At 64.3% G+C, this 56,127-nt stretch carries 53 protein-coding genes and 1 riboswitch (2 of these 54 cut by a window edge); of the genes, 16 read left to right on the top strand and 37 right to left on the bottom strand.

Going from position 1 to position 56,127, the window contains the following annotated elements; genetic code table 11:
• The 16 genes from AC07OD_RS10345 to AC07OD_RS10270 all read right to left on the bottom strand — a co-directional run.
• A protein-coding gene (locus AC07OD_RS10345) for a M24 family metallopeptidase (RefSeq protein WP_494596473.1) crosses the window boundary here: on the bottom strand, positions 1-1,034 show its 5' portion. The gene continues 163 nt to the left of window position 1, outside the view; only the first 1,034 of its 1,197 coding nucleotides appear in the window; it begins with the start codon at positions 1,032-1,034; the stop codon falls past the left edge of the window.
• 30 nt (positions 1,035-1,064) lie between these two features.
• Positions 1,065-2,036, bottom strand: a complete 972-nt coding sequence (locus tag AC07OD_RS10340) for a Bug family tripartite tricarboxylate transporter substrate binding protein (RefSeq protein WP_492806860.1) — start codon at positions 2,034-2,036, stop codon at positions 1,065-1,067.
• 154 nt (positions 2,037-2,190) lie between these two features.
• Positions 2,191-2,847 (bottom strand): TetR/AcrR family transcriptional regulator, encoded by a 657-nt coding sequence (locus tag AC07OD_RS10335; protein ID WP_255591051.1) that lies wholly within the window; start codon positions 2,845-2,847, stop codon positions 2,191-2,193.
• 514 nt (positions 2,848-3,361) lie between these two features.
• Complete coding sequence (locus tag AC07OD_RS10330; protein ID WP_218296208.1) at positions 3,362-3,991, bottom strand: EthD domain-containing protein; 630 nt, start codon at positions 3,989-3,991, stop codon at positions 3,362-3,364.
• A 27-nt stretch (positions 3,992-4,018) separates the two neighbouring features.
• Positions 4,019-4,714, bottom strand: a complete 696-nt coding sequence (locus AC07OD_RS10325) for an EthD domain-containing protein (RefSeq protein ID WP_369643428.1) — start codon at positions 4,712-4,714, stop codon at positions 4,019-4,021.
• 22 nt (positions 4,715-4,736) lie between these two features.
• Positions 4,737-5,900, bottom strand: coding sequence for an NADH:flavin oxidoreductase/NADH oxidase (locus AC07OD_RS10320; RefSeq protein WP_494596469.1), 1,164 nt, complete (start codon positions 5,898-5,900; stop codon positions 4,737-4,739).
• 17 nt (positions 5,901-5,917) lie between these two features.
• Positions 5,918-6,850: a DMT family transporter gene (locus AC07OD_RS10315; RefSeq protein ID WP_255591052.1), complete on the bottom strand. Its 933-nt coding sequence runs from the start codon at positions 6,848-6,850 to the stop codon at positions 5,918-5,920.
• 15 nt (positions 6,851-6,865) lie between these two features.
• Entirely contained in the window at positions 6,866-8,137 is a 1,272-nt protein-coding gene (gene fahA / locus AC07OD_RS10310; protein ID WP_218296211.1) for a fumarylacetoacetase, read from the bottom strand.
• A 6-nt stretch (positions 8,138-8,143) separates the two neighbouring features.
• On the bottom strand, positions 8,144-9,463 hold the full coding sequence (gene hmgA, locus AC07OD_RS10305) for a homogentisate 1,2-dioxygenase (RefSeq protein ID WP_494596466.1): 1,320 nt from the start codon (positions 9,461-9,463) through the stop codon (positions 8,144-8,146).
• A gap of 129 nt (positions 9,464-9,592) precedes the next feature.
• A complete protein-coding gene (locus tag AC07OD_RS10300; RefSeq protein WP_494596464.1) occupies positions 9,593-10,555 on the bottom strand; it encodes an MBL fold metallo-hydrolase in 963 nt (320 codons plus the stop codon).
• Positions 10,556-10,587: 32 nt separating this feature from the next.
• A complete protein-coding gene (locus tag AC07OD_RS10295) occupies positions 10,588-11,298 on the bottom strand; it encodes an ABC transporter ATP-binding protein (RefSeq protein WP_369643433.1) in 711 nt (236 codons plus the stop codon).
• Between the two features lie 15 nt (positions 11,299-11,313).
• Positions 11,314-13,092, bottom strand: coding sequence for a branched-chain amino acid ABC transporter ATP-binding protein/permease (locus tag AC07OD_RS10290; protein ID WP_494596461.1), 1,779 nt, complete (start codon positions 13,090-13,092; stop codon positions 11,314-11,316).
• Complete coding sequence (locus AC07OD_RS10285; RefSeq protein WP_494596459.1) at positions 13,089-14,012, bottom strand: branched-chain amino acid ABC transporter permease; 924 nt, start codon at positions 14,010-14,012, stop codon at positions 13,089-13,091. The genes AC07OD_RS10290 and AC07OD_RS10285 overlap by 4 nt, the downstream gene beginning before the upstream one ends.
• Before the next feature lie 58 nt (positions 14,013-14,070).
• Positions 14,071-15,267 (bottom strand): ABC transporter substrate-binding protein, encoded by a 1,197-nt coding sequence (locus AC07OD_RS10280; protein ID WP_494596457.1) that lies wholly within the window; start codon positions 15,265-15,267, stop codon positions 14,071-14,073.
• A 73-nt stretch (positions 15,268-15,340) separates the two neighbouring features.
• The gene (locus AC07OD_RS10275; protein WP_255594778.1) at positions 15,341-16,117 is read right to left on the bottom strand and encodes an SDR family NAD(P)-dependent oxidoreductase; all 777 of its coding nucleotides are present in this window, start codon (positions 16,115-16,117) and stop codon (positions 15,341-15,343) included.
• 27 nt (positions 16,118-16,144) lie between these two features.
• Positions 16,145-17,902, bottom strand: a complete 1,758-nt coding sequence (locus AC07OD_RS10270; RefSeq protein ID WP_494596455.1) for an FAD-dependent oxidoreductase — start codon at positions 17,900-17,902, stop codon at positions 16,145-16,147.
• A 149-nt stretch (positions 17,903-18,051) separates the two neighbouring features.
• On the opposite strand from AC07OD_RS10270, the gene AC07OD_RS10265 reads away from it, so the two are divergent.
• Both AC07OD_RS10265 and AC07OD_RS10260 read left to right on the top strand, forming a co-directional pair.
• The gene (locus AC07OD_RS10265; protein WP_494596453.1) at positions 18,052-18,855 is read left to right on the top strand and encodes an IclR family transcriptional regulator; all 804 of its coding nucleotides are present in this window, start codon (positions 18,052-18,054) and stop codon (positions 18,853-18,855) included.
• A gap of 117 nt (positions 18,856-18,972) precedes the next feature.
• Complete coding sequence (locus AC07OD_RS10260; protein WP_369643437.1) at positions 18,973-19,845, top strand: IclR family transcriptional regulator; 873 nt, start codon at positions 18,973-18,975, stop codon at positions 19,843-19,845.
• Between the two features lie 40 nt (positions 19,846-19,885).
• Here AC07OD_RS10260 and AC07OD_RS10255 read toward each other — a convergent pair whose 3' ends face one another.
• Complete coding sequence (locus AC07OD_RS10255; protein WP_494596450.1) at positions 19,886-20,710, bottom strand: IclR family transcriptional regulator; 825 nt, start codon at positions 20,708-20,710, stop codon at positions 19,886-19,888.
• A gap of 183 nt (positions 20,711-20,893) precedes the next feature.
• Between AC07OD_RS10255 and AC07OD_RS10250 the strand changes: the two genes are divergently transcribed.
• The 3 genes from AC07OD_RS10250 (at position 20,894) to AC07OD_RS10240 (ending at position 24,116) form a co-directional block, all read left to right on the top strand.
• A complete protein-coding gene (locus tag AC07OD_RS10250; RefSeq protein WP_494596448.1) occupies positions 20,894-22,084 on the top strand; it encodes an ABC transporter substrate-binding protein in 1,191 nt (396 codons plus the stop codon).
• Between the two features lie 111 nt (positions 22,085-22,195).
• Positions 22,196-23,908 carry an FAD-dependent oxidoreductase gene (locus tag AC07OD_RS10245; RefSeq protein ID WP_494596446.1) on the top strand — a complete coding sequence of 571 codons (1,713 nt, stop codon included), beginning with the start codon at positions 22,196-22,198 and terminating at the stop codon, positions 23,906-23,908.
• 1 nt (position 23,909) lies between these two features.
• The gene (locus AC07OD_RS10240) at positions 23,910-24,116 is read left to right on the top strand and encodes a DUF2783 domain-containing protein (RefSeq protein WP_218296222.1); all 207 of its coding nucleotides are present in this window, start codon (positions 23,910-23,912) and stop codon (positions 24,114-24,116) included.
• Between the two features lie 215 nt (positions 24,117-24,331).
• Here AC07OD_RS10240 and glmS read toward each other — a convergent pair whose 3' ends face one another.
• Entirely contained in the window at positions 24,332-26,239 is a 1,908-nt protein-coding gene (gene glmS, locus AC07OD_RS10235) for a glutamine--fructose-6-phosphate transaminase (isomerizing) (protein WP_369643442.1), read from the bottom strand.
• A 139-nt stretch (positions 26,240-26,378) separates the two neighbouring features.
• Here glmS and AC07OD_RS10230 point away from each other — a divergent pair, with 139 nt between their 5' ends.
• A complete protein-coding gene (locus AC07OD_RS10230) occupies positions 26,379-26,867 on the top strand; it encodes an Lrp/AsnC family transcriptional regulator (protein WP_492806848.1) in 489 nt (162 codons plus the stop codon).
• Between the two features lie 194 nt (positions 26,868-27,061).
• Complete coding sequence (locus AC07OD_RS10225; RefSeq protein WP_494596443.1) at positions 27,062-28,120, top strand: diguanylate cyclase; 1,059 nt, start codon at positions 27,062-27,064, stop codon at positions 28,118-28,120.
• A 16-nt stretch (positions 28,121-28,136) separates the two neighbouring features.
• On the opposite strand, the gene AC07OD_RS10220 is transcribed toward AC07OD_RS10225, so the two are convergent.
• The 3 genes from AC07OD_RS10220 to AC07OD_RS10210 form a co-directional block, all read right to left on the bottom strand.
• A complete protein-coding gene (locus tag AC07OD_RS10220) occupies positions 28,137-28,979 on the bottom strand; it encodes a sensor histidine kinase (protein WP_494596441.1) in 843 nt (280 codons plus the stop codon).
• Positions 28,976-30,406, bottom strand: coding sequence for a bifunctional UDP-N-acetylglucosamine diphosphorylase/glucosamine-1-phosphate N-acetyltransferase GlmU (gene glmU / locus AC07OD_RS10215; protein WP_492244651.1), 1,431 nt, complete (start codon positions 30,404-30,406; stop codon positions 28,976-28,978). The genes AC07OD_RS10220 and glmU overlap by 4 nt, the downstream gene beginning before the upstream one ends.
• 92 nt (positions 30,407-30,498) lie before the next feature.
• Positions 30,499-31,257, bottom strand: coding sequence for a Crp/Fnr family transcriptional regulator (locus AC07OD_RS10210; protein WP_218296228.1), 759 nt, complete (start codon positions 31,255-31,257; stop codon positions 30,499-30,501).
• A gap of 149 nt (positions 31,258-31,406) precedes the next feature.
• On the opposite strand from AC07OD_RS10210, the gene AC07OD_RS10205 reads away from it, so the two are divergent.
• Positions 31,407-31,805 carry a BLUF domain-containing protein gene (locus AC07OD_RS10205; RefSeq protein ID WP_218296229.1) on the top strand — a complete coding sequence of 133 codons (399 nt, stop codon included), beginning with the start codon at positions 31,407-31,409 and terminating at the stop codon, positions 31,803-31,805.
• A gap of 51 nt (positions 31,806-31,856) precedes the next feature.
• Here AC07OD_RS10205 and fabF read toward each other — a convergent pair whose 3' ends face one another.
• A complete protein-coding gene (fabF, locus tag AC07OD_RS10200; RefSeq protein WP_494596438.1) occupies positions 31,857-33,131 on the bottom strand; it encodes a beta-ketoacyl-ACP synthase II in 1,275 nt (424 codons plus the stop codon).
• Positions 33,132-33,360: 229 nt separating this feature from the next.
• On the opposite strand from fabF, the gene AC07OD_RS10195 reads away from it, so the two are divergent.
• Complete coding sequence (locus AC07OD_RS10195) at positions 33,361-33,957, top strand: TetR/AcrR family transcriptional regulator (protein ID WP_492244653.1); 597 nt, start codon at positions 33,361-33,363, stop codon at positions 33,955-33,957.
• A gap of 135 nt (positions 33,958-34,092) precedes the next feature.
• Here AC07OD_RS10195 and AC07OD_RS10190 read toward each other — a convergent pair whose 3' ends face one another.
• The gene (locus tag AC07OD_RS10190; protein ID WP_369643449.1) at positions 34,093-34,473 is read right to left on the bottom strand and encodes a DUF2917 domain-containing protein; all 381 of its coding nucleotides are present in this window, start codon (positions 34,471-34,473) and stop codon (positions 34,093-34,095) included.
• Positions 34,474-34,578: 105 nt separating this feature from the next.
• Positions 34,579-35,118, bottom strand: coding sequence for a DUF2917 domain-containing protein (locus AC07OD_RS10185; protein WP_494596435.1), 540 nt, complete (start codon positions 35,116-35,118; stop codon positions 34,579-34,581).
• A 132-nt stretch (positions 35,119-35,250) separates the two neighbouring features.
• On the opposite strand from AC07OD_RS10185, the gene AC07OD_RS10180 reads away from it, so the two are divergent.
• Complete coding sequence (locus AC07OD_RS10180) at positions 35,251-36,246, top strand: LysR substrate-binding domain-containing protein (RefSeq protein WP_218296233.1); 996 nt, start codon at positions 35,251-35,253, stop codon at positions 36,244-36,246.
• Positions 36,247-36,343: 97 nt separating this feature from the next.
• Here the strand turns inward: AC07OD_RS10180 and tyrS are convergent, their stop codons facing one another.
• Entirely contained in the window at positions 36,344-37,576 is a 1,233-nt protein-coding gene (tyrS, locus tag AC07OD_RS10175; RefSeq protein WP_218339852.1) for a tyrosine--tRNA ligase, read from the bottom strand.
• Positions 37,577-37,778: 202 nt separating this feature from the next.
• Between tyrS and AC07OD_RS10170 the strand changes: the two genes are divergently transcribed.
• Positions 37,779-39,146, top strand: a complete 1,368-nt coding sequence (locus tag AC07OD_RS10170; protein WP_218339853.1) for a M23 family metallopeptidase — start codon at positions 37,779-37,781, stop codon at positions 39,144-39,146.
• 36 nt (positions 39,147-39,182) lie between these two features.
• Positions 39,183-40,295 carry an anhydro-N-acetylmuramic acid kinase gene (locus AC07OD_RS10165; protein ID WP_492253962.1) on the top strand — a complete coding sequence of 371 codons (1,113 nt, stop codon included), beginning with the start codon at positions 39,183-39,185 and terminating at the stop codon, positions 40,293-40,295.
• Between the two features lie 39 nt (positions 40,296-40,334).
• Here the strand turns inward: AC07OD_RS10165 and mdtD are convergent, their stop codons facing one another.
• From mdtD to AC07OD_RS10130, 7 genes are all read right to left on the bottom strand, one after another.
• Entirely contained in the window at positions 40,335-41,756 is a 1,422-nt protein-coding gene (gene mdtD / locus AC07OD_RS10160; protein WP_492244658.1) for a multidrug transporter subunit MdtD, read from the bottom strand.
• A gap of 118 nt (positions 41,757-41,874) precedes the next feature.
• Complete coding sequence (erpA, locus tag AC07OD_RS10155; protein WP_008907234.1) at positions 41,875-42,240, bottom strand: iron-sulfur cluster insertion protein ErpA; 366 nt, start codon at positions 42,238-42,240, stop codon at positions 41,875-41,877.
• Between the two features lie 60 nt (positions 42,241-42,300).
• Positions 42,301-42,699: a bactofilin family protein gene (locus AC07OD_RS10150; RefSeq protein WP_218296238.1), complete on the bottom strand. Its 399-nt coding sequence runs from the start codon at positions 42,697-42,699 to the stop codon at positions 42,301-42,303.
• Positions 42,700-42,878: 179 nt separating this feature from the next.
• Complete coding sequence (locus AC07OD_RS10145; protein ID WP_218296239.1) at positions 42,879-43,589, bottom strand: DUF6776 family protein; 711 nt, start codon at positions 43,587-43,589, stop codon at positions 42,879-42,881.
• A gap of 165 nt (positions 43,590-43,754) precedes the next feature.
• A complete protein-coding gene (gene rpsI, locus AC07OD_RS10140) occupies positions 43,755-44,147 on the bottom strand; it encodes a 30S ribosomal protein S9 (protein ID WP_005798582.1) in 393 nt (130 codons plus the stop codon).
• Positions 44,148-44,158: 11 nt separating this feature from the next.
• On the bottom strand, positions 44,159-44,590 hold the full coding sequence (gene rplM / locus AC07OD_RS10135; protein ID WP_008907237.1) for a 50S ribosomal protein L13: 432 nt from the start codon (positions 44,588-44,590) through the stop codon (positions 44,159-44,161).
• 194 nt (positions 44,591-44,784) lie between these two features.
• Positions 44,785-46,743 carry a serine/threonine protein kinase gene (locus tag AC07OD_RS10130; protein ID WP_492244659.1) on the bottom strand — a complete coding sequence of 653 codons (1,959 nt, stop codon included), beginning with the start codon at positions 46,741-46,743 and terminating at the stop codon, positions 44,785-44,787.
• Between the two features lie 306 nt (positions 46,744-47,049).
• On the opposite strand from AC07OD_RS10130, the gene AC07OD_RS10125 reads away from it, so the two are divergent.
• A complete protein-coding gene (locus AC07OD_RS10125) occupies positions 47,050-47,937 on the top strand; it encodes a 23S rRNA (adenine(2030)-N(6))-methyltransferase RlmJ (RefSeq protein WP_218296241.1) in 888 nt (295 codons plus the stop codon).
• 9 nt (positions 47,938-47,946) lie between these two features.
• Here AC07OD_RS10125 and AC07OD_RS10120 read toward each other — a convergent pair whose 3' ends face one another.
• The 5 genes from AC07OD_RS10120 to AC07OD_RS10100 form a co-directional block, all read right to left on the bottom strand.
• Positions 47,947-48,540, bottom strand: a complete 594-nt coding sequence (locus AC07OD_RS10120) for a septal ring lytic transglycosylase RlpA family protein (RefSeq protein ID WP_218296242.1) — start codon at positions 48,538-48,540, stop codon at positions 47,947-47,949.
• The gene (gene metF / locus AC07OD_RS10115) at positions 48,540-49,391 is read right to left on the bottom strand and encodes a methylenetetrahydrofolate reductase [NAD(P)H] (RefSeq protein WP_494596428.1); all 852 of its coding nucleotides are present in this window, start codon (positions 49,389-49,391) and stop codon (positions 48,540-48,542) included. The genes AC07OD_RS10120 and metF overlap by 1 nt, the downstream gene beginning before the upstream one ends.
• Complete coding sequence (locus AC07OD_RS10110; protein WP_218339858.1) at positions 49,388-50,386, bottom strand: TlyA family RNA methyltransferase; 999 nt, start codon at positions 50,384-50,386, stop codon at positions 49,388-49,390. The genes metF and AC07OD_RS10110 overlap by 4 nt, the downstream gene beginning before the upstream one ends.
• Before the next feature lie 113 nt (positions 50,387-50,499).
• Positions 50,500-51,933, bottom strand: coding sequence for an adenosylhomocysteinase (gene ahcY / locus AC07OD_RS10105; RefSeq protein ID WP_218339859.1), 1,434 nt, complete (start codon positions 51,931-51,933; stop codon positions 50,500-50,502).
• Positions 51,934-52,007: 74 nt separating this feature from the next.
• Positions 52,008-52,087, bottom strand: a riboswitch (S-adenosyl-L-homocysteine riboswitch).
• 62 nt (positions 52,088-52,149) lie between these two features.
• A complete protein-coding gene (locus AC07OD_RS10100) occupies positions 52,150-53,247 on the bottom strand; it encodes a DUF2855 family protein (protein WP_494596425.1) in 1,098 nt (365 codons plus the stop codon).
• A gap of 78 nt (positions 53,248-53,325) precedes the next feature.
• Here AC07OD_RS10100 and AC07OD_RS10095 point away from each other — a divergent pair, with 78 nt between their 5' ends.
• From AC07OD_RS10095 to AC07OD_RS10085, 3 genes are all read left to right on the top strand, one after another.
• Complete coding sequence (locus AC07OD_RS10095; protein ID WP_494596423.1) at positions 53,326-53,988, top strand: TetR/AcrR family transcriptional regulator; 663 nt, start codon at positions 53,326-53,328, stop codon at positions 53,986-53,988.
• 83 nt (positions 53,989-54,071) lie between these two features.
• On the top strand, positions 54,072-54,854 hold the full coding sequence (locus tag AC07OD_RS10090; RefSeq protein WP_494596422.1) for an SDR family oxidoreductase: 783 nt from the start codon (positions 54,072-54,074) through the stop codon (positions 54,852-54,854).
• Positions 54,855-55,000: 146 nt separating this feature from the next.
• Positions 55,001-56,127, top strand: the 5' portion of a protein-coding gene (locus AC07OD_RS10085; RefSeq protein ID WP_218296249.1) for a peptide chain release factor 3. Its footprint extends 502 nt past the window's final position; the window shows 1,127 of its 1,629 coding nt (coding positions 1-1,127); the start codon lies at positions 55,001-55,003; its stop codon lies beyond the right edge, outside the window.

Raw genomic sequence — 56,127 nt, 5'->3', positions numbered from 1 at the left:
AAAGCCATGTCCTCGGGGTACTCATGCAGCATCAGGCCCACGGCATGTCCCGTGCGATGGAACACGTGGTCGGCCAGTCCGGCCTTCTCGATCACCGCCAGCGCCGCAGCGTCCATGTCGCACACGCGCCTGCCCGGGCGCGCGGCGGCGACGGCGGCATCGGTCGCGGCGCGCGCGGTCTCGAAGCATTGCACCTGCTGCGCGCTCGGCGCGCCGCAGAACCAGGTGCGTTCGTTCTCCACGTAGTAGCCATTCAAGCGCGGCAGCACGAAGTTGACGATGGTGTCGCCCGGTGCAATGCGGGCGCCGCATGAAGCGCCATCGCCGTGCGGCGAGGCCGAAGCGGGGCCGGTCAACGTCCAGCACTTCATGATTTCGAAATCCTCGCCGGGGAACCGCCTCGCGGCTTCCTCTGCCATCAACGCGGCCACGGTGTGATCCACTACCTGGACCAGGGCGCCGGCCTTGTAGAGCTCGCGGTAGCGGTCCTGCGCCCAGTCCGTCAAACTGCCGAGTTCTCGCATGATCTGCAGTTCCTCGGCATGCTTGACCCATCGCAGCGCACGCATCTCGCCGTGGGAGGGGCGCACCACCAGCTCAGGCAAATGGCCCTGCGCCAGCGCCAGCACCGGGTGCGGGAGATCCACCGCTAGCCGCGCACCGGCCAAGCCGTTCGAGTGCAGCAGGCCGGCCACCACCTCGGGCAATTGCGCTGGCAAGGGCAGCCTGTTCGTGATGCGGGGGTGCTCGCTGTAGTAGTGAATGCGGTCAGCGTCCAGCCACAAGCTCTGCTTTTCCAGGCAAAAGCGCAGGTGGTGGGTGGAGAGTTCGTTCATCACCGCGAACGGTGCGCCGTGGCGCGGCACAAAAAGGAACACCGGGCGCTCCCAGGGCCAGACGTCAAGCTGGAAGTTGCTCGCATACTGAAAGAAATCCGCAGTGGTGAAAACCAACGCATCAACGCGCAAGCGGTCCATCAGGGCCTGCATGGCTTGCGTACGGGCGTCGCGCACGGTGGTGGTGAGGCGGGGCATGGCGTTCTTTTCCTTCTTCGGGTTGCTCGCTTATTGCGCGATGTCGAGTTTCTTGATGAATGGCCCCCAGGCTGCAGCGTCACGCTGCATCAGCCGCTCGACCTCGGAGGCAGGCGCCGAGATCGGCTCCAGCGTCTGCGCGGCCAGGCGCTCGCGCACCTCAGGGGTCTGGATCGCTTTGTTTATCTCAGTGTTGAGCCTCTGCACGATGGCCGGTGGCGTGCCTGTCTTGGCAACGATCGAGTACCAGCCCGGCACAGCTACGTCATAGCCAAGCTCCTTGAAGGTAGGCACATTTGGAAATGCATCCATGCGCTTGTCACCTGTCACGGCCAGCGCCACCAGCTTGCCGGTGCGCACCAGCTCCGTAATGCCGCCGGGCACGGTCGTCATGACCGGCGTGTCGCCAGCCATCAGGCTGGTGGTGGCGCCCGCGCCGTTGAACGGCACATGCTGTAGCTTCATGCCGCTGCGCTCGGCCACGAGTTCCATCGACAGATGGGTCGAGTTGCCGATGCCTGCCGATGCATAGCTGATCTGGCCCGGTGCTTCCTTGGCCTTTTTCACCAGCTCGGCAAAGCTGCGCACCTGCAGCGTGGGCGAGGCCAGCGTGACGAACTGCGTGTTGGCGAACACGGCCACCCCGGCAAAGTCGCGCGCAGGGTTGTAGCTCAGACGCTGATAGAGATAGGGATTCCAGGCCAGGTTGGACACCCCAGCGAGAAAAAGCGTGTAGCCGTCGGCCGGCTGTCCCACGGTGTAGCTCGCAGCAACACTGCCGTTTGCGCCGGGCCGGTTCTCCACCACCACGCTCTGGCCCAGGCCCTTGCCGAGCTGCTCGGCCAGGGTGCGCGCCAGCACGTCATTGCCCGATCCTGCGGCCTGGGGAACGATGAGCTTGATCGGCCGCGCGGGCCAGGTCTGCGACCACGCTGGCAGCGCCAGCAAAACGCCCAAGGCGACGAGCACTTTCAACCCCGGACGACGGTTCAACGGCTTCATCATCAGCCCCTTTCAAAGAGTATGTACCGCGTGGTACAGATTGCAATGAACCGCATGGTACAGAAATCAAGGGAAAGCGCAAGTGCAAAAAAAAGCGCCCGAGCCAGAAGGCGCGGGCGCTAAGCAGAAGGCGGTTCGGGCGGCAGTCAGTCAGTCAGTCAGGATGAGGCGGCTGCGCGATGAGTTGGGCGAAGTACTTGAGGGCAGCAGTGGTCTCCTTGCGGTCCCCTGTCGCCAGCAGGTCCAGCATCAGGCCACGAAATGTCGCAAGCTGCAGCCTCGCACGCAGCCGGGCCTCTTTCGGGCGCAGACCCAGTTGGTGGATCATCTGGCGTTCCAGGGGTTCCAGCCAACTTGCTACTACGTCCTGTAGGAAATCCGCATGGCGCTCAGGGTTTCGCACTGCTCGGCCATAGAGCTCGAACAGCAGTTGCATCACGGGCAAGTAGCTCTCGGTCGAGAAGCGGTCCCATGCGCGCTCGATGTTGCCTGCCATGCCGAGGTCGTTGCCCAGGATCTCACGGCGCTTGGCCACCTCGTCGCGGCGGATTTCGTGTAGCACACGCTCCCAGAAATGATCGGCCGAACCAAAGTAGTAGATGAGCATGCGGTGGCTGGTACCAAGGTGCGGTGCGATGGCCCGCAATGACCAGTCCCCGAAGCCATGCGTCAGCACATGCTGACCCGCCGCAGCCAGCAACTGACGGGCTTGTTCGCCATCGCGCCTGGAAGGCGGTGTCGCGTTACTCCCGGAATCTTTGGGAGCTTTTCCGGGCTGTGCATTGGCAGTGTGCGAAGGGGGCGTCGTCATGCAGCGCATTTTCGCAGCACGATGGCCACTCTCCTCGTCCGAGTGTTCGCGTTCGCATGCGATCAACCTTGAACGGTGGACCTCCGCTATTGCAGGGAGGCCCAAGGCGCTGCCTGGTAGATTGCCCGTTGAGCGCATAAAGCTGTCGTATGTCAGATGGGGCACAAGCGGCTGCAACCAGCCTGAAGCAGCCCATCCGACTCCCCGCAGACCTTTGCGATCTTGGCCCCAAAAGCGCCTCAACCGAGGCGCTTGGCATTTCGCGACACGGAATTCTTCCGACGGACTTTATGGTTGGAATCAACCCGTATGCGGGCCAATGAAAGTCGATAACAGGACCCCATCATCCATGCGGCTTTTTCCATGGTTGATCAAATGGGTTGTTGTCCTAGAGTCGGAAACACCGCCGAGTTCACCTTCGCACTTGTGCGGCACGCAATCACAGCGGTCAGAGTTCCACCAGGAATGCGGCAAGGAAGCAAGGATTCGCGCACCGGCACGGACAGGTGGCGCCTTACCTGATATGGAGCCGATCGACGAGATAGGCTACGCCATCTGTGGTGTACGTCTCGACCACCCGGCGGAGCCTGGACTCGGGCTCGAAAGCTTCATGAGCCTTCGCGACACTGGCGAGCCAAGCGGAAATGACCCCTGTGGGAGGTACAGGCTCCGCCCAGAGTTTCTCGCGCCGTGCAGTCGACACCGTCCAGTTCAGCACCGAACGCATCCCTGAAGCCTTATCCAGGTCTTGCAGTTCAGACCACAACGCATTGCGCGTCTCTGGCTGCGCATGGAACGGAATGAGCACCTTGGTGCATTGCTCTTGAGGTTCGTCGCCCTGCTCCTCCACAACGCACAACGTCCAACCCCTGAGGAATTGCGGCTCGTCGGCCGGAATGAACTTGGCCCCTACAACTGACGCTTGGGCCTGCCGCATGGCCTCGGCGTCGGAGAAAGACAGTTCGACGACACCATCCACGGTGAAGGCCGGCTCACCATCGCTCGCCCACAAAACCTTGTCCACCCGGTTGTGCGTGTATTTGACAATTCCATTCATCCCGAGTGCAAGCTGCGCATGAGGCCCCGCCCAATATGCACGGAAGTCACTCGTGGCCATACCTTCCCTCTTGGCCAGAAGCGTCATACGTTTCATCATCTGAAGCCCTTACCGTCAGAGAATTTGCCGCTCGGCCACCACAAACGCCGTGATTTCAGACAGAAAAGTCTTGGCATGAGCCATTGTTTCCTTGCCAGCGTCTGAACCGAACGCTGCACCAAGCGTCTCCGCGTCCTTGAACCAAAGCTCGACGATCCCGTCGATAGGAAGATCGCTGTAGGCACAGGGGCGTCCTTTCACTCGTTCCCGTCCAGTGATCACATTCTGGCGGTAGGCGCTGACGCCAGACATCTTGCGAACCAGGTCGCCGTGAGTCTTCCATTCTCGACGGAACTCCTCTTCGCTCAGGGTCGGCAGACGCTTGATGACCGACATGCGCTTTAGGAGTTGGGAGCGCTCTTTCTGTGTAGGCACCGGAATGACCACGGACTGCTCGGCGGTCACGATGTGCAAGTCACCAAGGAAATACTGCTCGTCCTGGATGAGGTCGTTCGCCAAATCGCTATCGCTGAAAGCTCGGTCAGACTGCTTTGCGTCGTCAAAAGACAGTTGCGAAAATCCATCGAAATCCCATGGCCCCCTCGCGAAGTCAATACCTCGCTGCAGTCGATCCACGACGGGGTTTTGCCAATACTCGCGCAAATTGGGCAACTGACTGGCGAGCGCTCCATGGCTATCGCGCCAATATGAATTGAAATCCTCAAAAGTCCAGCCGACTTTTTTTCGGATGAGCCCCATGCGTACCGTCATATGCGTGTCCTTCCCTTTTATGTCAGCTCTGCTGCTCAGCAGCCTCCGCACGTGCTCGCGCCAGCCCGGGTGCACGCTTTGCCAGCCATATGCCATGGCGAATGGGCCAGCGCTGGTAGTTCGAATCCATACCCAATGCACCCGCCGCGTGGTGAGCCCAATACGGATCGAACAAGGCCTCTCGACCCAAAGCGATCAGATCAGCCTTGCCTTCTTGAAGTACGGCCTCTGCCTGAACCGCATCGACGATCATTCCAACCGCCTGCGTGGGCACATTGGCGCCATGCCGAATGCGTTCAGAGAACGGCACCTGAAAGCCCAGTCCACGTGGCACCGGAAGTGCGCGCGTTTCCTCAGTCAACCCGCCTGATGAGCAGTCGATGACGTCCACGCCGACTTTGGCCAACTCGCTTGCGAGGACAACCGAATCCTCCAAGCTCCACCCGTCAACGCTGCCATCCACTGCGGACAGCCTGCAGAAGAGAGGCTTGCTGGCAGGCCAGACAGCCCGCACTCGGGTTGCCAGTTCGACCGCAAGTCTCATGCGGCCATCGAGGCTGCGGCCCCACTCATCGTCTCGGTGGTTTGAGTTCGGAGACAGAAAGCTGGCGACTAGATAGCCGTGACCGAAGTGCAACTCCACGACGTCAAAGCCCACCTTGTCCGCCCGCACTGTTGCATCGACGAAGCGTTGAATCGCGTCCTCAATCTCCTGAGCATCCATAGCTCGGGGCGGGGACCAACCTGGACCTGCAGCGAGCGCGCTGGGGCCGAGCCGCTGCCAAGGCTCTGTGTCGGCTTGCATTTCCGTGTCACTCAATGCCGCACCTCCCTCCCACAGCGGCTGGCTACCCGACTTTCTGCCCGCGTGAGCCAGCTGGACGCCAATTGCACAGTCGTTTGCGTGCACGAAATCGACCACTGCCTTCAGCGGCTCGATTTGGCTGTCATCCCACAAACCCAAATCCGCGGTTCCAATACGGCCACGCGGGTCGACAGCAGTACTTTCCGTCAAGATGAGACCTGCGCCACCGAGTGCGAACTTCCCGAGGTGAACCATATGCCAGGAAGTGGCCCGCCCCGCTTCGGCGGCATGCTGGCACATCGGAGATATGACAACGCGATTCTTCAGCTGCAGCTCTCGAAGCCTCAAAGGCTGAAACAACAGCGGCTCATGGATAGTCATGATGAAATTTGAAAGGCTTAAGAGTTCGATGAAGGCGGCACTGGCGGTCTAGTGCCGAGGAAAGTGCCGGCCATGACTGCGAAAAAGCCCACGAGGTGCCACGTAGTCAAACGCTCGTCCAGCAACATCGCAGCAAAGAGCACGCCGAAAACAGGAACCCAGTAGAGGAAGACCGCTGTGCGTGCTACACCAATAGAGGCAATGGCGCGGTTCCAAAGCAGATTACTCAAGGCCGTGGCCATCACCCCGGAGAACAAGATCAGCGCCCATTGCCACCATCCAGGGAAGATCGCCTCAGGGGCCAAGGAAGGACTTCTGATTGCCGCCTGCAGCACTAGCATCAAAGTACCAACGAGGTAAATGGACCAGCTGATGGTCAAGGGATGTAAAGAGCGGGCAAGGCGCTGCACCAGCGCCCCCCCGGCCGCAAAGCTCACCACCCCCGCCACCAGCATCAGATCGCCAATACTCGCACTAGACAGTCCGGCGCCGGGGTGACTAAGCACTACAGCAGAAACACCGCCAAAGCCCAAAGCAACACCGAGCAGACGTTGCGGGGTCAGGCGCTCACGGAACATGATCGCGGCAAGCACTGCAGACACCAAGGGGCTGAGAGCCATGATGAGAGCGCCGTTCGTCGCAGTAGACCGCTGCAACCCCTCTGCGAAGAGCAGTTGATTCAGGTAGACCATCAGTACGCCGCACCCAACCAGGGTACGAACTTGCTTCCAATCCAGGCCGGTAACTATCTGGCGTTTCCAGACCAGAATTCCTGACAAGACAGCTAGCGCCACAACCATCCGCAAGGCTGCGAGCATGGAAGTTTCGAAGCTGAGGGTCAGCTGCTTCACCACGGTGACATTGAGCCCCCAGATCGCCATCGCGGCGATGAGGGTCACCTGCACCCCAAGTGCCCGGCGACTCACGGTGCGCGGACTTTCAGGATGCATGGGTTCCGCGCTTCTTCATGACGCCGCGACCGTGCCAGCGCAATCCCCAAACCCAATGCGCACCGCACCTTCGGCTTCGCACCACCCGCGCAGGATCAGCGTATCTCCATCTTCAAGGAAGCTGCGGACCTCTCCGTTGGGTAGTTTGACCGGGTGCTTTCCACTTGTCGTCAGCTCCATCAACGAGCCCGCCTCGCTCGGATCTGGGCCAGACAGGGTCCCAGAACCCAACAAGTCGCCAGCCTGCAAGTTGCACCCATTCACAGTGTGGTGCGCTACCAATTGCGCGGGGGTCCAGTACGCCGCTCGACTGGCATTGGTTCTTGAAAGGGGCACAGGGCCCTCGCCCGCGTCGCGCATCGTTTGGGTCTGCAGAAGAACCTCAAGAGATATTGAGAATGCTCCCCTTTTGCGATTGCCGTCACCGTCAAGGTACGGGAGGGGTTGCGGGTCTTCGGGGGGCCGCTCGAACGCTACGCGAAAGGGAGCCAATGCCTCCATGGTCACCATCCAAGGGGACAAGGTACTTGCAAAATTCTTGGAGAGGAAGGGGCCCAGAGGCTGATATTCCCAGCCTTGGATATCACGCGCGGACCAATCGTTGAACAGGGCCACTCCAAAGAGATGAGACTCAGCATCTCCAATCTCGATGGACTCTCCCTGCTGATTGCCTGCCCCTACGAGCCAACCCAGCTCCAGCTCATAGTCCAGGCGCCTGGACGGCCCCAAACCAGGTACAGACATGTCGGGAGCCTTGATCTGGCCACGGGGCCGCTTGAAGGTGACGCCGCTCACACCGATCGAAGATGCGCGGCCGTGATACCCAATGGGTACCCATTTGTAGTTGGGCAGCAATGGGTTGTCTGGACGGAACTGCTTGCCCACCGTGGTCGCGTGGTGAACACTCGTGTAGAAGTCGGTGTAGTCGCCCACACGGCAAGGCACTGTGTACTCGCATTCAACCTGCGGCACCAGGGCGCCCAACCAGGTCGCACGTTGAGGACTTCCGTCACGCAAGCCTTCAGAAATCTTGTGACGCAGGGCCCTCCGATCGCTCATCGAAGCGCCCATGACGAGGTTCATGTCGTCGGTGTCAATCAAACCAGCGGCCCGAAGACCTAAGACCTGATCACCAATGGCCACGCCGATCTTCCAGTCGCCCTGACTATCCACTCGCTTGAATCGCCCGAAAGGCAAGTTCTGCACTGGGAAATCGCAGCCTGCAAGATTGGCCGAATCGACCCAGCTCTTTAGCTTCGGGTCGTGGGTAGCGTCGATGTCATACATAGTCTCTTAACTCCTTCCGGCAGGCTTGAACTGATCCTTGAGACCCGCCCAGCAGTCGGCATAGTCATGATCCAAAGGCGCCTTGCTGAGTGCGAAGGCTGAAGGAATGAAGCGATACCGGCTTTCAAACATGAACGCCAGGGTGTTGTCCAGCTTCTGTGGTGTCAGCTCCACGCTTGAGGCCTTTTCAAAGGCCTCTTCATCAGGGCCGTGCGGCACCATCGCGTTGTGAAGGCTGGCACCGCCAGGTTTGAACCCACCAGGCTTTGCGTCGTACTCGCCGTAGACCAGGCCCATGAACTCGCTCATCAGGTTGCGGTGGTACCAAGGCGGTCGGAAGGTGTCTTCCATGACGAGCCATCGCGGCGGGAATATCACGAAGTCGCAGTTCGCCGTGCCAGGCGTATCGCTGGGCGAAGTAAGCACCGTGAAGATGGACGGATCTGGGTGGTCGAAGCTGATGGAACCGATGGTCATGAAGTTGGCCGTGTCGTACTTCACCGGCGCCAAGTTTCCATGCCACGCCACAACGTTAAATGGCGAACCCTTCGCAGGTGCAATCCAGAAGTGCCCACCAAATTTCTTTATCAGCTCGCAAGAACCTGTTTGCTCTTCGAAGGCAGCAACAGGAGCCAGAAAATCTCGCGCATTCGCAAGCCCGTTCGACCCAATGGGCCCCAGTTCAGGCAAGCGAAACTGCGCACCATAGTTCTCGCACACATACCCCCGCGATGGTCCATCCGGCACTGCAACTTTGAAGACCAAGCCACGAGGCAAGACTGCAATCTCCCCGGGCCTGAGATCCAGGACGCCCAATTCGGTTGTGATGACCAACCGCCCTTGCTGGGGGACGATGAGCAATTCACCATCCGCATTGACAAATGCGCGCCTGTCCATGGACTTGTTCGCCAGGTACACCAAAGAACCAACACCCGCTTGCGCATCCGCGTCGCCATTGGCTGCCAGGGTTCGCATTCCATCAACGAAGTCGATTTCCACGCCCTCCTCGAAAGGAATGGGATGCCAGCGCATTGGCTCTGGTGCGAGGAGCGTTCCGCGATCGCCACCCGTGGTCCACAACGGTTGGTGGTATGCCTTGTAGCGCCCCGCCACCACCGAGGGCTGGCGTCGGTACATCCATGTACGCCGGTTTTCATGCCTCGGCGCAGTGAACGCAGTTCCAGAAATAAGCTCGGGATACAGGTCAAACGGAGTCCTTTGCGGGCTATTGCGCCCCTGAGGCAGCGCGCCAGGCACGGCCTCCGTGGCATGCTCGTTGCCGAAGCCACTTTGATAGCGGCGTTCCGAATTCAAGTGGTCAATCACGCTTTGCTCCTTGACAGGTATTGCGGGCCGGCAAATCCCCAGAATGCAGGGACGGACCGACCCGTCCGCACCGTCCCAAAGGTCGGTCCGAGCCGAGATAACAGATGGTTGGGGACTGAAGGAGAAACCTCAGCCTTCCAGCGTCTTCCACATTTCGATGTCGCGCTCTGCAGTCCAGATGCGTGGATCAGCGTATTGAGTCGCCTCGTCGTAGCAACGGGTTACATCGAACGGCATGCAGTGGTCAAAGATGACCCAGTGACCATATTTGGGCTTCAGCGCTGCGAATGTCTCCTTGTAGATCGTGTTCAGATCCTTGCCAGCAGAGACGCCCTTTTGCACATTCGCATACACGTCGGCAATGAATTCACCTGTCTCTGAAAGACCTTTGGCGACCTCTTCAGGAGTGGTCAGAGCCACTCCGCGTCCTGGCACCAACGCCTTTGGATTGAGGGCAGCAAGATTTTTCAGGGTTTGCGGCCAGTCCTTGAAGTAGGCGTCGCCCGCATAGGGTGTGGCGCCGAACTCGACCAGATCGCCAGACAGCAGAGCACCCTCACCAGGCAGCCACACGACGGTATCGCCTTTGGTGTGACCACGGCCGAGTTGCAACAACTGGACTTCCACCTTGCCAAGCCACAGCGTCATTTTTCCGGTGAAAGTCATCGTGGGCCAAGTCATGCCAGGGGGTACGGTCTCAACTCCCGCGAAGAGACGAGGGAAGCGACCAATTTCGCTGGCCTTGTCCTGCTCGCCACGCTCAACGATCAAATCGTAGGTGTCCTGGCTCGCAAGGATGTGATCTGCGCCGTATGCACTGGCACCGAGCACGCGCACAGCGTGGTAGTGCGTCAGAACGACGTACTTGATCGGCTTGTCGGTCACCTCGCGAATACGGCGGATGACGTCTTGCGCCATGGCCGGCGTGGCCTGTGTATCAGCCACGAGCACTGCGTCGTCGCCAATGATGATGCCGGTGTTTGGATCGCCTTCTGCTGTGTAGGCCCACGCGTGTTCGGATATCTGGCTAAAGGTGACCTTCTTCTCTTCAAGGTCGGCTTGCGAGGCAAACTTCTTGGATTCTTGGCTCATGGGATATTCCTTCTGAAATAGATTGATGACGGTCAATGTGAGCCGAGGTACGCGGCCTTGACCTTGGGATCGTTAAGGAGTGCACTACCAGTCCCCTCCAAAGTGATGTGGCCAGTCTCGAGCACGTAGGCACGATCTGCGACACCGAGAGCCTGCTTGGCCATCTGCTCAACCAGCAGGATCGTCAGACCCGACTCGCGCAGCTGGCGGATGGCATTGAAGATGTCTTTGATGATCAAAGGCGCCAATCCGAGAGACGGCTCGTCCAGCAACAGGAGCCGTGGCTCACTCATCAACGCACGCGAGATCGCCAACATCTGCTGTTCACCGCCCGACATGGTTCCGGACAACTGGTTCTGACGCTCACGCAATCTTGGGAAGCGGTTGAACTCTCGCTCGATCGCCGCTTCAATCGCTGCAGGATTGCGCCGGCGGGAGTAGCCGCCCAACATCAGGTTCTCGCGAACTGTCTGGTCGGCAAAGACACCTCTGCCCTCGGGCGACATGGCTACCCCCAGCGCGACGCGCTCGTGTGCTCTGACTTTCGCGACGTCCTTCCCATCAATCTGTATGCTGCCTTCGGCAACGGGTTCCAGCCCGCAGATGCTTTTGAGAAGAGTGCTTTTGCCCGCGCCATTCGCACCGATGATGGTGACCACTTCGCCCTCCCGCACTTCCAAGCTCACGCCTTTGACGGCCTGGATCGCGCCATAGGCGACCTTCACTGAATCGAGTTTCAACATAGGGTGCTTTCCAGATCAGGGGGCGACAAGAGCGTCCGCCGGTTCGTCAACGCCTAGGTAGGCCTCGACGACACGGGGGTTGGCTTGCACTTCAGAGGGCTTTCCCTCTGCGATCTTGATCCCGTAGTCCAACACGATCACGTGGTCGGAGATCGACATGACGAGATCCATGTGGTGCTCCACCATCAAGATGGTCACACCGCACTTGCCAATACGGACAAGAAGATCGCCCAACTCCGCTGTCTCTTGTGGATTAAGACCTGCAGCTGGCTCGTCAAGCAACAGCAGTTGAGGCTCAGTGGCTAGCGCCCGTGCCAGTTCGACACGGCGCTGAAGGCCATAGGGGAGGCTGCCGGCCGGTTGATAGGCCAGATGCAGCAGACCGACCAAATCCAGCAGTTGCAAGGCGCGGGCGCGGGTGGCGGCTTCCTGCTTTCTAGCACTGGGTAGCGCAAACAAGGATGCGAGAAACCCATTCGTCATGCGCGTATGGCGGCCCAGCATGACATTGTCCAGAACCGACAGATCTGCAAACAGCCGCAGGTTTTGGAAGGTGCGCCCCATTCCCATACGACAGATCGCATGCACCGGTCGGCTCGATACCTCCTGACCAAGAAACTTGATCGAGCCTTCACTTGGATCCAGAAGACCCGTGAGCATGTTGATCATCGTGCTCTTACCCGCACCGTTGGGTCCGATCAGCGCGTGGATATGCCCACGCTGAAGTCGGAAAGACACGTTTTGAGCAGGCCGTACTCCACCGAAGTTTTTAGTGACACCTTGGGCCACCAGCAACTCGCCCTCTCCCTGCGGACCAATGCGCGTCGGAGCTGCGGACTTGATAGGCATGTCAGGGGCAGCCGCCGGCCGGCGGAACCACGTCGAAAGAAGCCCCATGACCCCTCCCGGCATGATGTAGAGCGCAAACAGCAGCAGAAATCCATAGAGAAAGTGCTGGGCTGACGGCCAACGGGCCAGAGCAGCGTCGATCACAGTCAGAACCACTGTTCCAACCAAAGGGCCGTACTGCGAGCCAGCACCACCAAACAGCACCAACAGCAGAATAAAGATCGACAGATGGAATGTGATGAAGTCGGAGTTGATGTACTGGTTCTGCTGTGCCACCAGCGCACCAGCAATGCCACAGGTAACTGCCGCAACCACAAAGGCTATGACCTTGGCTCGATAGACACGGACGCCCACCGAAGATGAAGCGATCTCATCGGCTTGCAGTGAGAGCAGCGCCCGGCCAAAACGGCCCTGCAAAAGATTGCGCAGCAGCAGATGCGTCACCGCGCACAGGGCGATGCCCAGCCACACCCATTGCAGGGACGTAAGGGGCTGTCCGTTCCAGGTCAGCGGCTTGATGCCGTAGATACCCTGGGCGCCCCCAAAAACGTCAGTCCATTCGCCGACGAGCTTTTCAACAACGATGCCGAACGCCAGCGTCACCATCGCGAGATAGGGTCCTTTGACCCGCAAGGACGGCAGCGCGATCAGCACGCCGCAGATGCCGGAGACAACAGCTGCCAACGACAGCGCCAACCACGGGTTGATCTCCGTGCGCGTTGTGATCAACGCCACCGCATATGCCCCGGCTGCGAACAGGCCAGCCTGGCCCAGTGACTTCTGCCCTGCATAGCCCACAAGCACGTTCATGCCTGCAGCACAGAGGTAATACACGCACATCATGAAAACGATGCGCAGGTAGTAGTCATTTCCCAGAAAGGAAACCCAGCCTGCGAGAACAGCGACGGCAAGCATGACCCCGAAAAGATGTTGGCCGCGCTTCATACCTTCTCCACCATCTGCTTGCCGAAAAGACCGGTCGGCCGGAACGCAAGAACAAGAATGACAAGGGCAAAAACAGCGACCTCGCGCCACTGCGCCGACCACAGGTTCACCAGGGACTCAAGGACGCCGAGAACGAACCCGCCAATCACACAACCACGTGGATTGCTCAACCCGCCGATCATGGCGCCGGAGAATCCCTTCAGCCCCACGGTGAGGCCCATGAAAAGGGATGCCTGCGCAATAGGAGCGAGAAGGAAGCCCGAAAGGCCAGCCAGCGCAGAACTGACAACGAAAGCGCCAATCATCACTGCGTTGGTATTGATGCCCATGAGGCTCGCGACGTTGCCGTTAGCCGCAACAGCCCGCATGGCCTTGCCCACCATCGTTCGGTTCATCACAAAGTCGAAGCCGATCATGATGACAACGGCGACCCCCAACGTGAGCAGCTCCTGCGGTCGCACACCGACTCCCATGAGACGTATGACAGTGTCGCCCACCGGTCCCGGGACGACCACCGGCTTGGGGCCCCAAATGGCCAAGCCGATACTCTGGAGGATGACGCCAAAGCCCAGGGTGCTCATGACCCATGCCATGCCAGGCCGCCCAGCGAAAGGGCGTACGCCAATCACGTAGAGGAGCCATCCCAAAAAGCCCATCACTCCAAGGGCTGCAACAAGCGCCAGCAGCTGGGCACCGGCACCAGGCTGGGCCTGGCCGAACGTAGTGGAAGTCACAGGAAGACCGAGGACGAGGAAGAGCGCGCTCATGCCGATGAATGCACCCGCGGACACGAATTCCCCATGGGAGAAATTCAAGGTCTTGGTGGTTGTAAATGTGATGCTGAAACCCAGGGCTACCAGGGCGTAGGCACCGCCCACGGCCAAGCCACTGAGAACCGCCTGCAAGAGCGCCTCTGTCATTGTTATCTCCGAGATGATTTCCTGGACTGCTTCGCGCAGTCCAGACAAGCGTTGCGCGTTATTGCTTGAAGTCCGCGCTGCTCAGCGAGTTCACGATCGGATCCGCATAGGGCATCAGCTTGCCGTCCTTCCAGCGAATCCAGACCAGGTCTTTGGCTGTCAGAGCCTCATGGTTGGCCTTGCTGAACGGCTTGTCGTAAGTCTTGAGTACGCCTTGAACCGGTGCTTTCAGATCTTCCAGCGCGACACGCACAGCCGAGCCATCAAAGCTGCTGGCTTGCTTGGCAGCCGCAGCGTAGAGCTGCACCGAGTCGTAGCCATGCAATGCAAAGGAGAACGAGCCAGGCGCCTTGAGTTTGGCCCCGATGCGATCAAACAGCTTCTGCTGGGAAGGTGTACGCGTCTCGCTCACCGTGCGCATGAAGATTGGCTTCTCGGCAAGCGCCTTGCCTGCCGCATCATAGAAAGTGATGTTGTCGGCAGCCCAGGAGGTCAGCACCAAGGGGAAGTAATTTGTCTTCTCCATGCTGCGAACAAGCTGCGCGATGGGCGTCCCCTGAGCCCAGACCACCACAGTGTCCACGTTCGCGGACTTCATCTTGCTCAGCTGAGACGTCATATCGGTATCGCCCACACCGAAGCGCTCAGTCGCTGCAATCTTGATATCTTGCAGCTTCGCGATTTCCTCCATGTCCTTGAGACCGCCCTGGCCATAGCCCGTGGTTTCCGCCATCAGACCGATTACTTTTGACTGGCCCGCATTCTTCTTCACGTAGGCCATCAAGGCCGCTACTTGCTCACGATCCACCATCGAGACTCGGAACATATAGTTGTCCGCACCAGGACTCATGGGCTTGGTGATATCGGTGCCCGAGCCCACGTTACCGATCACAGGGATCTTCTTTTGGTTGGCGATGTGCTTCCAGGCCATCGCATTGCCAGAGTTGGTCGGGCCAAACACCGCAGAGACCTTCTCGCTGTCGATCAATTCGCTCATGTTCTGGATCGACTTTGGAGGCGCAGAGGTATCGTCCCGCGTAATCAGCGTCAGCTTCTTGCCCAGAACGCCGCCTGCAGCGTTGATGTCGGCGATTGCGGCCTCCATGCCCAGAACCGCTGCCTGCCCACTTTGCGCCGATGGGGATGCTGACAAATCTCCGTTGTATCCAAGCTTGATGTCTTGCGCGCTTGCGGTGGCAGCAGCGACAACGCCGGCTGCCAGGATGGCTCGCTTGAAGAGCTTAGGAATACTCATGGCTGTCTCCTTTTTGGAATGGTGAACTCGGTGAGTTCTGGGTTGGAAATCTGGATGGAAACGACTCAAGGACTCAGGAGGCGAGAAACCCGCCATCCACAGGAAGCGTGACCCCCGTCACATAGGAGGCCATGCCGGATGCCAGGAAAACCACGGGACCGACCAATTCTTCGGGCTGGCCGACGCGTGCCATGGGCGTGCGCAGCATGAATTTGTCGAGTCGCTCAGGAGCCTCCCGTGTGTAGGAAGTCATCGGAGTTTCGATGACTCCGGGAGCGATTGCGTTCACCCGAACTCCGTCCTTGGCAAGCTCGACGGCGAGGGCTTGCGTCATGAGTTTGACGGCGCCCTTGGATGGTGAATAGCCCACCACGTTGGGGATTCCAGTGCTCGAGGCAATAGACCCCACATTGATGATCACTCCCCTGGTCTGCTTCAGCGCATCCAGCCATGCATGCGATGGAAGGAAGGATCCCATCACGTTGACATTCAGAGTGCGCTCGAGGTTGGACGCCACCTGGGGGCTGTCCAGCCCCTCGCGAATGATGATGCCCGCGTTATTGACCAGGATGTCGATATTGCCGATTTCAGTGGCCACAGTTTTTGCCAAGGCTTGGCAAGCATCATTGGAGGTCACGTCCAACTTGTACGCGATTGCATCACTGCCAGCGGCCCTGATTTCTGCGGCAACAAGCTTGGCGTTCTCTTCGTTCAAGTCCGTCACGACGACCCGAGCCCCTGCCTTTGCAAGGCCCTTGGCGATAGCCCTGCCATTGCCTTGTCCTGCGCCGGTCACAAGCGCGATGCGTCCATGGAGGACCTTGGGCGCCATGAGTTCAGAGATTTCCATTGCGGTCTTTCTTGGTATGTATTCGATCTATGCTGTTTGGGGTTGCAGGCGCCCAGCAGAGGTCCGATTCGGACTGGCTTTCGGTTCACTTGTTTTCCTTGCGAGCGTCTGACCGACGACATAGCCAAAAGTGAGCGCTGGACCGAGGGTGATGCCTGCGCCTGGGTAGTTGCCGCCCATGATGCTGGCGGCGTCATTGCCAACTGCATACAAGCCCTTGACTGGCTGCCGGTCCTTTGAAAGGACTTGGCAGGACTCATCGGTTGCCAGCCCTGCGAACGTCCCGATTTCACCCACAACTATCTTGATGGCATAGAACGGACCTCTATGGATCGGGGCCATGCAGGGGTTGGGCTTGACCAGCGAGTCGCCCTGATACCGGTTATAGGCGGTGCTTCCCTTGGCAAACTTTGTGTCCACTCCAGACGCGGCATCCCGATTGAAGGCTTCGACCTCTTCTTGGAGGGCGGCGGCTGGAACGCCGATGAGGCTCGCCAGTTCCTGAAGGCTGCTGCCTCGCTTCAAATAGCCGCTTTTGAGATGCTTGCCAATGGGCAGAGGGAATGGAGCTACCGCCCCCAACCCATATTCGCGCAGGTGCTCGTGATCACAGACGAGCCAGCAGGTCACTTCGGCGGACCCTTTGCAAGCTTTCACGAGGTCCTGAATGAAGTCGTGATAAGACATCGCCTCGTTGGTAAATCGCCGCCCCCTTGAAGTCACGGCGATCACACCGGGCTTCGCGCGATCGATGAAGTGCGGCATAACTCCCTGGGTGCCATCCTTGCGCTGGACCACCGAGGTTGGACACCAGGCGGCCGCATTCGGGATGCTGGGATCGACCCAGCCCCCTACGGATTCGCCGAGGCGCAACCCGTCACCGGTGTTCAGCGCAGGGGACGGAGTGAAGTGCTCTCGGCCGGTTGGCGCATGTGGGAACAACTGCTTGCGACGCTCGATGTCGTAGGGAAAGCCACCACAGGCAAGAACGACGCCTCGGCGCACTCGAACTTCTACTGACTTGCCGTCCCGCACCACAGTTGCACCCACGACCGCATCGCCTTCCACGATGAGTTTTTTGACCGGAGCATTCAGCCACACGGGGATGTTCAGGTCCATGCCGGCCTTGGCCAGCCGACCGGCCAGTGCATTGCCGTTGGTCAGCGTCATCCCACGGCCGTACCTGACAACATCCATGAGATGTCCGCCGAAGCGCTTGGCAACATACAAGAATGACTCGAGCGACTTGAAGGCACGCAAGAAGTGCCACAGCTCCTTACCTGATCCAAGCATCATCCCGAAAACCGTCAACTCGGGCACGGGGGGGGCGAGTTTTGAAACATAGGCGCCGAGTTCACGGGCATCGAATGGGCGGGTCACCATGGAGCGGCCACCTGGCTGGCCGCCGGGGGCCTCTGCGTGATAGTCCGGAAACACTGGCGGCATGTCGAATTGCACGCACGTTTTTTCCGTGAAGAAATCAATGGCCTTTGGCCCGTTCTCGATAAAGGCGTCTACGCGCGCGGGATCGAAATGCGTAGTGGTTTCGTGCTGCAGGTATGCCCGTGCCGCCCCTGGGGGTTCGCTGATGCCTTGCTCCCTGGCGAGCTTTGTCCCGGGAATCCACAACCAGCCACCAGACCGGGCCGTGGTGCCCCCATAGACAGGCGCCTTGTCGACAACCAGTACCTTCAACCCCTCGTACGCAGCCGTCACGGCCGCGGACATGCCGGACGCTCCAGTTCCAACTACCAAAACGTCATAGCTCGTTTCCAGCTCACTCATGGTCATCACTCCTTGGACGTAGGGGCCGCTTTTAGCGACCCAATGACGTTAGTATGGTGCTAATGCATTTTTTATAGACTAATGGTTTACCCCAATCAAATGCAATTGAATGGATCAGATACCATGCATCGACTACGGGGACATCTGTGATGGAAGAAATTGACGTGGCCCCAGACAAGGCGCGCCGAGGCATTCAAGCCATAGAGGCTGGTGGGCAGCTGCTTCTTGCGCTGGAGGCCCACGGGCACCCTCTTCCCCTCAAGAAGCTTGCCTGGGCTGCCAACATGGCTCCGGGAAAGGCACACCCCTACTTGGTGAGCCTCTCAAAACTCGGTCTGGTGACTCAAGACGCCTCAACCGGCCACTACTGGCTCGGTCGTACCGCCATGGAACTGGGTCTCCTGACGCTTCGCACCGTCAATCCCTTGCGCGAAGCCGCACCGCTTGCGGAACTGCTCGCGCAAGAAACAGGGCACAGCGTTGCACTGTCTGTCTGGGGAAATCAAGGGCCGACAGTGGTATCGCTTTTCGATGCGACCTATCCCCTTCATACCAACATGCGTGTGGGGACGGTGATGTCTCTTGCCGGAACAGCAACAGGGCGCTTGTTCGTGGCCTATCTACCTCGACAACTCATAGAAGAGTCACTGCTGGAGGATGACCGTCGCCTGGGCCCAGATATCGCAAAAACCGTTGAGCCGAGCGAGCTGCAAGATATGCTCAGCTTGGTGCACGAACATGGACTCTCACGTTCCGTGGATATGCCCACAGTGGGGGTCAGCTCGTTTGCAGCCCCGGTTTTCGACTATTCGGGCAATGTTGTGATGGCGGTCACACTCCTGGGGCGTACCCGGTCATTTGACACAGCTTGGAGCGGGAACCAGGCAAAGGCGGCAAGAGCATGCGGCTCAGCGATCTCCACGCGCCTCGGGAGCCTCCGGCGCCGCGCCTGAGTGCGGAGCAAAAAAATGAATAGACGGAAACAAAAGCCCCATGGCTCCCGATTCAGCGCCGTATTGCGCCTGGTCACAGACATCCTAATGCATAAGCACTAGACTAAAAATTCATCTATGGCAAACGAGACCGCCAAATTTAACTCCAAGGACAAGACCATGGGCGCACTTGATGAAGACGGCAATGAAGGTGGTTCCGAGAAGGAGCGCCGAGGAATTCAGTCTATTGAAGCCGGTGGTCAGTTGCTTCTCGCACTGGGTGCGCAAGGTCGCCCGTTGCCATTGAGAGAACTGGCGCGAGCTGCCGACATGGCTCCAGGAAAGGCGCACCCCTATCTCGTGAGCTTTGCCAAGTTGGGGCTTGTGACCCAGGAAGCCTCGACGGGTTTCTATTGGCTAGGCCCCACGGCAATGCAACTTGGCCTTGTGACCCTCCGCATGCTCAATCCAGTACGCGAAGCCACTCCCTTCGCCGAGCAGCTGGCGCGGGAAACTGGGCACAGCGTCGGATTGTCCGTCTGGGGAAATCAAGGCCCGACGATGGTCTTCCTCTTTGACGCCATCTATCCGCTGCACACCAACATCCGTACTGGAACGGTAATGTCCCTTGCCGGTACTGCGACTGGTCGATTGTTCGCCGCATACCTTCCCGCGAAACTGATCGAAGAGTCGTTGCTGGAAGACGAGCGGCGCTTAGGGCCGGACATTGCGAAACCCGTCGACACGGAAGAACTGCAGAGAATGTTGATCGAGGTGCGCAAGCATGGGGTATCGCGCTCGGTCAACAACCCCACCCCTGGTGTTTGCTCCTTTGCCGCGCCCGTCTTTGACTATTCAGGCAACATCGTCCTGGGCGTCACGCTCATGGGGCGCTCAAGGTCTTTTGACACGGACTGGAATGGCACCCAAGCCACAGCCGTGCGCGCATGCGGCCAAGAGGTATCCAAACGCCTAGGCGGACCTTCAAGAGCCTCTCTGGATCCGCGCTGACATCCATTGGCCGGGATGGCCTGCCGCTGGCGAGGTTCACCTACGCCTTCCTGAATCCGAGCCTCTGCGAGATAGCGAGGGCACAAGTGCGCAGGGCCACGGCCATCGGACCATTCCAATCAGGGTCAAAGGTACCCGTAGGGCCCATCATCGTGATAGTCAGGGCAATCGCGCCGGAGTAATCAAAGACTGGTGCCGAGAACGAAACAATCCCCGGCGTTGGATGATTCACCCCTCGCGACATTCCCCGCGCCCTCACCTCCTCGATCAGATCCTCAACCGCCTTGCCATCAAGCGGATGGGCAATGTCAGGGCCCAAACGGATGTAGTCATCCTGAAGCATCCGGTCGATCAATGGCCTTTGCAAGTAAGCTGAATACACCCTGCCGGTTGCTGTATTGGCCAGCGACATCACCGTTCCGGTACGGATGTTGGTGTTGATCGGGTACGCGGCATCGATCAGGCGAACGATGACGGGCCCGAGGTTTCCCCAGACCGTGATCGCAACCGTGTGCCCGGTTTCAGCAGCCAACGCCTCCGCCATGGGCGTCGCTTCGCGAATGGGATTGAGAGTCTGCAGCCCGGTGAGCCCCAATTGGATCGCCATAGGTCCCAGCAAGTACTGACCAGTTACGGGGTCCTGTGCCACGAGCCCGATCTTCCCAAAGCTCACCAAGTAGGGATGGATCTTCCCGGAAGGCATGCTGACAGCCTTGGTCAGGTCCCTGAGGGCCATAGGCCTTGGCTCAGAAGCCAACACCTTCAGTATTTCCCCCCCCACCTCTATTGACTGGATTCCACGGCGCTCACGGCCACTAGGGTGCGACGGACTCAAATCGTCATCTTGCGGGGCAGTCAGTTTCATAGGGCGAAATCATAGGCCCAATCAGACAAGCAGGTGAAATTCAACAATGACTAACGCACTTGCATAGGGTAAATACTAGTTATAGTTTAGCGAGCTAGATAAATACTAGCGTCTGACAGCGCGGAGTGCGTGATTCACATCCGCCAACTCGGCGCATCCGCCCTTTTTCACTCGGAGACAAACATGAGAAACCTTCTGACAGCACGTCGACTGGCCCTTGCGGCAGTTGCATTCGTTTCACTGGCAGCCGCAGCGCAAGACATCAAGCTGGGGTTCAACGGTGACCTGTCTGCCTCGCCATCTGCACAAAGCGGGGCGGCAGGCGTGCTCGGAATTCGCGCCGCTATTGACGACATCAACGCTGCAGGGGGCGTGCTTGGCCGCAAGCTCACACTGGTGATCCGTGACGATCAATCCCAGCCACCCAAATCGATCCAGAACATGAGCGAGTTGATCGACAACGAGAAGGTGGTAGCCGTGCTTGGCCCCACCAACTCTGGGAACGCGATGGCCTGGAAACACATTCCCAATCAGAAAAAAGTTGTCTCCATGGGCATGATCGGCGGCGGAACCGACATCACCAAACCGATGAGCCCGGGTGCTGAAAACTACATGTTCCGCGTCTCCATCGTTGACAGGGAGCAGGTGGTGGGTTTGATGGCCTATGCGAAAAAAGCGGGAGCCAAGAAGCTCGGCCTGGTGGCGGAGACCACGGGTTATGGCCAAGGTGGGCTCAAGGACATGACCGAGATCGCAAAGCTGCAAGGCCTGGATGTCGTTGCCACGGAGAGATTCGCTGTTGGTGACACAGATATGACCTCACAGCTGAGCAAACTCAAAGCAGCAGGTGTGGACACGCTCGTGGTTTGGGCTCAGGGAACGCCCACTGGCCAGCTGGTCCGCAGCATGGAGAAGGTCAACTATTTCCCGAATGTCCTGTCATCCTGGGCCGCAGACAACATCACGTTTTATGACGCGGCGGGCCAAGCCTTGGCCGAAAAGCCAATTTTCATGCGCACCATGGTTGATGCCGTCGCCCCCAAGCAGAAGGCCCTCTTTGAGCGCACCAAGGACAAATTGGCCGCAGCAAGTGCATTTCCGTTCGTCGCCCATGGATACGACGCAACGCTGCTGCTGGTAGCCGCCATCCAGCAAGCGGGCTCCACCGACGGAGCAAAGATGCGCGAGGCACTGGAAAACCTGCAAGCGCCGATCGATGGCATCAAGAAGACTTATGAACGCCCCTTCTCGCCGACAAGTCATGAAGCACTGACCGCTAGCGACTTCGCTTTCGTCAAATGGACAGGGGGCAAGCTCACTCAGGTGAACGATGCAACGACCAAGTTGCTGCAATCGCCTGATTTCAAGCGCTAGATGCCGTCGCAGGCCCCATCGGCAGCTGCTTTGCTGGGGCCTCCGCCTTCGATTGGCTTATCGCGCCTAGGCGCGATGCCACTGGAATTCAGTCCCCCGCAGAAGCACCCAATGAACATCCTCGAACTTCGGCCCGACATGTCAGGGCATGAGATACAGGCACTCAAGTTTGCCTACGAGCCTTCGCCCGACCAGCGCAATGAGCATCCTACGCACCACCCTGTCGTTGTCATCGGCGCTGGGCCAGTGGGTCTCAGCCTCGCCATAGACCTCGCTCAACGCGGACAGAAGGTCCTGCTGCTGGACAACGATGATCGGCTGTCGAACGGATCGCGCGCCATCTGCTTTGCCAAGCGCACACTGGAAATTTGGGATCGATTGGGCGTGGGCGACGCCTGCGTCGACAAGGGCGTCTCGTGGAATGTGGGCAGGCTGTTCCGCGGTAGCGAGCAGGTATACCAATTCGACCTGCTGCCGGAACAGGGCCACGAACGCCCCGCCTTTATCAATCTTCAACAGTACTACGCAGAAGCGTACCTGCTGCAACGAGCAACCGCGCTTCCCAATTTGGAAATCCGCTGGAAGAACGCTGTGGTCGCCTTGGATCAGATAGAGGGCGAAAACGGAAAAGTCATTGTGGGAGTCGATACGCCAGATGGCCCGTATCAAGCGACTTCCGACTATGTCGTCGCGTGTGATGGTGGACGGTCCAGCGTTCGCGCGCTCATGGGTCTTGAGAGCAAGGGGCAGGTATTCCAGGACCGGTTCCTGATCGCCGATGTCAAGATGACTGCGGACTTCCCCGCCGAACGCTGGTTCTGGTTTGACCCACCTTTCCATCCGAACCAGAGCGTCCTTCTACATCGCCAACCCGACAACGTCTGGCGAATCGATTTCCAGCTGGGGTGGGATGCAGATCCAGACGAAGAGAAGAAGTTGGAGCGAATCACTCCGCGCATCAACGCAATGATGCGTCAGGCGCTTGGCCGAGAAGTCCCCTTCGAACTGGAATGGGCGAGCGTTTACACGTTTGTTTGTCTACGCATGGAGCGCTTTCGTCATGGCAGAGTGATCTTTGCAGGAGACAGCGCCCACGGAGTTTCGCCGTTCGGAGCCCGCGGCGCGAACTCTGGCATTCAGGATGCGGAGAATCTCGCCTGGAAACTGGACGCTGTCCTCAAAGGGAAAGCGACAGCGCTGGCGGCTGAGGCCCTCCTGGACAGCTACGGCACCGAACGTGAATACGCCGCAGACGAGAACCTGCTGAACTCAACCCGCGCCACCGACTTCATCACCCCAAAAAGCGAAATCAGCAAGCAGTTTCGCGATGCGACCCTTGATCTCGCAACCGAATTTCCATTCGCGCGTCAACTGGTCAACAGCGGGAGACTGTCTGTTCCGGCTACTTTGGAGACCTCGCCTCTGAACACTCCAGACAGCGAGAAATTCGACTCGCCGATCCGTCCGGGTGCCCCTGCCGCAGATGCCCCGATAACCCACGCAGGAAAGACAGAATGGTTTCTGCGGCAATTGGGTCAAGACTTCACATTGGTGGTCTATTCGGATCAAATACCTGCCGACCTCGCTCAAACTGCAGTTGACAAGGTACTGGTGGTGACCGGCGTGACATCACTGCAGGACGGTCCAGGTCTCAGGGTGATCTGCGACAACGAAGGTCTGTTCGCCCGCCGCTACGACGCGCGCCCTGGCAACGCATGGTTGATGCGCCCCGACCAGCATGTATGCGCGCGCTGGCGTGCACCTCGAGCCGCAGACGTCGGGGCCGCATTGCTGCGAGCTCTCGGAAGCCCCATCCAGGACTGATATGAATCTCATCACGACACCGAACTTCGAAGCCGCGGACGAATTCTATGAAAGTTTGATAGAGACGCATCGCGAGCTCGACCTGACGCAGAGCCACGAGCTAAACATAAAGCTCGTGCTATTGCTCGCTAACCATGTAGGAAAGCGTGATGTATTGTCGGCCGCACTGACCGCGGCGCGACGCAACACCTGCGCTGAAAAACCATAGGCCAGCGCGATGCGGGGGAAATGGGGTGAAGGTGACCTGCACCGGCCAGGATGGTTGAGGAACTGTTCATCAGCGAGCCCGCGCCGGTCGCCATGCGGGGTTGTCCACAACGAGCTACCGGGAACCGCCCAAGATGACCGAGGCAGCTGCCTGGCTGAGCGCGCGCATCGTCGAGCTGGTCTACCAGCGCCGGCGCTTCGGCCAACACCCCGCACTCACTCCACCGTCACGCTCTTCGCGAGGTTCCGGGGCTTGTCCACATCCGTCCCCCGCGCGCAGGCCGTGTGATACGCCAGCAGCTGCAGCGGCACCACGTGCAGCAGCGGGCTCAAGGGCCCGTAGTGCTCGGGCATGCGGATCACGTGGATGCCCTCGCTGCTCTCGATGCGGGTGTCGGCATCGGCCAGCACGTAGAGCACGCCCGCGCGGGCGCGCACTTCCTGCATGTTGCTCTTGAGCTTTTCCAGCAGCGCATCGTTGGGGGCCACGGTGACCACGGGCATGGCGCTGGTGACCAGGGCCAGGGGGCCGTGCTTGAGTTCGCCCGCCGGGTAGGCCTCGGCGTGGATGTAGCTGATTTCCTTGAGCTTGAGCGCGCCTTCGAGCGCGATGGGATAGTGCAGGCCCCGGCCCAGGAAGAGCGCGTTCTCCATGCGCGCGAAGTCCTCGGCCCAGCTGATGAGCTGCGGCTCCAGCGCCAGCACGGCCTGCAGGGCCACGGGCAGGTGGCGCATGGCCTTGAGGTGGGCGGTTTCCTGCGCTTCGGTCAGGCGCCCCTTGGATTGGGCCAGTGCCAGCGTCAGCAGGAACAGGCCGGCCAGCTGCGTGGTGAAGGCCTTGGTGCTGGCCACGCCGATCTCCACGCCCGCGCGCGTGATGTAGGCCAGCTTGCATTCACGCACCATGGCGCTGGTGGCCACGTTGCAGATGGTGAGCGTGTGCGCCATGCCCAGGCTTTGCGCATGGCGCAGGGCGGCCAGGGTATCGGCGGTTTCTCCGCTCTGGCTGATGGTGACGACCAGCGTGCGCGGGTTGGGCACGCTGGTGCGGTAGCGGTACTCGCTGGCCACCTCGACCTGGGTGGGAATGCCGGCGATCTCCTCGAGCCAGTACTTGGCCGTGCAGCCGCTGTAGTAGCTGGTGCCGCAAGCCAGGATCAACACGCTGTCGATCTCCTTGAACACGCGCCAGGCGGCAGCGCCGGGCTGGCCGTGCTGGCCCGCGCCATCGAACAGCTCGGGCACGATGCCCTCCACGCCTTCGAGCGTGTCGGCGATGGCGCGCGGCTGTTCGAAGATTTCCTTTTGCATGTAGTGGCGGTAGGGGCCCAGCTCGGCCGCGCCGCTGTGGGCCAGCACGGTGCGCACGGGGCGCTGCGCCGGGGTGAGCGCCTCGCGGCCCTTGCCCACGATCCAGTAGCGGCCCAGTTGCAGGTCCACCAGGTCGCCCTCTTCCAGGTACACGATCTGGTCGGTGACGCCCGCCAGGGCCATGGCGTCGCTGGCCAGGAAGTGTTCTGAGCCATCCTTGCCCACGCCCAGGATCAGTGGCGAACCCGCGCGTGCGCCCACCACGCGGTGGGGTTCGTCCTTGTGCATCACGGCGATGGCGTAGGCGCCATGCAACTGGGCAACCGTGGCCTGCACGGCATCGAACAGGTCGCCGCTGTAGTGGCTGTCCACCAGGTGGGCGATGACCTCGGTGTCGGTCTGGCTGGTGAACACGTAGCCGCGCGCCTGCAAGGCGGCGCGCAGCTCCTCGTGGTTCTCGATGATGCCGTTGTGCACCAGCGCCACGCGGCCCGGGGTGCCCGCCGCATCGCCCGCGCCGTGGCTGAAATGGGGGTGGGCGTTGTGCACTTCCGGTGCCCCGTGCGTGGCCCAGCGGGTGTGGGCGATGCCGGTGGCGCCATCCACATGGTCGGCCTGCACCTGTTCAAGCAGTTCGGCCACGCGGGCCGTGCTGCGCGCGCGCTGCAGGCCGGCGGGGCGCGCCGCGTCCAGGCTGGAGGCGTGCACGGCCACGCCGCAAGAGTCATAGCCCCGGTATTCGAGCCGCTGCAGGCCCTGCACGAGGATGGGAACGATGTTGCGCGTGGAGACCGCGCCGACGATGCCGCACATGGTGGTTGCCCTGGTTGGAAAGCGATGGGGGCGATGGTAGGCGGCACAGAAAGAAATTAATGATTGATATTCATCTTATTTTGAACTTTAATTTCATCACCAATCATTGATGAAATTTTCAATCAATTTTCCTTGAAAAATGGAATCCATAGCACTCGACCTGGTGGATCTGCAGCTGCTCAACCTCCTGCAAACCGACGCCGCGCAAAGCAACCAGTCCCTGGCCGAGCGGGTGCATGTCTCCCCGCCCACCTGCCTGCGCCGAGTCAAGCGCCTGCAGGATGCCGGGCTCATCGAGCGGCAGGTCGCCATCCTGCAGCCCGACCGGCTGGCCGCCCTCCAGGGCCACGGGCTGGCGTGCATCGTCGAGGTGTCGCTGGACCGGCAGGGGGCCGAGCAGCTCGACGCGTTCGAGGCCCGCGCGGTGGCGGACGCCGCCGTGCAGCAGTGCTGGCGGGTTTCGCCGGGGCCGGACTTCGTGCTGGTGGTGCACACACGGGACATGCCCGGCTACCTGGCGCTGTCGCAGCGGCTTTTCACCGGCAACGCCAATGTGCGCAACGTCAAGGCTTTTTTCGCCACCCGCAGGGCAAAATTTGATACAAAAGTGCCGCTATCGGTGGATTGACAAGCGCTATAAGCTATATTTTTCATAGCAACCGCCTGCTTGGCGCATCCCCCGCCAGTTCCCCCGCTGGGCGCCATGCCTTGCTGGCCTCTTGCCCCGCGGCAAGGTAAGCTGCCCCAGACTTCCACCCTCCAGCCCGCCGGGCTTCGCGCGGACCGCATGCCGGCGGGTCCGCCAGATGCACACCAGGACCCATGCCCACACCCGAACGCCAGATGCCCCGCCGTATCTACCCGCTCCGGGTCCTGGGCATGGGGCTGGGCGGGATGGTGGTGGGTGTGGTGCTGTGGGAGCGCCAGGCCTCGTTCCCGGCCTGGGCGGCGCTGGTGCTGGCCGCCCTCGTCTGGCCCCATGGGGCCTACCTGCTCGCGCGGCGCAGCGCCGACCCCTACCGCGCTGAAATCCGCAACCTGCTTGCCGACTCGGCCATGACGGCCGCGCTGGTGCCGCTGATGCACTTCAACCTGCTGCCCAGCGCGCTGCTGGTCACGCTGACGATGGTGGACAAGATCACCACCGGCATCGGCGGGCTCTGGGTCCGGTCCATCCCGGTGATGCTCGCGGCCGGTGTGGCCAGCGCGGTGGCCACCGGCATGCACTGGGCGCCCGAGACCTCCATGCGGGTGATCGTGGCGTGCCTCCCGGTGATGGTGCTGCACACGCTGTCGGTCAGCGTGGTGAGCTACCGGCTGATCCGCAAGACCGCGCGGCAGAACCAGCAGCTGGACGAGCTGCGCCGCGTGGACTCGCTGACCGGCCTGTACCGGCGCGGCCACTGGGAGGAACAGGCCGAGGCCGCATTGCGCCACCACCACGCGACCGGCGAACCGGCCTGCATGCTGATGATGGACATCGACCACTTCAAGCACATCAACGACGCCCACGGCCACACCGTGGGCGATGAGGCGCTGCGGGCGCTGGCCCATGTGGTGCGGGGCAATGTGCGCTCTGGCGACTGCGCGGGCCGCTACGGCGGCGACGAGTTCGCCATCATCCTGCCCGGGCTGCAGGCCCGGGACGCGATGGCCATCGCCCAGCGCATCCGCGAGCAGACCGAGGGCACGCGCCTGCGCAACCTGCCGCAGTTGCGCTTTACCAGCAGCATCGGCGTGGCCCCTGCCCAGCGCGGCCACGCCAGCGTGCGCGAATGGACCGATGCGGCCGACGCCGCGCTCTACGCCGCCAAGAACGCCGGGCGCAACCGCGTCTCGGGCGGCCCGGACGCTGCCGCGCCACTGGTGCCCGCCGCGTAGCGCCGGGCCCGCGGCCTCAGGCGCGCGATGGCGCGGCAACGGCAGCAACAGCCGCCGAGCCCGGCCACGCCACCCGCACCGTGCAGCCCGCCCCGGGCAATGCGGTGGCCGTGATGGCGCCCCCGTGGCGCTGCGTGATGGCCTGGCACAGCGCCAGCCCCGCGCCCACGCCCTCGAACTCGGTCTCGCGGTGCAGGCGATGGAACACGCCGAACAGGCCGTCGGCGCGCGCAGGATCGAAGCCCGTGCCGTTGTCCTGCACGGTGAACACAACCTGCCCCGCCTGCGCCGCCGCGGGGTCGGATTCGGCCTGCACCGCGATGCACGGCCGCGCGCTGTGGCGCGTGAACTTGAGGGCATTGCCCAGCAATTGCACCAGCAGCTCCTGCAGCAGGGCGGGGTCGGCCCGCAGCGTGGGCAGGCGGGTGGCATCCGCGGTGCGCCAGTCGATGGCGCGACCCGCCTCGGCGGAGGCCAGGGCGGCACGCGCCCGGGCCACGGCGTCCGCCAGCGGCACCGGCTGCAGGTTCAGCGGCGCCCGCTGGGCACGCGCCAGCGCGAGCAGGCCGTCGATCATCATCCCCATGCGCCGCGCGGACTGGTCCATGGTGCCCAGAAAACGCAGTGCCTCCTGCACCGCAGCCGACTGCGCGACGTCCGGCGGCAGGTCGCCCAGCACCTCGCGCACCAGCGTGCCGTACGAGGTCACGTGCCGCAGCGGCGCGCGCAGGTCGTGCGAGACGGCGCGCAGAAACTCTTCCTGCGCCGCCGCCATGCCGGCCACCTGCTGCTGGCTGCGTGCCAGCTCGGCGCGCAACAGCTGCAGCTCCTGCCCGGCGGTGGCGTCGGAGGGTGTCATGGCCTGGGCAGCTTGGCGGGGCGCGCCCAGTTGGCGATGCTCACCTGCTTGCCGCGCGCCACGCTGAGGGCGCCCGGGGCCGTGCTCTTGGTGATGGTGCTGCCGCCGCCCACGGTGCCGCCCGCGCCAATGGTGACGGGCGCCACCAGCACGCAGTTGCTGCCCACGTGCACGTCGGCCTCGATCACCGTGCGGTGCTTGTTGGCGCCGTCGTAGTTGGCGGTGATGGCGCCCGCGCCGTAGTTCACGCGCTCGCCCACCGTGGCATCGCCCAGGTAGGCCAGGTGGTTGGCCTTGGCGCCGTCGGCCAGGGTGCTGTTCTTCACCTCGACGAAGTTGCCGATGTGCACTTCGCGGCCCAGCTGCGCGCCGGGGCGCAGGCGGGCGAACGGGCCGATCAGCGCACCCTCGCCCACCGTGGCGCCTGCCTTTTCGCCGTCGATGTGGGTGAAGGGATGGACCACCGCGCCCGCAGCGATGCGCGCGTTGGCGATGCAGCAGTGGGCGCCGATGCTCACGCCCTCGCCCAGCTCCACGCGGCCGGTGAAGACGCAGTTCACGTCGATCTCCACGTCCTGCCCGCACACCAGCTCGCCGCGCGCGCCGGTGCGGGTGTCGTCGCGCACATCGAACCGCGCGGGGTCGGCCAGGCGCACGCCCTGCTCCATCAAGGCCCGGGCTTGGCGCAACTGGTGCGCACGCTCCAGCTCGGCCAGCTGCAGCGGGCTGTTCACGCCCGCCACCTGCAGCGCATCGGTGATGCGGTGGGCCGCCACGGGCACGCCATCGGCCACGGCCATCGCGACGATGTCGGTGAGGTAGTACTCGCCCTGCGCGTTGTCATTGGTCAGGCGGGCCAGCCAGCCGCGCAGCAGGCGCGCGGGCACGGCCATGATGCCGCTGTAGACCTCGGTGATGGCGCGCTGGGCCTCGCTTGCGTCCTTGTGTTCGACGATGCCCCGCACCCGGCCCTGGCCATCGCGCACGATGCGGCCGTAGCCCGTGGGATCGGGCAGCGTGACGGTGAGCAACGCAAGCTGCCCGCCGGCCGAGGCCGCGACAAGCGCGCGCAGCGTGTCGGCCTGCGTGAGCGGCACGTCCCCCGACAGCACGACCGCCGTGCCGTCGTCGCGCAGGTGCGGCACGGCCTGCAGCACCGCGTGGCCGGTGCCGAGCTGGGGTTCCTGGCGCACGAATTTCACATCCAAAGTGCCCCCAGCGCTTGCTGCGCCTGCGCTGGCAGCTTCCACTTCTGTAGCACCATGGCCGGTGATGACGATGGCGCTGCGCGCCTGCAGGTGCGCCGCCTGGTCGAGCACGTGGTGCAGCAGCGGGCGCCCCGCCAGGCGCTGCAGCACCTTGGGAAGCCGGCTTTTCATGCGCGTGCCCTTGCCGGCCGCCATGATGAGGATGTCGAGTTGCGTCATGGATCTTCTGGGGGAGATTCGATACCGGGCGGGAAGCCCCGCGCAGGCTGGGCCACGATTATCGGCTGCGCCCGCCCGTGCCCGGCAATCCGCTACAGCAGCGGCATCAGGCGGGGCGGCCTGTCGTAGTACTCGGCGATGCGCGCGAGCGCCCGGGTGTTGAGCAGGCGCAGCCGCCCGTTCCTGATTTCATGCAGGCCCAGGGTGGCCAGCCGCCGCAGGGTCTTGTTGGTGTGCACCAGCGACAGCCCGAGCGCATCCGCGATGTGCTGCTGGTTCAGCGGAAACGCCACGGTGCCGTCGGCCTCCACCAGCCCGATGCGGTCCAGCCGCCGGTACAGGTGCATCAGCAGCATGGCCACGCGTTCGGTGGCGTTGCGGCGGCCGGCGGTCAGCAGGTTGTCGTCCACATGGCCCTCCTCGTGCGCCGACAGCCAGGTGATGTCGTAGCCCAGGCGCGGGTGCTCGCGAAACAACGCCCACAGGCTGTCGTTCTGGAACACGCACAGCGCGCAGTCGGTGAGCGCCTCGATGCCATGGGTGGACACCTCGCCAAACTCCTGCTGCAGCCCCACCAGGTCGCCCGGCAGCAGGAAGTTCAGGATCTGGCGGCGCCCGTCGCTCAGCGTCTTGTAGCGAAACGCCCAGCCCGCATACAGCGTGAACAGCCTGGCATTGACCTCGTTCTCGCGCACCAGCGCGCCACCGGCCTCCACGGCCAGGGTGGTGGTGCGAAAGCCTTCTATGAAGTCCAGCACCTCGGGCTTGACCGCCGTGAATGCCCCCGTTGCGCGCAGCCTGCATTCATGGCAGGTGGGCGGGCAGGCATGGGTGGGCAGGCTGGGGTTCATGGCGTGGCGGAGGGTGGGGAGATTTTAGGGACTGCGGCCGGCATTCCAAGGGCTCCACGATGCCACGGCCCCGCCCGGTGGCGCGATAGTTACATGTATGTCTTTTGACATTGCACAACCACCGGGCGCTCCCTACATTGGGATCGTCTATGAAACCCAGCCCCGACCTCTACGAAGTGCTCTACGTGAGCACCCTCGCACCCGACCAACCCACCAGCGTGGTGGCCGAGGTCGCCGGGCGCGCGCGCCTGGTGAACGCGCAGCTTGACATCACGGGGCTGCTGATCTTCGACGGCCAGCGCTTCTGCCAGCAGCTGGAAGGCCCGCAGAAGGCCGTGCTCAAGCTCATCGAGCGCATCCGCAACGACCCCCGCCACATCAACGTCGAGGTGCTGCACAACGGCCCGCTGGCGGCGCGCCGCTTCCAGCAGTTCAGCCTGGCCTTCAGCACGGTGGAGGACGTGGATGCGCTCGCGCGCATGGAACGGCTCGACGGCGAAGCAGCGCTGGCCGCGTTCGAGTCCATGCGCAGCCAGCTCGTCCTCTGACACGCGCCCACGCGCCGGCCCCCATGGGCCCCTGCGGGGGCTGAAGCCGCGTCATGCGGCGTCCGGCCAGCGCCGCAGCAGCAGGCTGGCGTTCACCCCGCCGAAACCAAACCCGTTGAGCATGGCGTGCGTGAGCGCCATCGGCCTGGGCCGCAGCGCCACCATGTCCAGCCCCTCGGCCAGCGCATCGGGCGTGTGCAGGTTCAACGTGCCCGGCACCACCTGGTCGCGCAGCGCCAGCGCCGTGAAGATGGCCGCCACCGCACCCGCCGCCCCCAGCAGATGGCCGGTGGCCGACTTGGTGGAACTGATGGCCACCTGCGCCCCCGTGCCAAACACACGGCGGATGGCGGCCAGTTCGCCACGGTCGCCCACACCGGTGGAGGTGGCGTGTGCGTTCAGGTGCTGCACATCCTGGGCTGTGAGGCCTGCCTGCGCCAGCGCGGCCAGCATGCTGCGCGCTGCGCCATCGCCATCTTCGGGGCCGGAGGTGATGTGGTACGCGTCGGCCGACGTGCCATAGCCCACCAGCTCGGCCAGTGGCTGTGCGCCGCGCGCGAGGGCGTGGTCCAGCGCCTCAATCACCAGCATGCCTGCGCCCTCGCCCATCACAAAACCGTCGCGCTGCGCATCAAACGGCCGCGAGGCCTGCTCGGGCGTGTCGTTGAACGCCGTGCCCAGGGCCTTGGCCGCCGCAAAGCCGCCCAGGCTCACGCGGTCAATGGCCGCCTCGCTGCCCCCGCACACGGCCACGTCGGCCTCGCCGCTACGGATCAGGCGCGCGGCATCGCCAATCGCCTGCACGCTGGCGGCGCAGGCGGTGACCGGCGCACCCAGCGGCCCCTTGAGCCCGTGGCGGATCGACACCTGCCCCGCCGCCAGATTGACCAGGAACGACGGCACCGTGAACGGCGACAAGCGCTGCGGGCCGCGCGTATCAGTGGTGCGCACGGCCTCGGCAATCGCGCCAAAGCCACCAATGCCCGAGGCGATCACGGTGGCCGTGCGCTCGCGCGCCCGCTCGTCGGCCGGGGGCCACCCGGCCTGCGCCAGCGCCTGCTGCGCCGCGCCCAGCGCGAAGGGAATGAAGCGGTCCATCTTGCGCTGGTCCTTGGACGAGACGACGGCATCCACGTCCCAGCCACCTTCGGGGTCTTGAGCGACATCCGGCACCTGCCCCGCCACCTTGGCGGCAATGCCGTCCGTGACAGCGTCCGGCAGGCGCGACAGGCCCGAGCGCCCCGCCAGCAGGCGCCGCCACACCAGTTCCACACCGCAGCCCAGCGGCGACACCAGGCCCATGCCCGTGACCACGACGCGCCGCATCAGGCCACCGCCTTGTCGCAGCACACACCATTCCACACCTCGGCACCACGGCCGCCATGGATCATCTTCTTCATGGATTCACCTCGTCAGACAGATTGGGCGCAGCACCAGGAACCGGTTCCAGGGCACTGCGGCGACGCACGGAAACGATCCGCGCCTTTATGATTGCAGCCGTCATCATAAAGGCATCACCACTTTTTGCGTACGATCGCAATCAATAAGAGGCAGCATGAAGGTTTCCAAAGCACAGGCCGCCGAGAACCGGCAGGGCATCCTGGACGCGGCATCCCGCCTGTACCGCGAGCGGGGGCTGACCGGCGTGGGCGTGGCCGACATCACGCGCGACGCGGGGCTCACGCATGGCGGGCTGTACCGGCATTTCGCCTCGAAGGACGCGCTGGTGCAGGAGGCCTGTGCGCGGGCGTTCGACTGGTCCATCGCCCCGCTGGACGGAGCCACTCCGAACACCACCATCGGCGAGCGCATAAAGAGCTACCTCTCGCCCCAGCACCGCGACTCGCCGGGCACAGGTTGCCCGGCCGCCGCGCTGGCGGTGGACGCCGCGCGGGCGGGCAGCGAGCTGTCGGAAGTGTTCGCCCAGGGCATCGAGCGCAACATCGGGCGTTTTGCCCAGCTGCTCTGCGGTGGTGACGCCACCGTGCAGCCCCAAGACCGCGCCCGCGCCATGCAGGTGCTGGCCACCATGGTCGGCGGGCTGGTGCTGGCCCGAGCCACCGCCGCGGCGCGGCCGGCGTTGTCGGATGAAATATTGACGACCTTGCAGGCCCAGTTGATCGGGCTGCTGGGCGACGGCGACGCACGCTGACAACCTGGCGCTCACCCATTGCTATCAAAAAAGAGCTGCTGGCGCTTGATGGTCAAGCGCCAGCAGCTCTTTGAAGCTCTATTGCACACCCGAACACCGGCGGGGCAGGCCCCTCTCCGGATCAGGCCGGCGCCCTCAGGCGCAGCAGGCGGCGTCGCCCCAGGCGGGAGCCCCGTTGCCCACGGATGCGCGGCGCCACCACGATGCAGGGCGGGCACTGGCAGCCTCGCCGCGCACCCAGCGGTACTGCAGGCGGCGGCCGTTCAGGGGTTCCACCACCACCGACTGGCCCGCGGCGACCTGCAGCGACTGGCCGGCGCACAGAAACACATCGCTGCTGTCGCCCAGGCCCTTGCCCAGCGTCACCCAGGCCTGGCCTTCGGCGATGCGCAAGGTCATCGCGGCCCTGGGGGCCAGGCTGACGGCGGCGCCAGCGGCCACGGTGCCGGCGCCAGCGGCCGAAGCGCCCACGGCGCGGGAAGATGCGAACAGATGAAGAGCGTGAGAGGTTGTCATGGCATTCTCCGGGTTAACCCTAGTAAGACCGTATGGTGCGCGGCTTGCAGAACAACGTCCAATGAAAAGCACGGCACCGATTGATGCTTTTCCTGCATGTAGTCCTCAAGCGAGCCTGCGCTGTCCCTGTGGCGCTATCCGATTGAGAGCAAAGCGGGCCAGGCCAGCAGCAAACCGCCCGCCCGCGCCCGTCACCTCCGCCAACGCAGCGCCCAGGGCACGCCCGCCCTGCCCCAGGGCATGCCCCAGGTCGCGCAGCGGCTGCACCACGCCACATTCCCAGTCGCGGGCGGCCAGGCTGTGGGGCAGGGTCGTCGCCGGGGCGGCCGCGCCATCCCAGTGGAAGGCCACGGGCTCGGTGCCACCGCCGGGGCTCCAGGCCTCCATCACCACATGCTGGCCGGGCGCGACAGCCAGCTGCTCGCCCGCCCGCAGCAGATGGTCGGCCGTGGCACCGGGCAGGTCCGCCAAAGACCCGCTCAGGGTGAGCCAGACCTGCCCCTGGGCAATCTGCAGCACGCCATGGGTGTGCGGGCGCAGCGACAGCGCCTGGCCCGTGGCCAGTTTCCAGCAACCGGCCGCAGATCGGCCAGCCAGGCTGGCGTGCACGGATTGTTGCGATTCCAGAACGTTGCGGGGGGACATGACAGGCTCCTTGGCTTCGATGAAAAGGTGTTTCGGAGACTGGATAGTGCGCTCGGCGGCACACACAGTCCAATGAAAACGCGGTACGCTATTCATTCCGCCAACGCATGAATCGCATCCAGGACACCTGCCATGGCCTCTGCCGAATACTCCCCTGCCGTCCTTCGCACCCGCCCCGTGGCCACCGGCCATTGGCGCGCCTTTCTCGCCGTGGCCAAGCACCTGAACTTCCGCGCCGCCGCCGACGAGCTGGCGCTCACCCAGTCCGCCGTGAGCCGCCAGATCCAGGCACTGGAAGAAGAAGTGGGCGTGGCGCTGTTCCTGCGCCACACGCGGGCGGTGGAGCTGACCAGCGCGGGCGCGCAGCTGCAGCGCGCCGTGGCCCCGGCGCTCGAGCGCATGGACGCCGCCGTGCGCCTGGTGCGCCAGACGGCCGGGCGCCGCAGCGTGGCCATCACCACCTGGGCCAGCTTCGCATCGATGTGGCTGATCCCGCGCATGGAGGAGTTCCAGCGCGACAACCCGGGCATCGACATCCGCATTGATGCGAGCGACGTGCCGGTGGACCTGGAAACCTCGGACGTGGACCTGGCCCTGCGCTACAGCATGCCGGGCGCGGGCACCCTGGGCGGACAGCGCCTGTTTGGCGAGCAGCTGGCCGTGGTGGCCAGCCCCTGGCTGCTCAAGAGCGGCAAGCCCCTGCGCACGCCGGCCGATGTCACCCAGTTCACGCTGATCGAGGCGGGCGACGCGCACCGCAGCCAGCACCTGGAATGGCTCAGCTGGCGCCGCTGGTTCGACGCGCGGGATTTGGCCAAGCTGCAGCCCGAGCGCTGGCTGTATTTCAACTACGCCCACCAGATCGTGCAGGCCGCCCTCGCCGGCCAGGGCCTGGCGCTGGCGCGCATGCCGCTGATTGCCGATGCACTGGCCGCAGGCGACCTGGTGGAGGTGCTGCCCGGCCACCGCATCGACTCCCCGCTGGCCTACTGGCTCATGGTGGGGCCCCGCAGCGCGCAGCGGCCGGAGATCAAGGCGTTTTGCGCCTGGCTGCAGGTGCAGGCCCAGGCCACGCGCGAGGCGATCGGGGATGTGCCGGACCCGGACCTGAACGACAACCTGGACTGACCACAAAAAAAGCGCTGAACCCGGCTGGGTCAGCGCTTTTATTTTGATAGCTACTCGCGCTTATTCATCAAGCGCCAGCGGCCAATTTGACTGAAAATCAGGCCAAGGTCACCCGTGCAAACTTGCGCTTGCCCACCTGCACCACGTAGGTGCCGGCGGCCAGCTTCAGGCCCTTGTCGCTGACCACGCTGCCATCCACCCGCACGCCGCCGCCGTCGATCAGGCGGTTGGCCTCGCTGCCGGACGGCGCCAGGTTGGCCTGCTTGAGCAAGGCACCGATGCCCAGCGGCGCACCCGACAGGGACACTTCGGGGATCTCATCGGGCACGCCGCCCTTGCTGCGGTTGATGAAATCCTGCTCGGCCGCATCGGCCGCCGCAGCGCTGTGGAAGCGCGCGGTGATTTCCTTGGCCAGCATCACCTTCGCGTCCTTGGGGTTGCGCCCGCCCGCGATCTCGGCCTTGAGCGCGGCGATCTCGGCCAGGCTCTTGAACGACAGCAGCGTGTACCAGTCCCACATCAGCGTGTCGCTGATCGACAGCACCTTGGCGAACATGGTGTTGGGCTCTTCGGCGATGCCGATGTAGTTGTTCTTGGACTTGGACATCTTGTCCACGCCGTCCAGGCCCACCAGCAGCGGCATGGTGAGCACGCACTGCGGCTCCTGGCCGTATTCCTGCTGCAGGTGGCGGCCCATGAGCAGGTTGAACTTCTGGTCGGTGCCGCCCAGCTCCAGGTCGCTTTTCAGGGCCACCGAGTCGTAGCCCTGCATCAGCGGGTACAGAAACTCGTGCACCGCGATGGATTGGCCGGTGGTGAAGCGCTTGTGGAAATCGTCGCGCTCCATCATGCGCGCCACGGTGTACCGGGAGGCGAGCTGGATCATGCCGCTCGCGCCCAGGGGCTCGCTCCATTCGCTGTTGTAGCGGATCTCGGTGCGCGCGGGGTCCAGCACCATGCTGGCCTGCTTGTAGTAGGTCTCGGCGTTCACCTTGATCTGCTCGGGCGTGAGCGGCGGGCGCGTGCTGTTGCGGCCGGAAGGGTCGCCGATCAGGCTCGTGAAGTCCCCGATCAGGAAGATCACCTGGTGGCCCAGATCTTGCAATTGCCGCATCTTGTTCAGCACCACCGTGTGGCCGATGTGGATGTCGGGTGCCGTGGGATCGAGTCCCAGTTTGATGCGCAGCGGCTGGCCCGTGGCCTCCGAGCGCGCCAGCTTCTTGACCCATTCGTCCTGCGGCAGCAGTTCCTGCACGCCGCGCAGCGAGATTTCAAGGGCCTGTCTTACACCATCAGAGACCGGGGTTGTTGTAACAGCAGATTGATTCATAAGGGTTTTTTGGGATGTCTAGACAGCATGCACCGCTATACTTCAGCCCACATTGCTTGAGGCGGATTCTAGTAGGCCCGCCGTTTCGACCTGTTTTCACGCTGTCGCATGGCCACATGCCTGGCAGCCTGTGTTCCTGGCCTCGCCCCGCCGTCGCAACGGGGGAGTTTCAGGAAGTCACGCTCACCCTGGGGATAGACCTTTGATTCACGGCCTCACTACGGTCCGCACCGCCAGCACCGCTTTGCTTGACCGGCTGTCCCGCACGATCCAACAACATCCCAAACGCATCACCGCCGCTGTCGCAGCCCTGCTGCTGACGGGCGGCGGCGGCGCGTTCGCCGTGGCGTCCTTCGCCCCCGACCCGGCCGAGCTGCCGGTGCGCATGGTGAGCTACCCCGTCGAATCGCTGGCCGAAAACCTCGTGCTGGGCGAGCTCGACGCCCCGGGCTTCTCGCTGTTCCGCTCCGAACAGGTGCGCAGCAGCGACACCCCCGAATCGCTGCTGCAGCGCCTGGGCGTGGCCGACCCGGCCGCCGCCGCGTTCATGCGCGGTGACACTCCTGTGCGACAAAATGTGCTCGGGCGCACCGGCCGTGCCGTGTCGGCCGAGACCACCGACGACCACCGCCTGACCCGCCTGACCGTGCGCTGGGTGCCCGACGACAGCGGCAGCTTCCGCCGGCTCATCGTCGAGCGCAACGGCGACAAATTCAGCTCCCGCATCGAAACCGCCAAGATGACGGTGGGCAGCCGCCTGGCGGGCGGCATCATCCACAGCTCGCTGTTCGCCGCCACCGATGCCTCCAACATCCCCGACGGCGTGGCCGTGCAGATGGCCGAACTCTTCTCGGGCAACATCGACTTTCGCCGTTCGCTGCGCAAGGGCGACCGCTTCTCGGTGGTGTATGAAACCCTGGAAGCCGACGGCGAGCCCCTGTCCAGCGGCCGGGTGCTGAGCGCCGAGTTCGTCAACAACGGCAAGACCCACCAGGCCCTGTGGTTCCAGGAGCCGGGCGCCGCCAAGGGCGCCTACTACACGCTCGACGGCGAGAGCATGCGCCGCGCCTACCTGACCTCGCCGGTCGAGTTCTCGCGCGTGACCAGCGGCTTCAAGATGCGCATGCACCCCATCCTGAAGACCTGGCGCGCTCACCTGGGCACCGATTTCGCGGCCCCCTCCGGCACCTCCGTGCGCACCGTGGGCGACGGCGTGGTCGAGTTTGCCGGCGTGCAGAACGGCTTTGGCAACGTGGTCTTCGTCAAGCACCGCAACCAGCACGTCACCGTGTACGCCCATCTGAGCCGCATCGACGTGCGCCAGGGCCAGTCCGTAGAACAGGGCCAGACGCTGGGCGCAGTGGGCGCCACCGGCTGGGCCACCGGCCCCCACCTGCACTTCGAATTCCGCGTGAACGGCGTGCACCAGGATCCGCAGACCATCGTCGCCCAGAGCGAAGCGGCGGCCCCCGTCTCGGCGGCCGGGCGACCCGCGTTCGAGCGCCTGGCGTCCAACATGCGCATCCAGCTGTCCGCTGCGGCGCTTGTCGAACAGGCCAGCGCAGACTGAGCCGCTGGCAGCATCCGCGCGCACATCCCCCGGGCCATGTCTGATCTGTACATCGGCCTGATGTCGGGCACCTCGCTCGATGGCATCGACGGGGTGCTGGCGGATTTTTCCGGCCCCCGCATGGTGGTCACGCACCACGCCAGCATGGCGTTCGCGCCGGAGCTGCGGGCGGAACTACTCGCCCTGAACACCCCTGGCAGCAACGAGCTGCACCGCGCAGCGCTGGCGGGCAATGCGCTGTCGCGCGCGTATGCCGAGGTGGTGCACGCGCTGCTGGAGCGCAGCGGACAGCCGGCCAGCGCCATCCGCGCCCTCGGAGCCCACGGGCAGACGGTGCGCCACCGCCCCCAGGAATTCGACGGAACGGGCTACACCCTCCAGTTGGGCAGCCCCGCCGTGCTGGCGGAACGCACGGGCATCACCGTGGTGGCGGATTTCCGCAGCCGCGACGTGGCCGCCGGCGGCCAGGGTGCGCCCCTGGTGCCCGCGTTCCACCAGGGCGTGTTCGGCCGCGCGGACGAGACCGTGCTGGTGCTCAACCTCGGCGGCATCTCCAACCTCAGCGTGCTGGGTGCCGGGGGGGCCAGCGTGCTGGGGTTTGACTGCGGCCCCGGCAACGCGCTGATGGACCACTGGTGCCAGCAGCATACCGGCCAGCCTTTCGATGCGGACGGTGCATGGGCCGCAAGCGGCCAGGTGCTGCCGGCGCTGCTGGCCTCGCTGCTTGACGAACCCTTTCTGCACAAGCCCCCGCCCAAGAGCACGGGGCGCGACCTGTTCAACCCCATCTGGCTCGCGCGGCATCTGCAGCCATGGGCATCGGCGGACCCCGTGGACGTACAGGCCACCCTGACGGAATACACCGCCCGCGCTTGCGCCATCAGTGCCAATAGCTATCAAGAGAATAGCAACACCCTGGCGGTGTGCGGTGGCGGCGCCCTGAACACCCACCTGATGGCGCGGCTGCAGGCCGCATGCCCCGCCGTGCGGGTCGTCGCCACCGATGCGCTGGGCCTGCCGGCCCTGCAGGTCGAGGCCGCGGCTTTTGCCTGGCTGGCGCGGCAGGCGCTGCACGGGCAGCCCGGCAACCTGGCCAGCGTCACCGGGGCCGTGGGCGCCCGCGTGCTGGGCGCGGTCTACCCTGCCTGATCCGAGCCGGGCCTGGCGGCCCCTCCCCCGAAACCACCTTCAGCCGTGGTCCGTGGCGTCCGCCGTGGCGGCGACCCGGCTGCCGGCGCGGTCCTGGGGCGACAGCTGCCAGAAGATGCCCGCCGAGGCCACGGTGATGAGCCCCATGCATGCGAACGTGGCCTGGAACGCCCTCAGCGTCCCCTGGGCGCCGCCGGCAGGGAAGAAGTCAGTGAACGCAGCCAGCACCGCCCCTGCGGCCGCCACGCCCATTCCCATGGCCACCATCTGCACCATCGACAGCAGGCTGTTGCCGCTGCTTGCCATGGCATGTTCCAGGTCCTTGAGCGTCACGGTGTTCATGGCGGTGAACTGCAGGGAATTCACGGCGCCAAAGACCGCCAGCTGCGCCACATGCACCCACAGGGGCTGCGTGGGAGCGGCCAGGCCAAAGCTGGCCATCGTGACGCCCACGAGCAGGGTGTTGCCCACCAGCACCTGCCGGTAGCCGAAACGGGTGATCAGCGGCGTGGTGAAGCGCTTCATCGACATGCCGGCGATGGCCACGGGCAGCATCATCATGCCGGCCTGCAGGGGCGAGTAGCCCATGGTGACCTGCAGCAGCAGCGGGACCAGGAATGGCATGCAGGAGCTGCCCAGGCGCGAGAACAGGTTGCCCAGCAGACCGATGCGCAGTGTGTCAATGGAAAAGAGCCGCGGCGAGAACAGCGGGTCGGCCCGCCGCGCCGCGTGCAGCCAGTAGGCCACCAGGCTGGCCAGCCCGAAGACCATCAGCACCAGCACGCCCGCCTGGCGCAGGCCCATGCTGGCCAGGCCGTCCAGCGCCAGCGAGAGCGACACCATGCCAAAGGCGAGCATCAGGTAGCCCGCCAGATCGAAGCGGGGCACGAAGGTCACGGGCTCGCCCGGCATGAAGCGCAGGGTGGCGATGCAGCCCACCAGCCCCACCGGCACATTGATGAGGAAGATCCAGTGCCACGACGCCGCCTCCACGAGCCAGCCGCCCAGCGTGGGGCCGATCAGTGGCCCGATCAGGCCCGGAATGGCAACGAAACTCATGGCCTGCAGGAACTGCTCGCGCGGAAAGGTGCGCAGCACCACCAGCCGCCCCACCGGCAGCAGCAACGCCCCGCCCAGCCCCTGCACCACGCGCGCCGCCACCAGCTGGGTCAGGCTTTGCGCGAGCGCGCAGCACACCGAACCCAGCACGAACAGCACGATGGCGGACAGATAGACGCGCCGTGAACCAAAACGGTCGGCCAGCCACCCGGAAGCCGGTATCAGCATGGCCATGGCCAGCGAATAGGCCACCACCACCGACTGCATGCGCAGCGGGCTTTCTCCAAGGCTGCGGGCCATGGCGGGCAGCGCGGTGTTGACGATGGTGGCGTCCAGCGTCTGCATGAAGAAGCCGATGGCCACCAGCCACAGGAGCACTTTCAGGGATCTGTCTTGCTGCATGGCACGCCAGGATGGCTTTTCCAGGAAAACGAAAAGGGGTATCCCCATGAAAAAAGCCGCCCGTCCGGGCGGCTTGTCGTTTCATTCCGTGCCGCTGGCGCGGCGCAGAGGCACACCCTCAGGCGGAGAAGCTGGAGCCGCAGCCGCAGGTGGTGGTGGCGTTGGGGTTCTTGATGACGAACTGGGCGCCCTGCAGGTCTTCCTTGTAGTCGATCTCGGCGCCGACCAGGTACTGGTAGCTCATGGCATCGATCAGCAGCGACACGCCATTCTTGGTCATGGTGGTGTCGTCTTCGTTGGTGATTTCATCGAAGGTGAAGCCATACTGGAACCCCGAGCAACCGCCACCCTGCACGAAAACGCGCAGTTTCAGGTCAGGATTGCCCTCTTCGGCGATCAGGTCCGCCACCTTGGCCGCCGCGCTGTCCGTGAACAGAATGGGGGCGGGCATTTCGGTCTGGATGTTTTCGGCAACAGCGCTCATGGGGTACTCCGGGTTCAATGTTTGCGGTGAATAGTACTGCAGACCGCTCGGGAATTCAGTTCACTGGCTGTTTGACGCTAACTTCAGTGGGGGCTTTTCCTCCACCAGCACGGCCACAGGGCACATCTGCCCGGCGATCACGGCGCCCTGGTGCATCTCCAGCGCCTTGTAGTGCACATTGCCTGTGATCTTGGCCTTGGGCTGCAGTTCCAGCAATTCCGCGGCATGCACGGGACCCACCACCTGCCCGTTGACGATCACATGGTCGGCGTGCACCGCACCCTCCACCCGGGCCGTCTCGGAAATCACCAGAATGCTGGACTGCTCCGATCCCGCGCGGATGTCCCCCACCACCTCGCCATCGATGCGCATCCCTTCTGCGAAGTGCACATCCCCCTCGATCCGGGTGCCCTGGGCGACCAGGCTTTTGATCGGTGGCTGCTTTTTGCGGGAAAACATGGGTGAGAACTCCTGAAAGGACACGCTCCGGCCGAAAGGAGCGTGCGGATGGGAAACAACGGGATGCCAGGCCCACGGCGTACCGGCGCGGCCTCTGCGCGGGCCCGGCGCTTGCGGCGGGGGCCTCTCTCGACGACGACAGCCTGGCCGGGGCCATCGCGGGCGCCTTGCGGGTGCTCCTAGTCGATGGCCATGGCCTGCACGGCGCGCACTGTCGTGCCTTCCAGCACGCGGGCGGTCACGGTTTTTACCACGGCGCTGGGCGGCAGATCGAGGACCCCCTCGATGCGCCGGTACTGCTTGACCTGCAGGGGCTGCCCCTGGGCCGGCTGGGTCTGCGTCCAGGGCTTGCCGTCCTGGGTGCCTGCCAGCACCAGTTCCAGCCGGCCATTGAACTCGGGCGCATTGCGCGCGGCCTGGATCACCAGGACCTGCCAGCGCAGCTGCATCCCTCCCAGCACTTCGGCCTGCAGGCTGCGAATCGCGAGCCCTTCGGTCTTTGCCGCGGGAATCAGTTTCTCGAAAAACCCCAGGTCCTCGCGCAGCGTCCGATTGTCCGCCTCGAGCTGTCGCACCTGCGCCATCAGGCTTTCCTTGGCAGCCCGCTCGGTCACGAGCAGGCTCTCGGCCGTATGGGCCACCGTCTGCTGCTCCTGGCCCACGCCGCGCAGGCGGGCCACCTCCGCGCGCAGCTGGAGCAATTCGTCCCGGGAAACGGAGTCCAGGCCCGCGATCGACTTGCCGAACTCGAAGGCCCACAGCGCCACCGCCGCGCAGAACCCGAAAACCACCGCCAAGGCCAGCCAGCGCAGGGGCCAGGGCAAGGCGCTGCGGATGGCCACCCGGGGGGCGCTGATCGTCAGCCGGCGGCGCAGAAGGCGAAGGCGCATGGGGAAAACAGGGGAGTCATCGGGGAGACCCGGGAGAAAAGAGCGCACCTTAAACGAAAAAACCGCCCGGAGGCGGTTTTTGCTCTGTAAAGCAATCCAGGACGGAGCGCTTTGCAGGGGTTGGACATCCGCCCAGGGGCGGGTGTCCGGCAGTGCCCAGCCAGCTTAACGCTTGGAGAACTGCTTGGCGCGGCGTGCGGAGTGCAGGCCGACCTTCTTACGTTCGACTTCACGTGCATCGCGCGTCACGAAGCCGGCTTGGCTCAGCACGGGCTTGAGGGATGCGTCGTAATCGATCAGGGCGCGGGTGATACCGTGGCGGGCAGCGCCGGCCTGGCCGGATTCACCACCGCCGTGGACGTTGATCTGGATGTCGAAGGTTTCGACATGGTTGGTCAACGCCAGGGGTTGCTTGGCAATCATGATCGAGGTTTCGCGGCCGAAGTAGGACTGGATGTCCTTGCCGTTCACCGTGATCTTGCCGGAGCCTTTTTTCAGAAACACGCGGGCGACGCTGGACTTGCGACGGCCGGTGCCATTGTTCCATTCACCAATCATCTCAAGGCTCCTTAGATTTCCAGCACTTTGGGCTGCTGGGCGGTGTGGGGATGCTCAGCACCACCGTACACCTTGAGTTTCTTGATCATCGCGTAGCCAAGGGGGCCCTTGGGCAGCATGCCCTTGACGGCCTTTTCCAGCGCGCGGCCGGGGTGCTTGGCTTGCATGTCGCGGAAGTTCGTGGCCGTGATGCCGCCGGGGTAACCCGAGTGGCGGTAGTACACCTTGTCCAGGGACTTGGTGCCGGTGACCTTGAGCTGGGCGGCGTTGATGATGACGATGAAGTCACCGGTATCGACGTGAGGCGTGTAAATGGCCTTGTGTTTGCCGCGCAAACGGAGAGCAACTTCGCTGGCTACTCGTCCGAGGACCTTGTCGGTCGCGTCAATCACAAACCACTCGTGCACAACCTCAGCGGGCTTGGCGCTGAAAGTAGTAGTCATGAGTTTTCTCTTATGAAGAGGGTTTGGCGGGTCCTTTTCCACGGTCGGTGCTTCTCTGAAGGAAGCCTCTTAGGTGGCGAAAATGTCTCCGCCGCGGGACCACAAAGCGCTGCGAAGCCCTCGATTATACGAATTTGCGTGCCAGGGGCGCAAGCCGCCCGTGCGCACAGTGCTCCAGGCCCCGGCGGCCACCCTCAGTTGGGGGTCTGGCGGCGGCGCTGCTCCTCGGCCTCGTAGCGGCGGCGGTTTTCCACGCACACGGCCTGCCCCGCCTGCGACGGCTTCTGGCATTCCTGGTGGATGCACATGGGCCGCGCCAGAAAATTGGCGTCAGCACAGGCCTCCTGCGGACTGGGCACGCGCGGCGGCAGCGGGCGAGGCTTGGGCTCGGCCACGACCGGGGGCGGCGGTGGCGGGGGTTCCTCGTGCACCACGACCTGCACGGGTGCGGGCTCGGGCGCCGCGCGCTTCGCGGTCCGGGGCGGCGTGCGCGGCGCGGAGGCCGGAACAAAGGCAGGCGCAGGCAGGGATGCAGCCACCGCAGCGCCCGCCGCGCCGTCAAGGGAAGCCACCGCAGCCGGCGCGCTCGCAGCCATGTCGGCCAGCGCGGTCTCCACCAGGGCGGGCGGCGTGGCAGCCGGCCGCTCGGCCATCTCGGTGATGATGTCGTCGTGCGGCGCCTTGCTGCTCTGGGCCCAGCGCAGTCCTGCCGCCGAGGCCACCACGGCAAAAACGGCCACGCCCAGCCAGACCACCACGGGGGAGCGCCGCGCCGTTCTGGCCGCCTTGCTTGCGGCACGGGGAACCTCACGCTCCATCGGCCGCAGCCGGTGATCGTGCGCATGCCGCGCAGCGGCCCCGTGCCGGTGGCCGGCCGCAGGGTCGTCATAGCGGGAGTCGTCGGCCACGACGGTATCCCCGGCGTCGATGAAGACCGTGTCTCCAGCCTCGGCGGCCACCGTGTCCGGCCCCCCGAGCATCACGGTGTCGCCGCCGGCCGCGGCCTCCTCCCCGGAGGGGGCGTCCTCGCGCGCATCGCGGGCGGGCGCCTGCACCGCGGCGCGCGGCGCCTGGGGCGGTATCTCCACCACGCTGCTGGCCGCGGACGTCACATCCACCGTGGGCGTGAGCAGGCCCGGGCCGGGCTGGTCGGCGGGCTCGACCCAGATGTCGCCCAGATCGGCACGGAAATCGAAATGTTCGCTTCCTTCCGGCGCGGACGTCATCTCCATGAGCTGCAGGAACGCATCGATGCTCTGCGGCCGGTCCTCGGGCTTGAGCGCCAGGGATTGCGCGATCGCCGCCACGAAGGGCGCGGAATATTCCACGCCGAACTGGCGCTTGACGGTTCTTGCCACCCGGGAGAACGACACCATGCGATCACGGATGGAACGCAGGGTCGCGGGCAGCGGGGTGTCGTTGCACAGGCAGCCATGCACCACGGCGGCCAGGGAGTACAGGTCGCTCCAGGGGCCCTGGCGCAGTTCCTCGTCGCCGTCGGAATACTGCTCGATGGGTGCGTAGTTCACCTTGAGCACGGCCGTGTGCTTGCGGTCCTGGTCATTGATCGCATGCCGGGCGGCGCCCAGGTCCAGCAGCACCGGAGGGCCACTGTCCTGCAGGAAGATGTTGTCGGGCGAAATGTCCCGGTGCAGGGTTTTCCCGTCGTGCAGCACCCGCAGGGCGCCGAGCACCGACCACAGCACCTTGCGCAGCCAGATCTCGGGGGGCGGGGTGCGCATCTGAGCGCGGGCCTGCTTGAACGTCATGCCGGTGTACAGCGGCATGACCATGTACGCGGTGTTGTTGGCCTCCCAGAAGCGGAACACCTTCACGAGCGAGGGATGGTCGAACTGGGCCAGCAGGCGCGCCTCTCCCACGAAAGACGCCAGCCCGGCATGGAAGGTCTGCTGGTCGGACGACGACCGCACCCACAGCGACTGGCCCTGCGCACGGCCCGCCAGCGCCGAAGGCATGTACTCCTTGATCGCCACCGCCCGGTGCAGAGAATGGTCGAAGGCCTTGTAGACCATGCCGAACCCGCCCACGCCAAGGAGCGCCAGGATCTCGAATTCCGCGAGGCGGGTGCCGGGGGGCAGCGCATCCACATGGCTGACACCACTGGCAGAGGCTTGGCTGGAACTTGCGATCATGGTGAAGAGAATGGGGCGTGAATGCGGGCTTCGGCGGGGGATTGTGAGCGAACGGGTGCCAAGGCCGTTTTCATCGCAATCATGAAGCATGCCAGCATGCATGACAGAAACAAAAGGCTTCCGGTCTGCCAAAAAAGTTACACACCCTGGTCAGACAAGCGCCGATTGTGCCGCGCCATGGGGACAGGCAGCGCCCGGGCCCATGACAAATTCGCATCGGATCATGACCGCGCGCCCGGGGCCTGCCGCCGGGCCATGGCCCCATCGACTGCGCTGCGCCGGGGGCGCACTCGTTACCATAGGGCCATGTTCAGTTATCGCCACGCCTTCCACGCAGGCAACCATGCCGATGTGCTCAAGCACACGGTCTTGATCGCCGCCTTGCAACACCTTACCGAGAAAGACGCGGCACTGACCGTGCTGGACACCCACGCGGGCGCGGGACTGTACCGGCTCGATGGCGACTATGCCAGCACCAGCGGCGAGGCCGCGGACGGCATCGTCCGGCTTTTTGCACCCACCGCGCCCGCCCTCACGCCCGCCCTGCAGGCCTATGTGGACATGGTCCGCGCCTTCAACCAGGGCAGTGCGCTGCGCGTGTACCCGGGCTCCCCGTTCATCGCCCAGCGCCTGCTGCGCGGCCACGACAAGCTCAAGCTCTTCGAGCTGCATCCCACGGACCTGCGGGCGCTGGCGGGCAACGTGGCCCAGCTGGAGGCAGGCCGCCAGGTGGCCGTCCTGCACGAAGACGGGTTTGAGGGGATCAAAAAATTCCTGCCCCCGCCGGCCCGCCGCGCGCTTGTGCTCTGCGACCCCAGCTATGAAATCAAGAGCGACTACGCCAAGGTGCTCGACATGGCCGCCGACTCGCTCAAGCGTTTTGCCACCGGCACCTATGCGTTCTGGTACCCCATCATCCCGCGCCCGGAAGCCCACGACCTGCCGCGCCGCCTCAAGACGCTGGCCACCAAGGCCGGCAAGGGCTGGCTGCATGCCACGCTCACGGTCAAGAACAGCAAGCTCACTGAAAACGCCGCGGGCGACGTCAAGCGCCCCGGCCTGCCGGCCAGCGGCATGTTCCTGATCAACCCGCCCTTCACCCTGAAGGCGGCGCTGAAGACCGCGCTGCCACAGATGGTGGAATTGCTGGCGCAAGACAAGCACGCCACGCACACGCTCGAATCCGGCGGCTGACGGCGGCGGTCAGGGGGCGGGGCAGTCCCGCTCGCCCTCGTCCAGCGCAAAAAGCTCCACGGGCTTGAGCCCCAGGCCCACCATCCCCAGCACCTCGGCGGCCCCCCGGCTCAGGTCGATCACGCGGTTGCCCGTGTGCGGGCCCCGGTCGTTGATGCGGACCACGACCGAACGGCCCGTGGCCTGGCTGCGCACGCACACGCGCGAGCCGAACGGCAAGGTGGGATGCGCCGCGGTGAGCGCCTTCATGTCGAAGGGCTCTCCGCTGGCCGTGCGGCGCTTGTGGAACTTCGCGCCGTACCAGGAGGCCAGGCCCACCTCGTCGGCGGGCAGGCGCAGCTGCGGGGCCTGCGGGCTTTCGGTGCCATCCTCCCGCCCACCGGGGCGCGACGGCGGGTCGATCAGCATGGCCTCGCCCGGCACGCTCAGCAGGTGCGGGGCCAGTGCGTCGGCCTCGGCGGACAGCCCTTGCGCACGCCCCCAGGACGAGCAGCCCCACACCGAAACACCGCAGCAGACCACCCCGAGCACCTTCCACCACAGGGCGGCCCGGCGGCCCTCCACCGGGCCCGTCAGCGCGGCATCGCCGCGCGGCTGGCGCATCAGATCCCCAGCCGGCGACAGATCTCCAGCGTCGCGGCACTCTGGTTCATCGTGTAGAAGTGCAGGGCCGGCACGCCGGCACTGCGCAACCGGTCGCACAGGTCGGTCACCACATCCAGGCCAAAGGCCTTGATGCTCGCCGTGTCGTCGCCGAAAGACTGCAGGCGCAGGCGTATCCAGCGGGGAATCTCGGCGCCGCAGGCGTCCGAGAAGCGCATCAGCTGGGTGGAGCTGCCGATGGGCATGATGCCGGGCACCACGGGCACATCGGCGCCCAGGCGCTGCGTGTCTTCCACGAAGCGGAAGTACGCATCGCTGTTGTAGAAATACTGGGTGATGGCCGAGTCCGCGCCAGCTTGCACCTTGGCGATGTAGGCCTTCAGGTCAGCCTCCGGCGACTTGGCCTGGGGGTGCACCTCGGGGTAGGCGGCCACTTCGATGTGGAAATCCCGGCCAGTCTCCGAACGGATAAAGGCCACCAGGTCGCTGGCGTAATGAAACTCCCCGCCCGCGCCATAGCCGCTGGGCAGATCGCCGCGCAGCGCGACCAGGCGCTTGACGCCCATGTCCTTGAGCATGGCAAGCTGCTCGCGCACGGACTGGCGCGTGGCGCCAATGCACGAGAAGTGCGAGGCTGCGCCGACCCCCTCGGCCAGGATTTCGCGCACCGTGCCAAACGTGCCCTCCTGCGTGGAACCGCCCGCGCCGTAGGTCACCGAACAGAAATCAGGGTGCAGCGCATACAGCTGCTGGCGCGCGGTGCGCAGCTTGTCGGCCCCCTCCGGCGTCTTGGGCGGGAAAAACTCGAAGCTCACCGGGAAACCGATGCCCTGGGCATTGGCAGCAATCATGTGGCCCTCCTCGCATAAACAAAAAATTCACGGTTGCCGTCGCCGCCCTGGATCGGGCTGTCCAGCCAGGCGTGCACCGCCAGGCCCAGTTCGGCGCAGCAGTCACGGATGCGCTTTTCCACCACGGCGTACAGCGCCTCGTCGCGCACGATGCCGCCCTTGCCCACCTGGCCGGGCTGCAGCTCGAACTGCGGCTTGACCAGCATGAGCAGGTGGCCGTCGGGCCGCAGAAATGCGGCGATGGCAGGCAGCACCAGGGTCAGCGAAATAAAGGACAGGTCGCCCACCACCACGTCGAACAACGGGGTCGTGTCCACGCCCGCGCATTCGGCGCGGCGCCGGCGCTGGACGGGCAGCGTGCCCAGCGCGCGCGCCTCGGCACGCTGCGCACGCTCGGACTTGAAGGCTTCGATGTCCTGGTCCTTGGCGTCGCCGCTGTCATCGTAGGCGTCGTCCACCAGCCCGCCGTTGCGCATCCAGCTGTAGGGCGCCTCGGGCTGGGTCTCGTTGTCCTCGTCCACATCGACGGCTTCGGAGAGCGCGTCCTCGCACGCCTGCTGCAGCGCCTCGGCGGTCAGCGAGCGCGCATTCACGCCCTCGACGCAAACCACCCGCAGATCGCTGTGCAGCCGCTCGTGCAGCTGGCCGTGGCCCACGTCCACGCCGACGACCTGCGCCGCGCCCTGCTGCAACAGGCAATCGGTGAACCCGCCGGTGCTCTGCCCCACGTCCAGGCAGCGCAGCCCGGCCACGGGCAGGCCCGTGGCCCGCAAGGCGCCTTCCAGCTTGAGCCCGCCGCGCGAGATGTACTTGGCCTCGGCATCGTCCAGCAGCTTCACCTCGGCCACGGACGGGATGTCATCGCCGTTCTTGGCCACCTTCTGCCAGGGCGCCAGCGGCGACAGGCGCCACTCGACGCCTGCAGCAATCAGCCGCTGTGCCTGCGAACGCGTGGCCGCATGGCCGGACTCCACCAAAAAAACATCTGCGCGCATGCGTCACTCTCTCGTCAATCGACGATGGATTTCATAGCCAAAATGGCTTCTATCGCTTTATCCACAAGCGCTGGCTGCTCCCAAAAAAGGAGCAGCAACAGCCACCCGCACGATCAGTAGCGGTACGTGTCGGGCTTGTACGGGCCTTGCTTGGGCACACCGATGTAGGCGGCCTGCTCGTCGGAAAGTTCCGTGAGCATCGCGCCCACCTTCTTGAGGTGCAGGCGCGCCACCTTCTCGTCGAGGTGCTTGGGCAGCACGTAGACCTTGCCGTTCTCGTAGTAGTCGCTGTGGGTGAACAGCTCGATCTGGGCGATGGTCTGGTTGGCGAAGCTCGACGACATCACGAAGCTCGGGTGGCCCGTGCCGCAGCCCAGGTTCACCAGGCGGCCCTTGGCCAGCAGGATGATGCGCTTGCCGTCCGGGAAGATCACGTGGTCCACCTGGGGCTTGATCTCTTCCCACTCGTACTGCTCGAGCGTCGCGACCTGGATCTCGTTGTCGAAGTGGCCGATGTTGCAGACGATGGCCTGGTCCTTCATGGCCTTCATGTGGTCGTGGGTGATCACGTCCTTGTTGCCGGTGGTGGTCACGAAGATGTCGGCCTTGTCGGCGGCGTATTCCATCGTCACGACCTTGTAGCCTTCCATCGCAGCCTGCAGGGCGTTGATGGGGTCGATCTCGGTCACCCAGACCTGGGCGCTCAGGGCGCGCAGGGCCTGGGCAGAGCCCTTGCCCACGTCGCCGTAGCCGGCCACGCAGGCCACCTTGCCGGCGATCATCACGTCGGTGGCGCGCTTGATGCCGTCCACCAGCGACTCGCGGCAGCCGTACAGGTTGTCGAACTTGCTCTTGGTCACCGAGTCGTTCACGTTGATCGCGCGGAACATCAGCGAGCCCTTGGCCGACATTTCCTTCAAGCGGTGCACGCCGGTCGTGGTCTCTTCGGTCACGCCGATGATCTGCGCGCTCTTGCGGCTGTACCAGGTCGGGTCCACGGCCAGCTTGGCCTTGATGGAGGCGAACAGGCAGGTTTCTTCTTCGCTGGTGGGGTTGGCGATCAGCGATGCGTCCTTTTCGGCGCGCTTGCCCAGGTGCATCAGCAGCGTGGCGTCGCCGCCGTCGTCCAGGATCAGGTTGGGGCCTTCGCCTTCGGTGCCGGCGGGGCCGAAGTCGAAAATGCGGTGGGTGTAGTCCCAGTATTCGGCCAGGGTCTCGCCCTTCACGGCGAACACGGGCGTGCCGCTGGCGGCAATCGCGGCGGCGGCGTGGTCCTGCGTGGAGAAGATGTTGCACGAAGCCCAGCGCACCTCGGCACCCAGGGCCTGCAGCGTCTCGATCAGCACGGCGGTCTGGATCGTCATGTGCAGGCTGCCGGTGATGCGGGCGCCCTTGAGCGCCTGCTTGGCGGCGAATTCCTCGCGGATGGCCATCAGGCCGGGCATCTCCGTTTCGGCGATGCGGATCTCTTTACGGCCCCAGGCGGCCAGGCCGATGTCGGCAATGATGCAGTCGGTGTTGACCGGGGCGTTGACGCGTGCGTTCATGATGGTGTGCTCCAAAGCATGTTTGAAAGACCACATTCAGCGCGGGGATGAGACGGAAGGCTCACCACACGAGAAGTGGATGAGCGTCGTTGCTAGATGACTCCGAGCCTCACGCCCCGCCAGTGCTGGGGACGCTGCAACGCTCCTCGGATCGGCGGATTATAAAAGCAAGTGCGGGAGGCGAGGGAGCGCCCCGCCTCGGTGCCTTGGGCCGCGCTACGGCGCCAGCACGACCACGTGGCCTTCCTGCGGATCGATGCGGCCCGCATGCAGGTCCTCGACCAGGGCCTGCGCCGCCGCGAAACCCTGGTGTTCGCGCACCCGCATCCAGGGCTGGTGCGCGCTGCCGACGCGGTCGATGAACGCGCGCTGGGCGGCATTGAACTTCTGGTTGACCAGCTCGGGGCCCCAGTCCGCATTGCGCTTCCTGATCTGCACCGGCGCGAAATAGAACACGGGCGCGGGCCCCGGCAGGGCCGTGTCGCGCAGGAAGTGCGTGTTCTGCGCCGACCCCGCATAGCAGTCGTACACCAGGGCATCGCCCAGGTGGTGGTGCACGCGCGAGCGCAGATCCTCGTCGCCCGAGAAATCGACATACAGCGTGGGCACACCGGCATCCAGGGCCTCCAGCTCACCATACGCCACCGTGCGCTGGTAGCTGCCAAGGCCCTGCACGAAGGCACTGTTGCGCGGCGCGGTGAGCCCCACGCGCTCGATCTGCCCGGGCCCCTCCAGGCAGAACGCGGTGCCGTAGGCCGTCTTGCTCGATGCGCTGGAGAACAGCAGCCGCCGCGCGCCGAAAAATCCGTTGTCCTGCAGGAAATCCGCCAGCATGAACGACGTGATGAACAGCGGCCGCACCAGCATCTGGTAGTTTTCATCGCCTGCCCGGTATGCCGGGTCGGCGCTGGTGCGCGTGTACTGGTTGTAGGCCGAGGTGAGCGACTGGCGGTGCTCCGCGCCGTCGTAGAAGCCCCGGGCCGTCACGCGCACCGGCGCCATGCGCACATGGCTCGCAATGGGCCAGTAGCCGTAGAAGCGCTCGCCCACGGCCACGCCCTGCACGCCGGAGGCCACCACGTCGGCAAAGCCCCACACGGGCATGTGGCCCCAGCCTGCCTCCCCCGTGGGGAAAAAGTCCCAGTACTTCATCGCGTCGCCAAAGGCGGCGTAGGTGATGTTGTTCGTGGTCACCGCCACGCGGTCCACGCGCAGCAGGGCCTCGCCGGGCTGCAGTGGAGCAAGGGGGAGCTCCTCGGTGCGGGTGTGATTCAATGCATTCCTGTCGGTCAACAGGCGGGTGAGCAGCGTCATGGGAAGTCTCCGTTTCAAGGGTGAGAAAACACTCAGGGCACTGTATGGCGCCCTGCCGCCGCGTGGGTTCGGAAACCGGTGAACCCGCCGCGCAAGACCCTTGCCGCCAGCTCCAGCGCGGCCCCCAGGCCGCTCAAGCGCCCCCGCCAGGCCCGGGCGCGCTTCACGGTGCAGGCCATCTACGACGCCTTTGTTCGGATTTGGCAACGCGACGGCTGGGACAAGCTCACCACGCGCAACGTGGCGCTGGAAACCGGCATTTCCGTCGGCACGCTGTACGACTATTTCCCCAACAAGACAGCGCTGCTGTCGGGCTATGTGCGCCATTGCGTCGAGGCCCTGCTCGCCGCCATCGACCGCGAGGCCGTGCAGCCCGAGGGCCTGCCATGGACGCAGCGCATCCACCATCTCGTGCGCCTGGTGGGCGGCGTGGATGCGCCCGGGCTGCCGCCCTTCCACCCCGACATGCTGGCGCTGGAGGCGCAGATGGCCGAGCCCCGGCACCACCGCCGCGTGCACGAAGAGCTGGCCGCCGCCTGGGGCCGGGTGATTGCCGCCTGCACCGACCTGCCCCGCCCGCCCGGGCAAGCACTGCTGCAGGCGCTGCACCTCTCGGCCTGGGGTGGGCGGCGCTATGCGCTGCTGCTGCAGCTCGATCCCGCCGCCATGCGGCAGTGGGCCGACGGTGTGGAGCAACTGTGCTGCGCCGCCATCCTGCAGGCCGCCAGCGCGCCGGGCTGAAGCCCTGTCACCTGCGCGGCTGCCTTGCCCCGCGGGCCGCCCGACACTGGCGCCCTCACCAAAAAACACAGACGGAGCACTGCATGGACCCCAAGGACAAGGTCATCATCGTCACCGGCGGCGCCAGCGGCATCGGCCGCAGCATCGCGCGGCGTTTTGCGCAGGAAGGCGCCCGCGCCGTGGTCGTGGCCGACCTGCACCTCGCGCCCGCGCAGGCCGTGGCCGACGAGATCGGTGGCCTGGCCGTGCGCTGCGATGTGTCGAAGGAAGCCGACATCCAGGCGCTGGTGGCCACCACGCGCGAGCGCTACGGCCGGGTCGATGCCTACATCTCCAACGCCGGCATCCTGGGCCGCCCGGGCGGCATCGAACTCGAGGACCCACTGTGGGACGCCATGTGGAACATCCACGGCATGGCCCACGTGTGGGCCGCACGCGCCGTGGTGCCCGAGATGGTGGAGCGCGGCGAGGGCTTCTTCCTCGTCACGGCCTCGGCGGCGGGGCTACTGACCATCGTCGAGTCCGCCCCCTACGCCGTCACCAAGCATGCCGCCGTGGCCTTCGCCGAGTGGCTGCGCATCGCCTACGGCCGCCGGGGCGTGGGTGTGGCCTGCCTGTGCCCGCAGTCGGTGCAGACCGCCATGGTGACGGGCGATGGCGGTTCGGCCTCGCACGACGGCATCCTGCCGCCCGAACAGGTGGCGGGCGACGTGCTGGCCGCCATGCAGGACGGGCGCTTCCTGGTGCTGCCCCACCCCGAAGTGGCGCAATACTTCCGCAACAAGGGGCAGGACTACGAGCGCTGGCTGGGCGGCATGCAGAAGATGTATGCCCGGCACGCCCAGGCGCAGGCACAGGCCAACTGAACGGAAACGGGCGTTGAAGAACGGCCGGAAGAGGGTTCGCAGCGGGCGCCGGTAAAATCGCCGCTTCCGGGCGCCGCTGCGCCTGCCGCGCCGACTGCCGCAGAGTCCTGCCGCAGCGCGCCCTGACCCCCTTCTGGAACCCCCCTGTGTCCTACGCCTCAGAAACCCGGCGCCGCCGCACCTTTGCCATCATTTCCCACCCCGACGCCGGTAAAACGACGCTGACGGAAAAGCTGCTGCTGTTCTCGGGCGCGATCCAGATCGCCGGTGCCGTCAAGGGCCGCAAGGCCAGCCGCCATGCCACCTCGGACTGGATGGAGATCGAAAAGCAACGCGGCATCTCGGTGGCCTCGTCGGTGATGCAGATGCTGTACCGCGAACACGTGATCAACCTGCTCGACACGCCCGGCCACAAGGACTTCTCGGAAGACACCTACCGCGTGCTCACCGCCGTCGATTCGGCGCTGATGGTGATCGACGCGGCCAACGGCGTGGAAGCGCAGACACGCCGCCTGATCGAGGTTTGCCGCCAGCGCGACACGCCCATCATCACCTTCGTGAACAAGATGGACCGCGAGGTGCGCGACCCGCTGGACATCATGGACGAGGTCGAGCGCGAACTGGGCATGCCCTGCTGCCCCATGACCTGGCCCGTGGGCCAGGGCAAGGCCTTCGGCGGCATCATCAATCTGCGCACCCAGACGATGACGGTGTTCGAGTCCGGCAGCGAGCGCCGCCCGCAGGACTTCGAGGCCATCCCGCTGTCCGACGAGGCCACGCTGCGTGCGCGCTTCGGCGCCGAGTTCGATGCGGCGCTGGAGAGCATGGAACTGGCCGTGGGCGCATCGCCCGCCTGGGACCACGAGGCCTTCCTGGCCGGCAAGCTCACGCCCGTGTTCTTCGGCTCGGGGGTGAACAACTTCGGGGTGATGGAAGTGCTCGACGCCCTGGTGGACATGGCCCCGCCGCCCGGCCCGCGCGTGAGCACGCTCGAGGTCAACAAGCAGCCCGTGGTCAAGACCATCCAGCCCGAGGACGAGGGCTTCGCCGGCGTGGTCTTCAAGGTGCAGGCCAACATGGACGCCAACCACCGCGACCGCATCGCCTTCGTGCGCGTGGCCTCGGGCAAGTACATGCCGGGCATGAAGCTCAAGGTGCAGCGCACCGCCAAGGAACTGCGCCCCACCAGCGTGGTGACCTTCATGAGCCAGCGCCGCGAGGCGGTGGAAGAAGCCTACGCGGGCGACATCATCGGCTTCACCACCCACGGCGG

The sequence above is a fragment of the Acidovorax sp. GW821-FHT10E03 genome, from assembly GCF_059415205.1.
This window is presented reverse-complemented; position numbering and strand designations above follow the sequence as displayed.

Coding starts and splice junctions, on each gene's coding strand:
- AC07OD_RS10255 (WP_494596450.1), bottom strand. CDS start 20,710: ATGAAACTGACTGCCCCGCAAGATGACGATTTGAGTCCGTCGCACCCT.
- AC07OD_RS10275 (WP_255594778.1), bottom strand. CDS start 16,117: ATGGAAATCTCTGAACTCATGGCGCCCAAGGTCCTCCATGGACGCATC.
- AC07OD_RS10270 (WP_494596455.1), bottom strand. CDS start 17,902: ATGAGTGAGCTGGAAACGAGCTATGACGTTTTGGTAGTTGGAACTGGA.
- AC07OD_RS10230 (WP_492806848.1), top strand. CDS start 26,379: ATGGAATCCATAGCACTCGACCTGGTGGATCTGCAGCTGCTCAACCTC.
- AC07OD_RS10265 (WP_494596453.1), top strand. CDS start 18,052: ATGGAAGAAATTGACGTGGCCCCAGACAAGGCGCGCCGAGGCATTCAA.
- AC07OD_RS10225 (WP_494596443.1), top strand. CDS start 27,062: ATGCCCACACCCGAACGCCAGATGCCCCGCCGTATCTACCCGCTCCGG.
- AC07OD_RS10180 (WP_218296233.1), top strand. CDS start 35,251: ATGGCCTCTGCCGAATACTCCCCTGCCGTCCTTCGCACCCGCCCCGTG.
- AC07OD_RS10330 (WP_218296208.1), bottom strand. CDS start 3,991: ATGACGCTTCTGGCCAAGAGGGAAGGTATGGCCACGAGTGACTTCCGT.
- AC07OD_RS10185 (WP_494596435.1), bottom strand. CDS start 35,118: ATGTCCCCCCGCAACGTTCTGGAATCGCAACAATCCGTGCACGCCAGC.
- AC07OD_RS10210 (WP_218296228.1), bottom strand. CDS start 31,257: ATGAACCCCAGCCTGCCCACCCATGCCTGCCCGCCCACCTGCCATGAA.
- erpA (WP_008907234.1), bottom strand. CDS start 42,240: ATGAGCGCTGTTGCCGAAAACATCCAGACCGAAATGCCCGCCCCCATT.
- fahA (WP_218296211.1), bottom strand. CDS start 8,137: ATGTATGACATCGACGCTACCCACGACCCGAAGCTAAAGAGCTGGGTC.
- tyrS (WP_218339852.1), bottom strand. CDS start 37,576: ATGAATCAATCTGCTGTTACAACAACCCCGGTCTCTGATGGTGTAAGA.
- AC07OD_RS10300 (WP_494596464.1), bottom strand. CDS start 10,555: ATGAGCCAAGAATCCAAGAAGTTTGCCTCGCAAGCCGACCTTGAAGAG.
- glmS (WP_369643442.1), bottom strand. CDS start 26,239: ATGTGCGGCATCGTCGGCGCGGTCTCCACGCGCAACATCGTTCCCATC.
- AC07OD_RS10325 (WP_369643428.1), bottom strand. CDS start 4,714: ATGACGGTACGCATGGGGCTCATCCGAAAAAAAGTCGGCTGGACTTTT.
- AC07OD_RS10290 (WP_494596461.1), bottom strand. CDS start 13,092: ATGAAGCGCGGCCAACATCTTTTCGGGGTCATGCTTGCCGTCGCTGTT.
- AC07OD_RS10150 (WP_218296238.1), bottom strand. CDS start 42,699: ATGTTTTCCCGCAAAAAGCAGCCACCGATCAAAAGCCTGGTCGCCCAG.
- AC07OD_RS10280 (WP_494596457.1), bottom strand. CDS start 15,267: ATGAGTATTCCTAAGCTCTTCAAGCGAGCCATCCTGGCAGCCGGCGTT.
- AC07OD_RS10340 (WP_492806860.1), bottom strand. CDS start 2,036: ATGAAGCCGTTGAACCGTCGTCCGGGGTTGAAAGTGCTCGTCGCCTTG.
- AC07OD_RS10100 (WP_494596425.1), bottom strand. CDS start 53,247: ATGACGCTGCTCACCCGCCTGTTGACCGACAGGAATGCATTGAATCAC.
- AC07OD_RS10240 (WP_218296222.1), top strand. CDS start 23,910: ATGAATCTCATCACGACACCGAACTTCGAAGCCGCGGACGAATTCTAT.
- AC07OD_RS10315 (WP_255591052.1), bottom strand. CDS start 6,850: ATGCATCCTGAAAGTCCGCGCACCGTGAGTCGCCGGGCACTTGGGGTG.
- AC07OD_RS10110 (WP_218339858.1), bottom strand. CDS start 50,386: ATGCGCGCAGATGTTTTTTTGGTGGAGTCCGGCCATGCGGCCACGCGT.
- ahcY (WP_218339859.1), bottom strand. CDS start 51,933: ATGAACGCACGCGTCAACGCCCCGGTCAACACCGACTGCATCATTGCC.
- AC07OD_RS10205 (WP_218296229.1), top strand. CDS start 31,407: ATGAAACCCAGCCCCGACCTCTACGAAGTGCTCTACGTGAGCACCCTC.
- AC07OD_RS10130 (WP_492244659.1), bottom strand. CDS start 46,743: ATGATCGCAAGTTCCAGCCAAGCCTCTGCCAGTGGTGTCAGCCATGTG.
- glmU (WP_492244651.1), bottom strand. CDS start 30,406: ATGACGCAACTCGACATCCTCATCATGGCGGCCGGCAAGGGCACGCGC.
- AC07OD_RS10120 (WP_218296242.1), bottom strand. CDS start 48,540: ATGCGCCAGCCGCGCGGCGATGCCGCGCTGACGGGCCCGGTGGAGGGC.
- rpsI (WP_005798582.1), bottom strand. CDS start 44,147: ATGATTGGTGAATGGAACAATGGCACCGGCCGTCGCAAGTCCAGCGTC.
- AC07OD_RS10285 (WP_494596459.1), bottom strand. CDS start 14,012: ATGACAGAGGCGCTCTTGCAGGCGGTTCTCAGTGGCTTGGCCGTGGGC.
- AC07OD_RS10220 (WP_494596441.1), bottom strand. CDS start 28,979: ATGACACCCTCCGACGCCACCGCCGGGCAGGAGCTGCAGCTGTTGCGC.
- AC07OD_RS10250 (WP_494596448.1), top strand. CDS start 20,894: ATGAGAAACCTTCTGACAGCACGTCGACTGGCCCTTGCGGCAGTTGCA.
- AC07OD_RS10320 (WP_494596469.1), bottom strand. CDS start 5,900: ATGACTATCCATGAGCCGCTGTTGTTTCAGCCTTTGAGGCTTCGAGAG.
- AC07OD_RS10090 (WP_494596422.1), top strand. CDS start 54,072: ATGGACCCCAAGGACAAGGTCATCATCGTCACCGGCGGCGCCAGCGGC.
- AC07OD_RS10245 (WP_494596446.1), top strand. CDS start 22,196: ATGAACATCCTCGAACTTCGGCCCGACATGTCAGGGCATGAGATACAG.
- AC07OD_RS10260 (WP_369643437.1), top strand. CDS start 18,973: ATGGCAAACGAGACCGCCAAATTTAACTCCAAGGACAAGACCATGGGC.
- rplM (WP_008907237.1), bottom strand. CDS start 44,590: ATGACTACTACTTTCAGCGCCAAGCCCGCTGAGGTTGTGCACGAGTGG.
- AC07OD_RS10190 (WP_369643449.1), bottom strand. CDS start 34,473: ATGACAACCTCTCACGCTCTTCATCTGTTCGCATCTTCCCGCGCCGTG.
- mdtD (WP_492244658.1), bottom strand. CDS start 41,756: ATGCAGCAAGACAGATCCCTGAAAGTGCTCCTGTGGCTGGTGGCCATC.
- AC07OD_RS10195 (WP_492244653.1), top strand. CDS start 33,361: ATGAAGGTTTCCAAAGCACAGGCCGCCGAGAACCGGCAGGGCATCCTG.
- AC07OD_RS10165 (WP_492253962.1), top strand. CDS start 39,183: ATGTCTGATCTGTACATCGGCCTGATGTCGGGCACCTCGCTCGATGGC.
- fabF (WP_494596438.1), bottom strand. CDS start 33,131: ATGCGGCGCGTCGTGGTCACGGGCATGGGCCTGGTGTCGCCGCTGGGC.
- metF (WP_494596428.1), bottom strand. CDS start 49,391: ATGATTGCTGCCAATGCCCAGGGCATCGGTTTCCCGGTGAGCTTCGAG.
- AC07OD_RS10125 (WP_218296241.1), top strand. CDS start 47,050: ATGTTCAGTTATCGCCACGCCTTCCACGCAGGCAACCATGCCGATGTG.
- AC07OD_RS10295 (WP_369643433.1), bottom strand. CDS start 11,298: ATGTTGAAACTCGATTCAGTGAAGGTCGCCTATGGCGCGATCCAGGCC.
- AC07OD_RS10335 (WP_255591051.1), bottom strand. CDS start 2,847: ATGACGACGCCCCCTTCGCACACTGCCAATGCACAGCCCGGAAAAGCT.
- AC07OD_RS10145 (WP_218296239.1), bottom strand. CDS start 43,589: ATGCGCCTTCGCCTTCTGCGCCGCCGGCTGACGATCAGCGCCCCCCGG.